Here is a 57,671-nt window from a genome sequence, read left to right as displayed (position 1 = left end):
ACTCGGCTGCAAAGGCAATGCGTTTACCGTCAGGTGAAAACTTAGGGAAGGTTTCAAAGCCAATATGGTCAGTTAAGCGTTTGCTCTCGCCAGTTTGCGTATTAGCAATGTAAATATCGCCACCGTACACAAAGGTAACGTTTTGGTTATGAATATCTGGAAAGCGCAGTAAGCGCGTGTCTTTAGTTTCGTAAGCTGATGCCCAAGGTGCTAGTGTCGCAGCCATGGCCAGTGCCAACGTTGTTAGTTTTTTCATGGGATTACATCCTATTTTGGGAACTGTTACATCATAACTATTCAGTTTTAAATAGCGATGCTGATGCGATGAAAGTCTGTTACAAAATATGAATAAAAAAAGGTTGGCAGTAAATGCCAACCTTTGCGAGCTATGTCATACCATAAAACATAACTTCTTAGTGGTCGTGATCGTCACTTTCTTCTGCAATGCCTAACCAAGTGATGGCGCTAGGTGCAAAAGTCAGTTCAAGATCACCTTCAATTTCAAGATCTTCGATATGTACTTTTAGTACGTGCTGAGCGATAGGGTCAGCAACGTAAGCAAACTCACTATTTTGTGACACAGTCATGCTGAAGTTCATGCCCTCTGGCATCGTTGTTACGTCTTCTTCAGTGATATCTACTTTACCGGCAAGCTCCCAGTGCATGTGGCCGTCGTGCTCATGAGCTTCAAGCACGTTTAAAAAGCCTAAGCTATCAAGCACTAAAAATTGCTCTCCGCTTGCTGAGAATGAGTAAGATACAGCACTTGCGCCTTCATCAAGTTGCCACTCAAGTACTTCCATTTCAGCTTCGCTTGGATTGATACTTACAAATACACCCGATGCAATTGCAATAAAGCTTTCACTACCTTCATGGCCATATAATGTGCCAATACGTGTATCACCTAGCGCATCTATATTGGCGATTTTTTCTGCATGGTATTCATCGTCATGCTGGTGGGCTATTAGTACACCGTCACCACAACCAAATGCTACATAATCATGGTTTTGCGCTGCACCGTGTAAATCTGGGCAAGTAACTTCAAATGTTTGTTCAAGCTCATATTCACCGTCATGAAGGTGGAAAACACCCACTTGATCCGGCAGGATTTTAGCGTTTGAAGTGCTTTCGCTATCAGCACGACGCAATGTAGCAACTAGGTGCTCGCCACGTGGCTCTGCAACACCGTGCATATTGATGTCGTACTGAATACCAGCAAGTGTCGCGGTTTCGTTAGTAATGTCGTTATCGGTTAACACTTCTACAGAGGCAACTGTACCTGCGTCGGCATTACCATCGTAAAACACGGCCATTTGGCCATCATGTTTAACGATGTGAGTAGGGCGGCTGCCCGTTGTTAGCTCGTAGTCACTAAATGCAGGGCCTTGTTTATAGTCATGTAAATGTTCGCCATGATCTTCACGCCATAAACCGCCATCGATAAAACCTAAGTAATCTTGGTTACGGTTAGCAATAACCGCATAACGGTAGCTTGGTGAAACATTTAGTGAGCTTGATTCATGAGTAAGCGAAAACGTTTCTAGTAACGAGTCGTCATCTAAATCAAAAATATTCGCTTCGTTGCTATCTGCTGCTAAAACCGCTAAACGACCCATTGAGTCAATGGTATAGCCATCGTCATGATCGTGATCATGGTCATCACCACCGTCGTCTGGAACCTCAATAGGATCTTTCTCAACAATATTTGTTTCTGCATCACCACATGCGGTGATCAGGGTGCTACTAATTGCCAGTGCCAATAGTTTTAATCTAAATAAGTGTGTCATGTAGGTTTCCTTTATTTGTAATTTTGTTTTAGAAGTAGCCGCGAACACCAAGCGCAAAACTGCGCCCAGGACGTGGTGCAATATCTTTTAAGAATGAGCTATGAACGCGGGCTTCTGTGTCCGTTAAGTTAGTGCCTTTTAGGTAAAGTGAGACGTCTTGGTTTAATACCGATAAGTCATAAGAAATACTGGCATCAACAAGGGTATAGCCGTCTGTTGTGGTTTCTTGTTGCGCTATGCGATCTTGCTCTTGGTAGTGTGTAACGTGAATATTTGCTGTTAGGTTTTCGGTTTGATAGCTAAACTCAGTACCAAAACGCAGTGGTGGAGTACGCGGTAAATCTCCGCCGTCTTTTAGGCGAGCGCGTACATAATCTGAGAATAAGTCGACTTTAAATTCGTCGGTTAGCTGCCAAGCAACTTGCGCTTCAAAACCATGTAAAACCACGTCATCTGTTTTAAATAAATAAACAGGTAGCTCAGATGAATGATCGTGCTCATCTTCGTGAGCATGTTCATCGCCATGGTCGTGATCATGACCGCTTTCAGCGTATAGGCCAGTGTTGACCTGGTAATAATAGTTATCTACTTGGTTGTAAAAGGCATTGAAGATAAAGCCAATATCACCTTCGGTTTTACGGAATGTCAGGTCGATATTATTTGCTGTTTCTAAGTCGATAGCCTCTTCTGATAGCTCAAAATGACCATCATGAGTATCGAATAGCGCACCAACTTCATAAGTTGCAGTACCAATGTGTGGGCCGAAAGATAACAGCTCAGAAGCAGATGGAGCACGTTCAGAACGCGATACCGATAAACCTAGGTTATAACCCGGTGTAAAATCCCATACCACCCCTGTTGATAAACTGACCGGTGTAAACTCTTGGGCGACATCAAATACACGTGTGTAGTTTGATTCTTCGTGTCCATGATCATGACCGTGGTCGTGCTCATCACCGTCTTCATCATGTGCATGGGCGCCAATGTCTGGTAAAAGCACATTGTTAGCATCAATAGTAACTCGCTCAACACGGCCACCTAATTGCACTAAAAAATCGCCAAAATGCTTTTCTTCCATAATTGCAAAAGCAATACTTTCAGTAACCGACGGAGGAGTGAAGGCTTCAGAGCCTTGTGCTTCTACATCACTTTTTTTGTAATGAAAGCTAACGCCACCATTCCACTCATCAAATTGGCTATGCAGAATGTCAACGCGCAGCTCATTGGTTTCGTTTTTGAAGGTTGTGCCTACTGCACCGTGTTCGATTTCAGCGTGTTCGTAGTCAGTGTGGCCCGCACGTAAGTTAATTTTGCTTAGCCATTCACTGTCGATATTGTATTCACCAAGTAGCTGGACTTTGGTTTGTTCAAGGTCAGCAAAAACGGCTTCTTCTTCGCTGTGCTCTTCTTCGTGATCATGCTCTTCTTCTTCACCATGAGTATGGCCAGGAATACCGTATTGGCGGTTAAACTGCTCAACCGCAACACCAAGGTAACCTTGCTCAAATAAATAGCTAGTGCCTAAAGTAAAGCCATCTGAGTCTTCATTACTGTTTTCTACTACGTACTTTGAGCTGTGCTCTGTGTCTTCAATATCGGCGGCAACAGGTACTTCGTAATCGTCTGATTCACGCCAGAATGCATCAGCATAAAAGGCAAATGACTCTGTTCCTGTGGTGGCATTAAACGAAGCAACTTTTTGCTCATCTACAGAGTTATGTTCTAGGTTCCATTCACCACGTGTTGTGCTGTCTGTTGGTACTCGACTATCAACTACGTTGACGACACCACCAATTGCACCGCTGCCATAAAAAAGAGTTGCTGGGCCACGTAATACTTCAATTTGCTGCGCTGTTGATGCTTCCGATGCCACTGAGTGATCAGGGCCAACACGTGACACATCACTTACATCTAAGCCATTTTGCGTAATTAAAACACGTGGGCCGCTCAAACCACGGATCACAGGCGTACTGGCAACCTTGGCATGAAAGTTTGTGTTAACGCCCGGTAGTTTTTCGAGGCTATCGCCAAGCGTTGATGCTTGTTGGCGTCTTAATTGTTCGCCAGATAACACACTAACAGGTGAGGCAGATTCCATTGCCGACATATGAATCGGCGTTGCTTCAACATCAATCACTTCAATCGGTGAGCGCTTTAGATTAAAGGTTGCGCTGTGGTCTTGGTCATTGGCAAGTGTGATATCTCGATGTAAGTGAGCATAACCTGGCGCTGAAATATGCAGCTCTTTTAAGCCGTTATTTAAGCCGCTGATTTCAAACTCACCTTTGTCGTTAGTTGTTACTTTTTGATCAGAGCCTTCAAGGTCAACGGTGGCATTTGCAACCGCTTTACCTTGGTTATTTAACACAACGCCTTTGATTGATTGCGCCAAGACACTGGCTGGTAATAACGTCGCTATGACGACAGCTATTTTTGATATGTTATTCATTAGTTACCACTCTTTTAGTACGTTATAATGTATCAATTGTGCTTTAATTGTTATAATGTATCAAGTGTGAATCGATGAATGAGTTTTATTCTTTTTTGTAACAGCATATTTATAGTGAGGTAAATGGAGTGGTTCGGGTTATGAAAGCAGCAAAGTTGGCAGTGATATGCTTTATGGTTGGATGTATTTTTTCAGCTCAAGGGCATCAACACCATCATCATTCACATGGTGAGGGAGTGCTTTTTGTGGTTCATGATCAAGACAAATGGCAGGTTAAGTTCATTTTACCGGCTGGAGATATTTTTGGCTTTGAGCATCAGCCCGAGACAGCTGAGCAAAAGCAAACTATTAAAAAAACATTAGCCAAATTAGCAAATTCACAGCAGCTAGTGATATTTAACGGCGAATGTAAGCTTATTCATGCTAAATTTGAAAACCCATTTGAGCATCACACTCATCATTCACATCAAGACTTAGAAGTTGAATACTCGTTTAGCTGCGATAAGCCCGTTTCTAAAGTCACTGTGACTTTATTTACATGGGCTGAAGCCATATCTGTTATCGAAGCGCAGTGGATCACAGAGCAAGCGCAAGGGATAGCAGAGCTGACAGCTACAAAACCTTATATTGAGTGGCCGCTATGAATAAACAGCGATTAACCAGCACACTTAATAAAGCAAAGCAGGTTTGCCTTGAGCATGGCAGAAAATTCACCATTCAGCGCAAGCAAATACTGCAAATTTTACTAACCACAGACGTGCCGCTATCAGCATACGAGTTGGCCAGTTGCTACAAGCTGCGCACAAGCTCTAGTGTATCTGTTATGTCTGTTTATCGAATCTTGAGCTTTTTGGAGTCGATAAACCTTGTTCGCAGGCTTAATAGTGCTAACAAATATATTGCTTACGGTACCGACAGTGAGGTTTTTAAGCGTGAGATTTCTTTGTTTTTGATTTGCCGTCATTGCCAAAAAGTTGAGACTTTAGCGGTTTCACAAAGTGATGTTGCAAAGCTTTTCCCTCACTTTGCTGATGTGGGCTTTACCTCACAAACAAAGCAATTTGAAATGATGGGGGTATGTAGTGAGTGCCAAGCTAAACTTGCTTGATGCACTTTTAATAATTCATGTGTTCTATTTTTTAGGAATTTTTCAGTGAAATTACAATTAATGATGGATAAGTTTGCCATAGGTTTATCTGCTATGTGTGCGATTCACTGCTTAGCTGTGCCAGTATTATTAGTTTTATTACCAAGTGCCGCTGCACTGGGTTTAGGTAATGAACAATTTCATTTTTGGATGTTGGCAGCTGTGTTGCCAAGTAGCTTATTAGCGCTATTTTTAGGGTGTAAAAAGCACAAGCGTTACCGATTACTTATATTAGGCGTTGTGGGTCTGGCATTATTATTGTCGGCTGTAGTATTAGGTGAAAATGTTATCGGTGAAGCAGGCGAGAAAGTGTTAACTTTATTAGGTTCATTATTTGTGATTGCAGGGCATTGGTTTAATTTTCGCTTATGTAATACAAAAGTAGATGAACACTGCCCTTGTCCTAGCGAATAGCGATAGGTTGCAGAATAAAATTGAGTAATGAGTGTTTAACTGATGACTTTAATTGGAGAGCTTTTTAATCGGCAGATACTTGAATTAGTGCTGATGATAACGATTGCAGCGGTGATCACCGCCTTTATTCCCGCAATAGAAGCTTATAAGCAGGCCCTACATACAAGCTTGTCGGCCAATAAGTGATTGACCAACACGCTTGTTCAGTAAAACTGATTTACTTGTAGAATACTTCTACAGTCCCTTTTACTTTTAATAGTAAAGGTTGGCCACGGCGATCAAGCGCTTTTGGTGAAGCGATTTTGATCCAGCCTTCGCTGATATTGTATTCTTCAACGTCAAAACGCTCTTTGCCGTTAAGTTTTACACCAATTTCATGCTCGAAAACTTCTTCCACATAAAATTTACTACGTGGGTTGATAGAAAGTTGGTTTGGTAATTCTGGTTTTTGTGTATCAGTCATAGTCGCGATCTGCATTGAATAAATTGTGCGCCATTGTAGGCAATAGCTGGCATTGGCTCAAGTATCTACATGGCAATTTTATTGTTTACTCGCAGGCTTGTTCTGAATGCTCTTCACGCATGGCTATGGCTTCACTCTTTTGTCGAAGTCGTGTGTTAAGCAGTAGTCAAAATGACGGGTTAAAAATTAGCAATAAAATGCATTGTTATACTATAACCCATTTTTTATTTATGTTATTTTATAACAAATCATTTTGCTTAATTTCTACAATCAGACCTTATGAAGTACTCAACACTAAGTTTAGCTTTAGCTGCGACGTTTGCAGCGAATACCCATGCAGCTGATAACAGCGATATCGAAACAATCACCATTGAACACAAACAGGCGTTTCGTGGTGATATTCCAACAAAAGATTTACCGCAGTCGATCACCACATTAAGTAAAGACATGATGACTGATAACGGTATTACTAAGTTTCGTGATGCACTGGATTTTTCTGCCAGCATTACTCGCAAGAATAATGGTGGCGCGCTGTGGGATAGCTATTCAATCCGTGGTTTATCAGGTAACGAAAATATGCCGTCTGGGTATTTAGTTAACGGCTTTAGTGGTGGTCGCGGTTTTGCAGGTCCGCGTGATGTATCAAATATTGAGTACATTGAAGTATTAAAAGGACCTGGCTCAGCGCTCTATGGCCGCTCAGAGCCGGGCGGTACCGTAAACATTATTACTAAAAAGCCACAGTTTTATCAGCAAGGGCAACTTCAAGCTGAGTTCGGTAGCGATGATCACAAGCGTATTCAAGGTGATTTCACTAACGGTCTAAGCGATGATTTAGCGTTTCGTATTAATGGTGCATGGCAAGATAGCGACAGCTTCAGAGGCTATGTACACCACGACAAATTCGTGATTACGCCTTCGCTTTATTATCAAATCAACGATAACTCATCGCTGACTTATGAGTTTGAGTATGTTGACCAACAGCAAATGTATGACCGCGGTATTGTGGTGTTAAATGGTGATTTTGATACCGTGCCTGAGTCACGTTTTTTAGGTAACCCAAATGATGCACCAACTAAGGTGCACTCGCGCGGTCATCAATTAAATTACAGCAATGATCTAAACCAAGATTGGAGCTTGTTATTAGGTGCGAGTTACCGTACTGCAACGTTAACGGGTTATTCGTCAGATGCTGAGCTGTCACCATCGCGCCAGTCATTATTTGATGATGGCAGAACCTTAACTCGCCAACACAGATACCGTGACTATGAATCTGATGATTTATCGTTGCGCTTTGAATTAAGCGGTCACTTTGATGTTGCCGGTATTACTAACCATGTACTAATTGGTGTGGATGGTTACGACTATGAGCTGCGCACTGGGCTTTATCGCTACCGTGGTGGTAATGGCACTTACACCATTGATATTTATGAGCCAGAGTACAGCACTACTGAAGGCCCTGAAGTGGGCATGCAGTACGAAAATAACGAACAGCAAAATGCGTACGGTATTTATCTGCAAAATCAGCTCGATCTAACCGATAACTTAAAAGTGATGTTAGGTCTGCGTTTTGATGAAATTGAACAAGATATTTTTGAAACTAAGTCTGGTGTTGCATCAAACAGCAAAGAAAATCGCATTAGTCCACGTTTTGGTGTGGTTTACGCACTTAATGACGACGTTAACCTTTACTCAAGCTATTCAGAAGGCTTTTTACCACTGAGCGGCACCGATGCCGAAGGTAATCCATTCGGTTTTGAAGAAAGTGACTCGTTTGAAGTGGGTATTAAATTTAGCTACGCCAATATCAGCGGTACGCTTGCTTATTTTGATGCGAGCAAGAGCAACATGCTGGTGGCAGATCCAGTAAATGTGGGCTATTCAACACCTGTAGGTAAAGCAAATAGCACAGGTTTTGAGTTAGATTTAACAGGTTCATTGGGTGACAAGACCGAGTACACCCTATCTTATGCCTATGTGGATGCCGAGACTGCAACAGATAGTCTAAATGTTGACTGGTTAGTGCCAATTCCTAAGGGCAGTCCACTTGTGAACGTACCAAAGAATAACCTTTCGATTGGCTTAAACCATGATCTGAATGTATTCGCACAAGAAATAAAGATTGGTGGTCATTATCAATATGTGTCTGACCGTTTAGGCGACCCAGCTGATCTCACCTTCCGATTACCGAGTTACCAAACGGTTGGTTTATTTGCTAAATGGCGAGCGACAGAACGTACGACAGTATCACTGAATGTCGATAACGTGTTTGATGAGCAGTATATTGCCAGTTCTTACAATGCATTGTGGGCCTACCCGGGTGCGCCGACGCAATTTAAACTTGGCGTAAGTTATGACTTCTGAGCAAGTTAAAAGCCGTATTCATAGTATCGACATCATGCGTGGTGTCGTTATTCTGCTGATGTTACTTGATCATGTGCGAGAGCGGTTTTTCTTGCACATGCAGGTGGCCGATCCCATGGTGGTTGATACCACTTCGCCGGGGCTTTTTTGGAGCCGCTTTGCTGCACACTTTTGTGCGCCAACCTTTATCTTCTTAACTGGTTTGTCGGCGTGGCTTTATAGTCACCCAGCAAGTGGCGTGGCGCGTTCAGCACGCAGCTTTTTAATCAAGCGAGGGCTATTTTTAATCGCCCTCGAAGTGACACTGATTTGTTTTTCGTGGATGGGTTACTACCACACCATTTGGCTACAAGTGATGTGGGCGATTGGCCTTTGTATGCTGGTGTTAGCAGCATTGATTAAGCTGCCATGCAACCTATTGCTGGTGCTTGGTTTAGTTATTGTATTTGGCCATAACTTACTGACGCCAATCAGCTTTACGCCCGATGAGTTTGGTTACTCGCTGTGGACGATTTTGCATGATCGAGGCTATCTATCACAAGGTGGTTTAATCGACGTCAAAATTAGCTACCCAGTGCTGCCTTGGATTGGCGTAATTTTGTTGGGTTACTGTGCAGGTCCTTTATATGCGCATACTCAATCGGCGGATTCACGTAAACGAGCATTGCTGCTGTTAGCGCTGTTATGTGTGGGGTTATTTGCGCTGCTGCGTGGGTTTAATATCTATGGTGAAACTTTGCCATGGCAAACGTTTAGCACCACAACCGAAACCGTGATGTCGGTGTTTAATGTGACTAAGTACCCACCGTCACTGAGCTTTTTGTTGATCACGTTAGCAGGCATGTTTGTAGGCTTGTGGTTATTTGAAAGACCACTCAACCGCTTTACTAATGCGCTACGTGTATTTGGCTCTGTGCCTATGTTCTTTTATATTTTCCACCTCTATGTACTGCTATTTATGTATCAAATAGGCATGCTGATCTGGGGGGCAAATCAAGGGCAATATTTAGGAGTCAGTGATATATCAGGTATTTGGTTTATTACTTTATTGTTGGCAATAGGGCTTTATTGGCCAACCAAGAAGTTTAGTGAATACAAGCGTAAGGCTAACAAGCCTTGGTTAAAGTATTTATAACGAAAAATGCCGATATGTTAAACATATCGGCATTACTTAACTATCCTAATTAACTCGTCCTTAGTTAATCTGAGATCTTTTACGACGAAGTGCCATCAGTGGTGCAACTGCTAGTAGTAACCAGCCGAATGAACCGCTTGATGATTTCTTGTCTTTTTCAATTTCTGTCTCTGGGATTACTGCCTCAGGGAAAGTACAGCTACCATTGTCAGTATTGGCGTTTTCATCATAGTTAGTTGCTGAGCTGTCAGTACAGCCAAGCTCTTCACCATCAGACATCACTGATAATACAAATGAGCTCATTGCTGCATCAGTTGGGTTAACGTTGTCGCTAACCTTTACTGTTACATCAATATCACCATGGAAGTGCGCCGCAGGTGTAATAGTCACAGTGCTACCTGAAGTGTGACCAGATACTTCATAAGTGAAGTTTTCACCTAACACCTCGATTTGGTTGCTCACTTGGTTTTCGTCAGCATAAAGCACGTCAAAACTAATCGTTTCGTTCTCTGCGACCGACATATCAGTTAAGCCTGCCATTTCTAGGTTACCGATAACTTCAAGCTCAAGGGTGATGGTTTCATCATCTGCACCTTCTAAGCCGTTCACTAAGGTTAGTTGGTGAGTTTGGTTTGCTGCTTGTTCACCAATATAAGCCTGGAATTTTACGTCAAACTTAGAGATTTCAGGGCCTGTGTAGTCAAGACACACAACTAGGTCGTCGTGTAAAACTTCATCCATATTATTAAAGCCTAGCTTGTTACCGATATTTAAATCGATGGGTATGTCACCACTTATGAAGGCTCTGCCATCAGCGGCTTTTAGGCCAATAGAGCCCTGAGCATCGGCTAGATTAATATTGTCATACGCAAATAGTAGCTCATACTCACCTGGTTCATAATCAATCCCCATTCGCATAAACATCTCTACATCAATAAGTTGACCTTCGGTGTTGCTGCGTTGAATGTTATCCCATTCAAGTACTAACCACTCACGTGAAACTGTGTAAGTAGGGGTAATACCTGCATTGGCATCATAGTTACCATAACCACCGTCCACACGCTCTGGGATCATGTTGTCACCAACCCAGAAAGGAGCGATAAGGTATGGCGGCGGAGGCGGCTGAGTGTAACCTTCTGGTAGGTCAACATGAAATGGTGATGTGCGACCTTGCGAACCAAATGTTACTAAGCCTGCGGGGTTGAGCTTTATAGCATCAAAGTGATACTTATTAAAAAATGGAAATGACACATCTAGATCTGTGTTCATTAGTTCTTTAAACGAGTACTCAAACTCATTGTAATATTGACCTTCAACTCCCTCAAGTGTTCGCCAGCCAAGTTCTCTTAGCTCTAAATAGTGAGGATCAGGCGAATGAGCCGCGGTTAATGAGCACATTTCATCGGTGATATTGGTAGTAATATTATAATTTCGGCCTACATCTTTTGTGGTTTCTTGTATGCCTACTAACGAAAGCATATTGTTATCTAACACTGGTTCAACAGGCGTTGAGTGTGTTGCAACAAGGCTATCAGGTATAATATTGATCCCATTAGGGAATTCTGTATTGAGCGCAAATTGACGTGCTTCATCCTCATTATTGGCAATGACACTAATTTCAAAGTCGACTAAATCACCGACAAATGTTTTTTCTTTGCTCGCCTTAAAAGTAACGTCCTTATCAACTTGCTCGATGATCACAGGTACAAAACCAAGATTGCCAATATCTTCTGGATTACTACCGATATCAAAGCCACCGAAGTAGATATCTCCTACTTCCATATCAGGTAAATTGTATGCAAGGTCAAGCTCAAAGTTATCGTAACCTGCTACGCTACTTGGTCCTGTAACAGTAAGTGAGCCATTGTCAGAGGTTGTAATTGCGGTTGCAAATGAAACTTCTATTCCTTCATCTACTTCATCGTAATCGTAGTTTTGCAAGTTCATATACAGAGTAAAATATTCACCTGCTTCAGGGTCTACAATGTTACAGAAGTTAGTTAGGGTGTAGCTAGTTGACATACATAGCGTTTCTTCAAAAGACGCAATGCCATCACCATTACTATCTTTACCCATAAACACCAATACGCGAGATTGTTCATTCATAACACTGGCGCTCAGCATTTTTGCGTCTTCTGGTACAGTGGTCCACTGAATGTGGTTGTTGTTTACAGCTTCACCGTCGACATCAACGCTATCGAATGGGTCGCCTGGTGTGGTGTCGTTGAATAGGTGTACGGTTTCAACTTGGCCTTTTACTAAGCCGTACGATTGTGTGGTTAGGTTGCTGATTTCACCCGTATTGAAAGGTCCTACTTTCATTGTCGCAGAGCGTCGGTGTGCGTCAATTTGAATAAATTCAGGTAAACCGGTGTCACCGGCAAATGTCCACACTGGCATTTCTAGAATCGGTGACTCAGGGTTATTAGAAGTCATGACGACTTGACCTTGATTGCCCGTGTAATCAATTAACTCTTGCGGCGTTGCTTGTTGGCTTGCTTCCACAGTAACAATGATACTTTGTGTTTCGCCTGCTTTAATATCAAAGTTGCTTGGCTCAACACTAATTTTGCTATTACCAATCCAGTTTTCGGTATGTAGAGTCCAGCTTGCGTCTTCAGTTGCTGTAAAGGTTCTGATAAATGTACATTTAAAGCCGCAGTCATTATCAACCATGTAAGCCGTGTTTAATGCTTTTTCGCGGCCACCAAGACTTGGGTTTGCAGCAGCCATGTTAGCAATGCTTTCATCAAGCAATAAGCCTGTTTTATCTGCTCGCTCAACTTGCATTTTACCCGCACCCATTTCAGCAAGTGCTGCATCAAAGCCATCGTCTGCATAGTTGTTTAAGTATTGAGCAACTCCTAGCTGATTATTTGCAGTTAACATCAATGCAGATTGAATTTGCATTGGCGACCAGTCAGGATGAGATTGTTTTAACAATGCTGCCGCGCCTGCAACGTGTGGGCTCGCCATTGATGTACCAGACATAGATTGCCAATCTGAAGTTGCAGGATTATTTGTAAACGGTTGATCGTCTGATGATGGTGCGTAAATATCGACCCCAGGGGCTGCTACATCAACGAGTAAAGTATCAAAGCCAAAGTATGATGGACCACGACCAGAGAAATAAGCAATGCGGTCTTTATCCACAGCGTCTACGGTGCCCTCGGTTGCTTCAATGGTGCCTACGTGGCTGTCGCCTACGCTCAACCATTCTAGTAAGCTTGTACCATCAACATTTTTAATATGTATTGTAGGGATTGGGTAGGAAATAGAAGGAATAGTATAGCGATCATAAAAGGCACTTTGGTTATACACGATGAGGCCTTCAGCACCGCCCGCTTGTACATTTAATGATTTAGAATATAACGGATAAGAGCTGCGCTTACATACCACAATGACATCTTGTGCGCTTTCGTCAATAGCGGTTGCAGGATCATCAACTAAATCAAATGTACCTTCAGGGAATGGTTTGTCACAGTTAGCAAGTGCATAGCTAGAACTTTCATTCGGATTTTCAAAATCAGTCGCAGCAACAATTAAACCTGTTAACTCGTTAAAGTTGACACCAGCACCTTCAAAAGGACCTGGCGCTGAATTATCACCACCAGTTAAGTTTTTAAGTTGTTTATTGCCAAAGTTAACTTTGCTTGCAGGACTATATGCTGCAACAGTGGTAACCCAAGGAGAAGAGTGATCGGCTGTTGAATACTCAGGGCCGCTGTTACCTGCCGCTACAGCGACAAATACACCACTTTCGGCTGCATTCATGAACGCTTGCTCAATTGGATCGCTCCATGGATCTTCTTCAAGACCGCCTAATGAAGCATTAAGTACATCAACATTATCAATGGCAGCTTGTTCAACGGCGGCTAAAATAGCGCTTGTTGGACAGCCTGCGTATGGGTCGCCAGAATTACCCGGCCAACATACTTGATATGAAATGATATTGGCATGGGGTGCCATACCTGATACTTGCGGGAAAGTTACATTGGTTTCTAAACCTGATGATTGGCTTTCATACTCAGTCAGTTTGTAAGGAATATCGTATAGGATATTACCCGCTGCTGTACCAGCAACGTGTGAGCCATGGCTATGATAGTCTTCACCATTTTCTGGGCGAGTCTCTTCAAATACCGAATCCACATAAGCTGCGGTGATCTCAGGATAAGAATAAACACCAATTAGCTTGTCGTTACACAGATCAGCAAATTCAGCGGTTGCACAGTCACCTAGGTACTTGTCGCCTAGTGGGTTGGTGTGAGTGTAGCCATCGTCGCCTACTGCTGCGAATGATGGGTGATCGGTATTGATACCTGTATCTATGATACCTACAACCGTGCCTTCACCTTTGTTGCTGCTAGGATTGCTAGCACTTGCGCTCCAAAGTGCAGAAGCACCTGTTTGTTCAATGGTATTAAAGGTATTTAGGCTGTAGATTTTTGAGCGAGTGATTTTCTTCACGCCAGCCACTTTAGCTAGGCGCTTCGCTTCATCTTGTGTCATTTTGGTGGTGAAACCGTTTAATGTCACATTAAATGTGCGCTCAACATTTAGTTGTAAGCCTTGTTGGCTCATTGCTGTATTAACAACTGATTGGCGCTTACTTGCTAGGTGATTAGCGTAGCTTGCAATAACAGGCTGCGTCATATTAAGCGTTGAGCGCGTTGAGCGCGTTGATGCTTGTTGCGTCTGCATTACTACATCTTTTGTGCTTGTAAGCCCTTTAATACCACCTTGGTAAGTTGAAATAGGTGCATCGTCCAGTTGCACGATATAAGTTTGAATACCACTAACATTTTTCTCTGGTGTGAAAACGCGGCTTTGTTTTTTAACTGTGTTGTTAACCTTGTCTTCCCACACAAATTCATTGCTAACGGTTTGCTTTGGCGCATAGCCTGCCGGCTGTTCTGGCCATACTTGGTCATTTAGCGCAGCAGCAGACGTACCTACACCTAAGTAAAGTGCAGATGCGACCATCACTGATACTTTTTTCATATTGAACATGTGATCTAACTTCCCATGGATTTTATTTTTTTGGGGCAATTCCTAGCGGAATAGCAAGTTGGCTTGTAGTTATATGAATTGAAATACAAACTAAATGTTATGGTATAACAAATCTTTTTTAACCAACAAACGAGCGGTTTTGGCGAAAAGCTATAAACATTGGGTTTTTCGCTTAAAAACCTTGCTGAATGGTTAAATATGTATGTGTTTTCATCAATAAAACGTGAATAAATGGTTCACTTTGATACAGATTGATACATTTCTATAAAGGAGAGGCGGGCCTAAATAGGATACTTGCTCTTGCTCCGCTTAAGGTTTGCGCGTTATCTAGGCTAAACTTTGCGTTATTCCACAGGCATAGCTGCTTAACGATTGATAAGCCAAGGCCAACACCTTGGTAGCCTGTTTGGTGCACCGAAGCGGTTTTAGAAAATGGCTGCATAAGGCTGACGCGCTTGTGTTCTGGGATCCCCGGACCATCATCTTCAATCACTAACAAAGTGCCGTTTTTGCATTGTGAAAGCTTGATAAGAATTTGCGTTTTAGCAAAGCGAACCGCATTCCCGAGTAAGTTTTGCAATAAGCGTTGAAAGCTTTGTTTATCAACGCAAATTGCTGTTAATTCGCAGTCAAGACGAATAGCCAAAGGACAATAGCTTTGGAACTTAGTAATGCAGGGCTGTAATAGTGCGTCTGGGCAGTAGTCTTTCACTAGCAAGGCGGGTTCACATTGTTCAAGCTCGGCATAGGTTAAAAACTCTTCGACTAATAGCTCAAGTTCAATAATGTCTTGCAACACACTGTGTCGGTAAGCGTTGTTATCAACGACTGCTTCGAGGGCGAATTTAGCCCGTGATATAGGCGTTAAAAAGTCATGGGAAACAGCATTGATCAATTCGCGTTGGCTTTGATTCCGGTTATGAAGTGCTAATGCCATGTCATCAAAGGTATCGCCAATGCTCTTTAGCAGGCTAAAACGTGTGAAGTGCACTTGTGCTGTAAAGTCGGCGTTAGATATTTTACTACTGGCTTTGCGTAGCTTATTTAAGTCAAACAGCAGTGGACCTGTAAAAATCACCACAGCTAAGGCAAGGCTAGAGTAAAACAGTAGGCTTACTAAAGACTGATAACCCTGATCAGCAGGCTGGCTGTAGGGGCCAATGCTTAATAAGGTGTGCCTGTCATCAGCTAACTTATGAAAGTAAAGGTTGCTATTGGCATCGTTAACACTAATTACTTGACCTGCTAAAAGTGATGCCTGTAGTTGTTCGCCAAGGTAAAAGTTTGCAAGAGGTGTGTGTTTTATAGCAGGATTATTGGGCGTAAGGCTTAAGATGCTTTCTGCTAATTGCTGTTCTGTACTGTAGCTCGGTGGGCTTGGAAAATAGGTTTCTAGTAACCAAGCGGCACTCCCTAGACAAACTGCTAGCGTTAAATACAAATAGCAAAATAGGCGTAGCAAACTGCATTACCCCCATGCTTGTGGAGAAAAAATATATCCTTTGCCCCAAACGGTTACAATTTTTTGTGCTGGCACCGCTTCGTCACCGAGCTTTTTGCGTAAGCGGCTAATGCGGCCATCGATAGTGCGGCTTTGACCATCGTATTTACGGCCAATGGTGCCATCAAATAATTGGTCTCGACTGACCAACTGACCCGCTGATTGAGCTAGTTGGATCAGTATTTCGAACTCTGCACTGGTTAGTTCAAGTGGTTGGCTATACAAGTAAGCCTCGCGCTGAATGGTATTAATGCTTAAAGAACCAAAGCGAATGTTATGGGCGTTGTGAGTGGTACTTGTTGGCTTTACAGCTAGGCTGCGGCGAATGGTATTGTTAATTCGCGCTAATAAAATTGACGGGGAAACGGGTTTGGTTAGGTAATCATCGGCGCCTAGTTCAAGGCCAGTGATATGATCGACTTGGCTCTGCCTTGCAGTCATAAAAATAATGGGTGTATCTTGGACTTGTTTTAGCTCTTTAAATACCTCAAAACCATCTTCTGAACCTAATCCGATATCTAGCAAAATTAAATCGTATTTCTTACTGCTTGCTTGGTAACAAGCATGGCAACCACTGTCAAAATGTTCAATGATATAACCATGATTACTTAAATAATTAGAAACTAGCTGGGCAAGTTTTAAATCATCTTCAATGTATAAAATAGTATGCTGGCTCATCAAAAAATACTCCATGCGATATCACGACGACGTTTTTTTACGTGCTGGTGGAATAAACTAATTTCAGTGCTTTCTAAGGGTTCGAGCTGTTCGCTGAGTAGCTCTAACACAATGTTGCGATTGTTTTGCACTGTGATTGCAAAGTTCTGTCCTTGGCTTGGTTTATGGCAGAATAGTCTAATTTGTTGATCAGTAACGCGAATGCACACTGTTTTGCTGACTTCGGTGTACCAATTAATCGAGACATCCATCACACAGTCTTGCTCTGCCGTCACACAGTTTTCTGGTGATACTTCAATGTAGCCTGCTTTTGCGAATGTGCTGTCGATATATACGAGGCTACAGATGAGTAAAAATGAGAGAAGCTTGCTAAGTAACATCATTAGAAATTCCATGCAAAGCCAGCATAAAAAGACAGTAAGTTGCTGTCATTGATAAGGGGGCTATCGGCGATACCTGATGATAAGCGTTGGTATTTTATATCGCTTATAAATTGCCATTGTTGATTAAATTGATATTGGTAACTGGCTTTAAGGCTATATTTTTGACTAGAGCGACCTAAATAAGGGCTAAATCCAGCGCCCATTTCTTGCAACGCACTACCATAGTAGTAATCCACTAAACCAGCACTTAAATGCTGTAACTCTACGCCGAGCAAAACCAGATGTTGATCAAATAAAAACAAGCGCTGTGCAGACAATGCGCCTTGTAACCCTTTGTGATAGTTGGTGAGTTCCATTGACCAATACGCGCTAAAACGCCAGTTTTGCCAGTCAACGATTGCTTCAATACCGCTCATGGCCGACAGTTTACGTTTTGATATTTTAGTAATATCACCGCGGCGTTTTATCACCACTGGTGTTTCGACACCTGAACCAGGTGGTGGTGGCGTCATTGAGGGGCGACCGCTAGCTGTTCTAACCGCGGCTAATATAGCTGAATGCTTAGTAAAATATAGGCCATCCTCATTAAGTTGGGTGAATAACGACACTTGATAGTTATTGCCCCACACGGGGGTCCAAGCAAACTGAGTATTTGCAAATGAAAAGTCACCGGCAAATAGCTCAATACGCGGTAGGGCATAAAGAGGAATATCGTCTTTTTTATAAACTGGGTTGGCGAGCTGACCATAGCCTAAGCTTACTCCAAGGCTTACTCCTTCATCTGCTAAATACGCAGAATCAGTGCTACTTGCCATTGGTGAAAGGCAAAATGCACTAATTAGAAATAAAACTCGTAGCCCAAGTGAGCAACTACCTAGAACAGTCACAAATAAACAACCTAAATGAAAAATCTCGTTAACATTAAGTTGTTATTAATGGCTTGAACAATGAAATAATGTACCAAATTGTAGCAAAGTCTGGCTCTTGTAATCTAAATTAGTTAAGGGAATTGCTTGATAAATAAGCATATTTCACTACTTTTGCTTGGTTATTTTGAGCGGTGTTTTCATTTCTTTAGTTAGAAAAAGTTATTAACGATAAAATGGTGTTAAAACCTGCGCTTAGCGGTACAAAATGGGCCTAAATACACGTCATTACTGGCATAGCGCTTTATTAAGTTGCTATTTGAGTGAGTTTTTGCGATATTATTTATATTATAATATTAACAGGAAGCCAATAAGATGACTCTGCCTAGTTCTCAATCTGCAAATGCTATTCGCATACTTGCTGTCGATGCCGTTCAACAAGCTAACTCTGGCCACCCAGGTGCGCCTATGGGTATGGCTGATATTGCAGCTGTATTGTGGCAAAACTTTCACCGCCATAACCCATTAAACCCAGACTGGTCTAACCGTGACCGCTTTGTGTTGTCAAATGGTCATGGTTCAATGCTTCAATATGCATTGTTACACCTAAGCGGTTATGACGTAAGCATCGAAGATATTAAGCAATTCCGTCAGCTTCACTCTAAAACACCGGGTCACCCAGAATACGGTTACACACCGGGTGTTGAAACAACTACGGGCCCATTAGGTTCTGGCATTGCTAACGCAGTTGGTATGGCAATCGCTGAAAAAACCTTAGCGGCGCAATTCAATAAGCCACAATTTGATATTGTTGATCACTTCACTTACTGCTTTATGGGTGATGGCTGTTTAATGGAAGGTATCTCGCACGAAGCATGTTCGCTGGCAGGTACATTAGGCCTAGGCAAGCTAATCGCATTTTGGGATGACAATGGCATCTCTATCGATGGTGAAGTAGAAGGTTGGTTCACCGACGATACACCTGCACGTTTTGAATCTTACGGTTGGCAAGTTATCCGTGATGTTGATGGTCACGATATGAATGCAATTGCGGGTGCAATCGAAGCGGCACAAAGCAACACCACGCAACCAACATTAATCTGTTGTAAAACAGTGATTGGTTTTGGCTCGCCAAATAAATCAGGTAGCCACGACTGTCACGGTGCACCACTGGGTCACGACGAAATCGCTGCTGTACGTGAGCAGTTAAACTGGCCACATCCAGCATTTGAAGTTCCACAAGAAGTTTATAACGAGTGGAATAATCAAGCGAAAGGCCAAGAGCTTGAAGGTGCATGGCAGCAAAAGTTTGCAGCTTATAGCAAAGCACACCCTGAACTAGCAAAAGAATACACACGTCGTGTTCTTGAAAAAGCATTACCAGCTAACTTCGCTGAATTAGCTGATGAGTACATTGCTAAATGCCAAGCCGACATGCAAAACATTGCGACACGTAAAGCATCACAAAATGCGATCACCTTCTTTGCTAACCAGCTTCCTGAACTAATGGGTGGCTCTGCTGACCTTGCTGGTTCTAACTTAACCTTATGGCCAGAAGCAAAAGGTTTACAAGATGCAGCTGATGGTAACTACGTGTTCTATGGCGTACGTGAGTTTGGTATGAGCGCAATCATGAATGGCATAGCATTACATGGTGGCTTTATCCCATTTGGCGCAACCTTCTTAATGTTTATGGAATACGCACGTAATGCCGTACGTATGGCTGCATTAATGAAAGCGCAGAGCATTTTTGTGTATACCCATGACTCTATCGGTCAAGGTGAAGATGGTCCTACTCACCAACCAATCGAGCAAATCGCTAATCTTCGCATGACACCAAACATGACTGCATGGCGTCCGTGTGATGAAACTGAAACAGCGGTAGCTTGGCGCCAAGCGTTATTAAAAGAAACAGGCCCAAGTTCACTGATCTTCAGCCGTCAGGGTACCAAAGCAATGGCACGTGATGCACAGCAAGTTGCTGATATTGCAAAAGGGGGTTATGTACTTGTTGATAGCGAACAAGCTGCAGAGCTTATCCTTATTGCAACAGGTTCTGAGGTAGAGTTAGCTGTGAATGCTGCTGCTGAGCTAAAAGCACAAGGCAAACAAGTTCGCGTGGTATCTATGCTATCAACGAATCAGTTTGATAGCCAAGATAAAGCATACCGTCAAAGCGTGTTACCAGCGGGTACACCTAAGATTGCTGTTGAAGCTGCACACCGTGACTTCTGGTTCAAGTATGTTGGCCAAGATGGTGATGTACTAGGCATGGACACATTTGGTGAATCAGCGCCTGGCGCAGTATTGCTTGAGCACTTTGGTTTCACAGTGGCAAATCTAGTTGCAAAAGCAAACGCATTACTTGCTGAATAAAATGACTGGTAAAAAATTATTGTAATCGCAACACGATAAGCCTGCTTTTACTAAAAGGCAGGCAATAAAAAAGCCCGCAAACTTTGGTTTGCGGGCTTTTTGCTGCTTAAACAATCGGTTTAAACTAGTTCACTTAAGATTGACTCTAGTTTCTCTTGGTCAATTGCGAATTGACGAATACCTTGGCTTAGCTTTTCAGTTGCCATAGCATCTTCATTCATTTCCCAGCGGAAAGCCTGCTCAGTCATGGCTGCTGGCGCTTCTGCTTTTTCAGTTGCTGGTAATAGTTTTTGAGTTAAAGGTGCCTCAGTTGCGGCTAGTTCAGCAAGTAACTTAGGGCTGATAGTTAAGCGGTCACAACCCGCTAATTCTTGGATTTCACCGATGTTACGGAAGCTTGCGCCCATTACAATCGTTTCGTAGCCGTGCTTTTTGAAGTAGTTGTAGATATGCGTTACTGACTTAACGCCCGGATCGTTAGCACCGTCGAAATCAGCGCTTGCATCTTGTGCTTTGTACCAATCAAGAATACGACCAACGAATGGTGAAATTAGGTAAGCACCCACTTCGGCACAAGCACGTGCTTGAGCAAATGCAAATACCAGCGTTAGGTTACAACGGATACCTTGCGCTTCAAGTACCTTAGCTGCTTGAATACCTTCCCATGTTGAAGCAATTTTGATTAACACGCGCGATGTGTCGATACCTTGCTCTTTATATAAAGCAACAAGCTCAAGTGCTTTATCAACCGTTGCTTGAGTATCAAATGATAAACGCGCATCAACTTCTGTTGAAACTAAACCTGGCACTTGCTCCATTAATTTAGAGCCAATTAATACCGCTAGCTTATCAGCTGCTTTTGTTACAACTTCAGCTGCGTCACTGCTTTGTGCTTTTGCCCATGATACGGCTTCTGCAGCAAGTGGGCGATATTTCTCAATTTGAATCGCGTTTAAGATTAGTGATGGGTTTGTTGTTGCATCTTGCGGTTTATATTCGTTGATTGCTTCAAAATCACCCGTGTCAGCAACAACGGTTGTTACTGCTTTAAGTTGTTCTAATTGACTAGACATAGTTATCCCATTCTTATCATACAAAAGTTAATGTAGTGGCTTTAACTTATTATTTGTGCTGAAAAAACAATCTAATCTACCAGAGAAACTGCGCAATAAATCGCCCGCCAGCAGCAAATAATCCTGTTAATAATATTTTTATAATACCTTTACAATCTGGTATTGTTGATATTATCATACAAATAAAGATAATGACTAACAATGTTAGTAAGCAATTAGTGAAAGGTAATTATGTCTCGTTATACGTTGGGATTAGACTACGGGTCAGACTCGGTAAGAGCATTACTCGTTGATGTTGCGACTGGTGAAGAACTTGCCAGCCATTTAGTAAACTACCCGCGCTGGGCACAAGGCTTATATTGTGACCCAAGTAAGGATCAGTTTCGTCAGCATCCACAAGACTATATTGATAGCCTTGTAGAAGTAGTTAATGGTCTATGGTCACAAGTTCCAGCGGGTACTGCAGACAAAGTAGTGGGTATGAGCTTTGATACAACTGGCTCAACGCCTGTGGCAATTAATAGCCAAGGTACACCACTGGCATTAACGGAAGAATTTGCAGAAAACCCAAATGCAATGTTCATTTTGTGGAAAGACCACACGTCTATTAAAGAAGCAAATGAAATCACTGCAGCTGCCACTAACAACGATGTGAACTACCTTTCACATATGGGCGGTATCTACTCTTCTGAGTGGTACTGGGCCAAAGCATTACATATTTTCCGCGTTGATAGCAGTGTAAAAGCAGCCACTTATTCATGGGTTGAACACTGCGATTGGATGACCGCGCTAATGTGTGGCACAACTCACCCTGAAGTATTAAAGCTAGGGCGTTGTGCAACGGGCCACAAACAAATGTGGAACGAGCAGTGGGGCGGTTTCCCACCAAACAGTTTCTTCAGCAATATCGATCCACTATTAGATGGTATTGTTGATACGTTAAATGCAACGACAGAGCCAAGCGACCAAGTTGCTGGCAACTTAACTGCTGAGTGGGCCGAGAAGCTAGGTTTACCACAAGGTATCGTAATTGGTTACGGTGCATTTGACTGTCATATGGGCGCAGTAGCAGCCAATGTTCGTCCTGGCGTTCTAACTAAAGTAATGGGTACCTCAACCTGTGACATCACAGTAACGTCTATAGAGCAACTAGGTGATACTTGCGTTAAAGGTATTTGTGGTCAAGTTGATGGCTCAGTGATCCCTGGAATGGTTGGCTTAGAAGCTGGTCAATCTGCGTTTGGTGATTTATACGCATGGTTCAAAAACCTAGTACTTTGGCCAACTCGCCAACTGACAAATCTATCTGACGCTGAACAAGCGTTAGTTAACAAGCTAGAAGATTCAATCTTAGTTGATCTATCAAAAGCGGCGGCAGCACTGCCTGTAACAAGCAACGATGTAACTGCGCTTGATTGGGTAAATGGTCGTCGTACGCCAGATGCTGACCAAAGCGTTGCCATGGCATTAACAGGCTTAAAAATGGGCACTGATGCACCTAAGTTCTTCAAAGCGCTTGTTGAAGCAACAGCCTTTGGCGCACGTGCTATCACTGAGCGTTTCCGTAGCGAAGGCGTGCCAATCGAGTCAGTGGTTGTTATCGGCGGTATTTCTAAAAAATCAGACTACGTAATGCAAACTTGTGCTGATGTTTGGAACTGTCCAATCGACGTTTTAGAAAGTGAGCAAAGCTGTGCATTGGGTGCGGCAATTATGGCTGCGGTTGCTGCGGGTGAGCACGCAACAGTAGCAGATGCTCAAAAAGTAATGGCGTCGTCAGTATGTCATCAGTACTTACCAAACCCAGAGCGCGTTGCTGTATATGACGAGCTTTATGCCAACTACCAAGCACTTGCAAGCTATGTAAACGGAGACAAAGCATGAGTTTTACTGAACTAAAACGTGAAGTCTATGAAGCGAACATGGAGCTGCAACGTCGTGGCTTAGTAATTTATACCTTTGGTAACGTATCGCAAATCGACCGCGACAAAGGCGTGATTGCGATTAAACCAAGTGGTGTATCGTACGACCAAATGAAAGCCGACGACATGGTGATCGTCGACCTTGAAAACAACATTGTTGAAGGGTCTATGCGTCCGTCTTCTGACACTAAAACGCATGTTCATTTATATCGCCACTTTGATGCAATTGGCGGTGTAACACACACGCATTCGACCTATGCAACTGCATGGGCGCAAGCAAAACAAAGCATTCCTTGCCTTGGCACAACTCACGCTGACTATGTACACGGTGATATCACCTGTACTCGTGAGCTAACCGATGAGCAAGTGAATGGCGATTATGAATTAGAAACCGGTATTCAAATTACTGATGCGTATCAAGACCGCGATCCGAAAGCTGCACCTATGGTGATTGTTGCGGGTCATGCGCCTTTCACGTGGGGTAAAGATGCCGCTCAGTCTGTATACCATGCCGCGCTACTCGAAGAGATTGCACGCATGGCGTATTTAACACGCACTTTAGATCCACACGCAGCTGAACTTAAAAAAGCAGTGATGGATAAACATTATCTACGTAAGCACGGTAAAAACGCGTATTACGGTCAGAGCAAATAGCAAGAATTTAGAGGATTATTAACATGACGACGATGACGAAAGAAGTCTGGTTTGTTACCGGCTCACAACATCTTTATGGTCCTAAGGTGTTAGAAACGGTTGCCAAAGACAGCGAAGCAATTGTAGCGGGCTTAAACAGCGAAGCGAACCTACCAGTAAACTTGGTATGTAAGCCTACCGTTAAGTCACCTGAAGAAATTCACGCTGTTTGCCAAGCGGCAAATACGGATCCTAACTGTGTTGGTTTAGTATTATGGATGCACACTTTCTCACCTGCGAAAATGTGGATTGCTGGCCTAAGCGAATTACGTAAGCCTTGGTTACACCTTCATACTCAGTTCAATGCAGCCCTTCCTTGGTCTGACATCAACATGAACTACATGAATACGCACCAAAGTGCACACGGTGACCGTGAGTTCGGTTTCATCGGTACTGTAATGCGTAAAGAGCGTAAAGTGGTTGCAGGTCACTGGCAACGTGCTGACGTACAACAGCAGTTAGATGACTGGTGTCGTGCGGCAAAAGGTTGGGCAGAAAGCCAAACACTTAAAGTTGCGCGTTTTGGCGACAACATGCGTCAAGTTGCAGTTACTGAAGGTAACAAGGTTTCAGCGCAAATTACTTTTGGTTATGAAGTACACGCGTTTGGTGTCGCTGAGCTTGTAAAAGTGGTTGATACAATCACAGAAGACGAAATCGATGCACAGTTAGAGCTATATAAGCAAGACTACGTAATTGCTGACGAAACTCTACAAGACGATTACGCAGTGAAAATGCTACGTAACGAAGCACGTTTAGAGCTTGGTATGGAGCGTTTCTTAGAGAAAGGCGGCTTTAAAGCATTCACTAACTGTTTTGAAGACTTATCAGGTCTTTCTGGTCTTCCGGGTCTTGCTACACAACGCCTAATGTCGAAAGGCTATGGTTACGGTGGTGAGGGTGACTGGAAAACAGCTGCTATGGTTCGCATCATGAAAGTAATGGGTGAAGGCCGTGACGGTGGTTGTTCATTCATGGAAGATTACACTTACAACATGGGTGAGACTGACCAAGTACTTGGCGCGCACATGTTAGAAGTGTGTCCTTCAATTGCAGCACAAAAACCACGCCTTGAAGTTCACCAGCACACTATTGGTGTTAAATGTGATGTAGGTCGTTTATTGTTTACTGCAAAACCGGGTGCTGCAATCAACGTATCACCAATTGATATGGGTAACCGTTTCCGTATCTTAATCAACGAAGTAGACACAGTGGCTCCGCCAGCTGATTTACCTCACTTACCTGTTGCTTCAGCGCTTTGGGAACCAAAACCAAATCTATCTGTAGCATCAGCTGCATGGATCCACGCCGGTGGTGCACACCACACTGCATACAGCCAAGCAGTAACAACCGATATGATTATCGATTTTGCTGAAATGGCTGGCGTTGAAACGATGATCATCGATAACGATACGACGATCCGTGGTTTTAAAACAGAGCTTCGTCATAACGCAGCTTACTACATGCTAAAACGTGGCCTGTAAGAATTAGTACTTTATGTACTAGAACGTGCTGTGTGTGAGCACGTTCACCCCAAATTTTGTTGTCGATTAAGCCAGTGATGAGCCACGCTCTTCGCTGGCTTATGCTATTGTGAAGCGAAACTTTTTAGGAGTAGATATGATCGATTTAAGCGCCTACCAAGGCATTATTTTTGATATGGATGGCACCTTAATTGACTCAATGGGCAGTCACTTACAGGCATGGCAAAAAGCTTGCGAAGCCTATGGCTACCCATTCGATTACGACTATATGTACAGCTTAGGTGGCATTCCGACCGTTAAAACAATTGAAATGCTTAACGAAAAATTTGGTTTAGAACACGACCCTCTAGTTGTGGCAAAAGATAAACACCAGTTTTGGGTTGATTTACAGCACCAACCACTGGTGATTGACGAAACCGTCGCAGTACTTGAAAAGTACCATGGTGTATTGCCAATGGGCGTGGGCACGGGGGCTGATCGCGAACATGCAATTGATCATCTAACAGATACGAATTTAATTAATAAAATTGGTGCCTTAGTGACTGCCAGTGATGTTAGTAAAGGTAAGCCGAACCCAGAAACATTCTTAAAAGTGGCAGCGCTTTTAGGTGTTGAACCAAGTAAATGTGTGGTGTTTGAAGACACGCAAATTGGCTACCAAGCCGCCAAAAGTGCGGGGATGGATTGCATCATGGTGAAAGACGGCAAAATCCAACTTTAGCGATTAAATTTGCAATGACACCTGTATTTGTATTATAAAACTATAAATACAATTACAAAAAGGTTATTCATATGTCATTGCAATGTGTTTTCCAAGGTTTAAAAACAACTCATCAAACAGCCAGTTCGAACACGAAAAAGTCGCGCGGGCTTTATGCATTGTTGGTGACATGTGGGATTGCCCTTACACCAGCTTGTGCTCATCAAGGAGACAATATGACGACTTCCCCTTCAGCATCAATGACGGCCTATGGCGTACTGGCTGATCAAACGCCGGTTAATCAAGTAACGCTGACTAACAGCAATGGTATTAGCGTTGATGTAATCAACTACGGCGGCATAATCACGCGTATTGAAACGCCAGATGCAAAAGGCGAAATGGGTAATATTGTACTGGGTTTAGATAACCTAGAAGCATACACAAAAGCGACAACTTACTACGGTGCAATCATCGGTCGTTTTGGTAACCGTATCGCAAACGGTAAATTCACCTTAAATGGCACTGAATACCAATTAGCAACCAACGATGGTGACAACCACTTACATGGTGGTGTGCAAGGCTTTGATAAGAAAGTATGGAACATGACACCGTTCACGACGCAAAACAGCGCAGGTGTTACCTTAAGTTTAGTGAGCCCTGATGGTGACCAAGGTTACCCGGGTGAAGTGACGACAGAAGTGACTTACAAGCTTACGAACAACAACACGTTAGATATGCAGTTTATTGCTACAACAAGTAAGCCTACCATCATCAATATGACGCAACACAGCTACTTTAACCTAGCGGGTAAAGGCGACATTCTTGATCACCAAATGCAAATTAACGCAAAAGCAATTACGCCTGTGGATGGCGGCTTGATCCCAACTGGTGAGTTGATGGATGTGGCTGGCACACCGTTTGACTTCCGTAAAGCTAAAGCAATTGGTCAAGATATCAAAGCAAGCAACGAACAACTGAAACTTGGTAAAGGTTATGATCATAACTTTGTGCTTAAAGACACGCCAAGCAATGAGCTTGTAGAAGCTGCGACGGTTTACGAAGCAAACTCAGGCCGTACGTTAACAGTTTACACAGAAGAGCCTGCAGTACAGTTTTATTCAGGTAACTTCTTAGATGGTAGTACTCAGCAAGCGTCTGGCTTAGTGCATAATTTCAGAAGTGGTTTTTGTTTAGAGCCACAGCATTTCCCTGATGCACCTAATCAGCCAACGTTCCCAAGTACAACATTACTGCCAGGTGACGTGTATTCAACACGCATCGTGTACGAATTTGGTACAAAATAAAGGAACACAAACGTGAAAACAACAAAGCTTAAAAACGCAATGCAAAAGGCTGGTTTAGCTAGCCTATTTGCCTTGTCGTTTAGCGCTCTGACGGGCTGTCAGACTACAGCTGAAGACAACACAGCTAAAAAAACTGACGTGGCAGCCACAGAAAAAGCGCCAATCCAAGATAATGGTATTTTTACCAATCCACTTTTTCCTAATGGTGCCGATCCATGGCTTGAGTATTGGGATGGTAACTATTACCTAACCACAACAACATGGACATCTGAGTTAGTGATGCGTAAATCACCAACACTAGCAGGCCTTGCTGATGCAACACCTGTCAATGTTTGGTCTGATTCAAACCCTGAGCGCTGTTGTAACTTTTGGGCGTTTGAGTTCCACCGCCTAAAAGGACCAAACGGCTACCGTTGGTACATGATGTACACAGCGGGTACTGATGGCACTTTAGATAACCAACACTTAAACGTACTAGAAAGTGCCGGTGACGATCCTATGGGTCCATACGAATACAAGGGCGCATTAATGCCTAACGTATGGAACATCGACGGTAACTACCTAACGTACAAAGATAAGTTGTATGTGATCTACTCACAATGGCAGGGTGATCAGCAATTAAACATTATTGCTGAAATGAAAGATCCGTGGACTCTGAAGAAGAACTCACCGCATACGGTGATCACGCGTCCTGAGTTAGATTGGGAAATCAGTGGTCGCAAAGTAACTGAAGGCGCTGAAATTTTACAGCACAATGGCCGTACGTTTATGACGTACTCAGCGAGCTTCTGTAATACTCCTGATTACAAACTAGGTATGCTTGAGCTTGTTGGTGACGATCCGCTTAAAGCGAGCAGCTGGAAAAAATACGACAAGCCAGTATTTGAGCGTACAGAAGAAGTGTTTGGCCCTGGTCACAACGGCTTTTTCACATCGCCAGATGGTACAGAAGACTGGTTAGTTTATCACGGCAATGATTCGGTAGAGCACGGTTGTAGTGCGACGCGTTCATTACGTGCGCAAAAATTTACTTGGAACGACGATGGCACGCCAAGCTTTGGTAAACCATTAACACCAGGCGTTGAAGTAGCTCCGCCATCAGGTGAATACGGTCCACTGGTAACGCGAGTACAAGGTCAGCGCTACCAATTAGTGAATGCAACAAGTGGCTTATGTTTAGACATCGCAGCTGATCCACAAGATGCACGTGCAGTACAACGTCAGTGTGCAAGCACCAATGGTCAATGGGTTATTGATGCAACAACAGATGGTTTTGTTCGTTTAGCTAACCGTGAAGACAGCAAGTTCTTAGAGCTTGAAAGCTGTAATGACGCAGATAACGCTAAAGTACAATCTGCAGCATGGCGCAATAACTTCTGTCAGCAATGGAAAGTAGCACCAAGCACAGATGGTAATGTATCTATTACTAACCGTTACACAGGCAAACCATTAGCGGTTGCTGGTTGTTCTGCTGCACAAAACCAAGCGGTTTTACAGCAAAGTGACGCAACAGCATGTGGTGATTGGCAATTACGCCCTATGGGCAGTGTTGTCGTATTAAGCCAACAAAGTGGTAAAGCACTTAGCGTGGCTGGTACGGTTAAAGCGGGTACCAATGTTGAGCAACAAGCTTACACGCATAAAGATGCACAGCAATGGTTCTTCACACCAACAGATACAGGCTATGTAAGCCTTAAACAAAGCGCCGACAGCGATTTCTGTGCTGCGGTGGCTGATAACGCCTTAGTACCAGGTGCCAACGTAGAGATGGCGTCTTGTTCAGCGAAAACAGCACAGTGGCGCATTGCTCCAGTAGAAGGTGGTGGTGTGATGCTTATCAACCGCTACACAAAACAAGCGCTTGGCTTAAGTAACTGTGGTTTAGCTGAAAACACTAACTTCGCACAACAACCTGATTTAGGTAACAAGTGCCAAGTGTTCCATTTGCGTGAACCAAATTAAGTTATAAGTAAAAAATCGACTCAACCAAAGCCACTTCATTTATGAGTGGCTTTTTTTGTAGTCAGCCTTCAGCTGTCAGTTTTTAGCTGAGCGGTGGGGTATGTTGGTGATATATTTGTCTGCTCTTTGGGTGTTGATTTCATGACGCGCCAAGCAAGCGTGACGCCTACCATATTACTTGCCCTACTCATTCTTCGGGTAGCTTGGTTTGAGCGAAGCGAAACCCAACATAATCCATTTACACCTTTGCAAACTCCTAATTAATAAAATAACCTAGAGGTTGCCACTGGCCATTATTTTTACTCAAACTGATTGTTTCCATGGCACTGTCTTGATTAATGAATTCGGTTTTAAATTTAATAACTAAATACTCGCCATCAGGTAATTCCGAAAGTGATGAATACTCTGAAGTGGAAAAGTAAGTTCTAGACATCACTCTACCAAGAGGAACTCGCGCGTAATCTAATGCTTTAAGCCATTTTGTTTGTGGAGTCTTTGCTTTAAATAGTGGATCAGTTTGTTCCCAGCTTTTTATATATTCAGCATTGTCCACTAAAGTTAACCATGATCTTGCGGTAAGAATTGGGTTTGTTTCATCGGCTGTGGCAAAAAAGCACACCCAAAGACATGTCATTAATAAAAACCTTTGTAGCGTAAATCCATTTACAGAAAGTAATAAAATTTGACGCATAACACGCCCTCACTTCGTTGATAGGGGGAGTCCATAGTACGATTGAGTTGGCTAATTTCTATACTAATAAAGTATTGCTCAGCGGGGTTTTGATAAGGTTAAGCTTTGATTTAATTCTAGGAGAGCTTTAATTTCGAACTTATTAGAAGGTTAAATCTTTTGTTTTCTTAATGTTATGGCTTTGATTTTAAAGTTAAATGTTTAACTTTTCTCTATTGTGGTAGTGTGCCTGGATGACAGATGAGATAACTGATTTTAGCCGCAAAGGAAGTTTCGTATTTCCGCACTCGATATTTCAGAGCCCGCATATTCACTGGGTTTTGACTCACTTTTGGGTGTTATATGAGGAGTGAGCTAGGGGAAAGTTGCAAGAGCAAATCTTGAGACTTAAAGCTCAAAACCTCCATCAAACTAACACACTCATTAGCACTCCGGGATCGCTAATACCAGCTTCTTTTAGCGCATCGCTAATTGATTGGCTAAGAGACATTATTTGCGTTTGGATTTCCATAACCATCTTGGTCTGTGTTTCAACTTGCACTTTTACAGTTTCATCTTCTTGGTTTTTGAGTGCTTGCAGTTTGGCTAATTGCTCTTTGGCAAGTTCGAGTTGTTCTTTGAGCTTTTCAAGTTGTTCAACCATTTTGCGAATATGTGCGGGGAGTTCGCTAGATACTTCTTCTTTTTGAGCGGGCTCTACTTCACGACCAGAGAGCTTATTCATTTCTTGGTTGCTGAGTTTGTAGCCTACTTTTGAGTTGGTATTACTGCTTGCTGTATCTGCGTTTGAGTTAGTTAACGCACTTGCTAATGAGTTAATAGCCATAATGAGAGCGATGAAAGTGAATGATATGTATGTATCGGCAAAAGGTACTAAAGCTTTAGAAAAAAGCCGGATTTTCACCCGGCCTTTCCAGACAACAAATAGTTGAGGTGAGGCAGCTCACCTCACTTTGTTACTCTTGTGCAGCAGCTGCATCAAAGAGTGCTTTTATTTCTTCAGCGCTAATCGCACCGTTGAAAATTTTCAGTTCATCGATAGCACCGTGGTATGGCGTATCCCAGTAGTTAACACCTAGAGCAAACTCATTTGTTTCACCAGGAACCGTGAATACACGTGGGAAGCCATCGGTTTCTAGCTGTAGTTCACCATTAACATACATCTTCAGTACATCACCGTTCGTACCATCAACAGTGAATGCAACATGTGTCCATTCTTTTGCTGGAATACGGCTATCTAGTTCTGCATTATCGAAGAAGGCACCGTTATTTGCCCATAAACGCGTTAGCGCTGAGCCTGCCATTGATGGTACATAACTTAACCATGCGTTTGCACTTGCGCCGGCAAAGAACGCTGTTGTGTAATCTGTGAAGCTTTCTGGTTTAAGCCACATAGATACAGAGTAGTCATTAGTCGTGATTAGGTTATCCGGTAAACGAACACCTGAACCTTCTAGGAATACTGCTTGACCAATTACACCGTCAACATAGCTTACGCTACCGCCTGTATTATTGATGAAACCACCCGTTGATTTACCCGCTGCATACGCACCGTTTAATGCACTTAGGTCACCTTCGAAGCTGTATTCAGCAGGTGCAAGTGATTTTAAGGTTACATCGAATGACTTAGTATCCGTAAAGTCTTTGTACTTAATGGTTGCAGTTAATGTTACAACTTGGTCGCCAGCAGATGCGCTAGGTTGTGTAACAACAGCTGTGCCATTAACCGGTTTTAAGTACTCTTCGTTGTTTGACGTCCAGCTAATACCAGATACAAATGGACCTACTCGTGGTAACTCAAAGCTATCACGTACTGCAGAAACATCACCTAAATCAAGCGCATCAGTAATGAAGCTCTCGAATTTAGTTGGATCTGTCAGGTTATTGATAGCCGCACCATTAATATCTAGGCCGTTTAGCGCGTAGTCATAGACGATAAACTCATCAATTTGACCTTGGAAAGGTAAGTCCCAACCGTAGTTCACACCCAGCGCAAAGTTACCTGTTTGTGTGCTAAAAAAATCAGGGCGAGGCATAGTACCAGAAAGGACACCATCACGATAAAGTGTTGCTGTGCCATTAGCATAAGTGATGGCAATATGATTCCAATCCATTACCGCTGGTGAGTCAGAGATGATTTGGTTCCACATATCTGTGCCATCATCAGCTAAGTAACGACTCCAAAGCATTGGTGTTGTTGTAAAGTGGGTACTACCTGGGATCAAGCTCATCCAACGTGCATCAGAGGTTGCCGCGAAGAATGTCGGCGTGAAGTTAGTCAGTACAGTTGGCTTAAACCAGTATGAAATAGTGTACTCATCGCCAGTAACAAGATCATCAGGTAAACGAACGCCCGTTGCACCATCAAAATTAAACGCTTTACCTGTTTGACCTTCAGCGTAGGCTGCTGTACCAGCACCTACATTTAGTAGGTTGTTATCTGTTACACCCGCATCATCAAGATTATCCAGACTATCACTCAGTGAGTCTTCAAATGCATAGTGTGCAATCGCATTTTTAAACTCTGGGCGCGCTTCTAGATTTACATTAAATGTCTTGGTTGTGCTCTCGCCGTTTAAAGAGATATTAGCCGTTAAAGTAACCGCTTTATCACCGCGATCTGGGGTTGGAATGAATACTGAGCCTTCACTGGTGATGTAGTATTCATCACTACTTTCCCAGTTAATTGCAGCACCGTCTTTACCTTTGGTTGGTAATGAGTAGCCTTCGTCAGCGATTGATAATTCAGTTTTGATATCAAGTGCTTCTTGAACAGTGCCCAGAACGTTTGCTGTATCTGTGATTTCATCTCGTTTACTTGCCCAAATGGTAGCGCCTTCGCTTGATGTAGCTGATACAGTAACAGCCATTGCTTTAGTTGCATCATCCCATTGCCATTTAGCCACGCCAAAGTAAGTACCTGAATCTAACTCAAGTTTAATATTTGAGTCATCAATCATGTACCAGATACCTGGATCATCACCGGTTACTGAGTGATCTTCGTTTAAAGCAATATGCATTGAACGAATAGCATCTGTATTTACATCGTTACCATGGTTGATAAATTTGTAATAACCATAAAGTTCATCCGCCACAACCATGTTGTCGCCTTCAAGCGGCACATAGCGCTGCGGTGAAGCCATAGGCCAACCTAATGAGTTTATAAACATTTCATGTACGCGAACTTGGTGCGCTTCTGAAATGGTTGGGAACTCAGTCGATGTTTGCGGGAAGCGCGTATGCGTAACTAAGATATGACGACCTGTCGCTTCATCGTAGTAAGCTGAGTTATGACCTGGTGATTGGTAGCCCCATGCTGGTGCTGTTTCGCCAAGCTCTTGTGTATACTCAAAGCCGCCCATTAGTTTTTCACCAACTTCTAAGCCGCCCAATGTTGAAATATCGTTGCCTGCGTTATCTAGGTAAGGACCATCTGGTGTTTTAGAACGAGCAACACGAATGTTGTAACCATCATTTAGCGCAAAACCAGCTACTGAGTAGAATAAGTAGTAGTATTCACTTTCTGGGCTGTACATAACAAATGCACCTTCCATTGCACGGAAGTCGCCGCCTACTAGCTTTTTACCATAGCCTTGACCAGCTTCTGGCATACCCGTTTCTTCGTCCATTGCTAGCACGAAAATACCGCCAGAGTATGAACCGTAAACCATCCAAAGTTTGCCGTCAGCATCATAGAATGCCGCTGGATCGATTGCGTTAGGATCAACGGCACCATTCCATGTTGTTTGGCCGTTATCAAGTGGGTAAGCTGTAAATTCAGCTTCTGAGCGATAGCCACTGCGTAAGAAAATACCTTTGTTTTTATATGGGCCTTCAATATTGTCAGCTTCAGCTAAACCAAGGTAAGAGCGGTTCCAGCATACTTCATCAACCACATCTGCGGTATCTGGGTTGTCTTGTGCACAATGGTTATAGTAGAACCAAAATTTACCATTTGGTGCTTTGATTACATCGGCAGCCCAGTTTCCTGTGAAGCCGTCTGTCCACTCAATACCTTCGGCAATTTCACCTGTGTAGTTGTAATCGAATAATGGGCTTTCATTAACGGCTGCGTTAGCTGAAAGGCTCGAAATCATTTCCCAGTTCAAGAGATCAGTTGATTTAGCGGCAGCAAGGTGTGAACCAAAAATATAATAAGTGTCGTCAACTTTAACGACAGAAGGATCGTGCACGCTTACATTGGTAACCATTACGCTACCTGATTCAGTGTATTCAACACTGCTGCTTACTGTCGGTTTTGCACTTTGCGGGTCGGCAACCGCTGGTGCTGTGTCAAGCTTAGTACCATCTTCTTTGCCACAACCTGTAACAGCCAAAGAGCAGGCTATGACCATGGCTAATTTATTTAATTTCATTTTATGTGTCCTCTTGAAACTGGGATTCATTTTTTATTCGATTGTTGTCAATAAAATTGCCGCGTGCCTATATCAAACTAATAAGAACGTAGTATTGTAATTTTATAGTATGATTTAAAATGTGCAAATACTTTTGCAAAGGTAATTGGTATGTAAACATGAAGTATCAGTGTTTACAATATGTACAGTGTGATTTTAATTTTCTCAAGTTGTCATTTTTGGCGTTTTTTTCGGTGCTTTTGCGCTATTAGGGAAGTTTTTTACTTATCTGAAAGAGAGGATTTTCCGTTAAATTTGTTTATTTGTATTACATTTAAGCATTAAAAAGGCTCTTAAAGAGCCCTTTTTGATATTACTTGTCTTGTTTACTTAGACCTTCAGTGGTCATGATAATACGTTTAAGTGTGCCATCTTCGTTGTAGTATAGTGGCTCAATCGCCACTGAACGACGAAAACGCCCGCCACTTGGTTTGCCATCAATCGGTGGTACAGCACCAGTATGGTAAATAAAGTAGTCTTTACCTTTGTACTCGATGATTGATTGGTGGTTGGTTTCGCTGTTACCTGCGATTTCATTCAAAATACCTTTATATTCCCATGGTCCGTGAATACTTTTACTCATGGCATAACAGATCTTCTCAGGGAACTCACATGCGTACGATACATAGTAGTTGTCGTTTTTCTTATGAACCCATAACGCTTCGGTAAAGTTTGGTAAGTCTAGCGTTTTAATTTCACCATCAAGAGACAGTAAGTCGTCGCTTAGCTTTACGTATTTTGGCATTAAGTTACCAAAGAACATGTAAGTATCGCCGTTTTCTTCAGTAAAAATTGCAGGGTCGATGTCGTCCCAATCATTTGGCGTATGCTTGGTCATGTCATCGGTAACTAATGCATGGCCAATCGCGTCTTTAAATGGGCCTGTTGGCGATTTAGACGTCGCAACACCAATTGCAAAACCTGGTTTTGTGTCGTTGTGACGAACGGTTGTAAAGAAATAGAAAGTGCCATCACGCTCAATCATGTGTGAAGCCCATGCTTCGCCTTTAGCCCATTTAAAGTCGGTTGCTTTCATGATTGGGCCGTGTTTTTTCCAGTTCACCATGTCTGTTGATGAAAAGACTAACCAGTCGTGCATTTCAAAAAACACATCATTATTAGGTGCTTCATCATGACCTGTATAAAGGTATACGGTGTCATTGTGAACAAGTGCTGCTGGATCTGCAGTAAATACATCGGTGAATAATGGGTTTTGTGCAACGGCTAAGCTGCTCGAAAAAAGCAATGGCAGCGCTAACGCTTTCAATTTCTTCATGAGTGTCCTCTGTGACTAATAATTGTTGTTCGAACTGCAGCTTTTGTACTTAGAGCTCGCTCTGAATGACCAGATAATACACAGTGTATGCCTGATTATACTGAGTAACTGATTGTTTACATCGAAACAAACCAGTAAAAGTGCAGCAAAAAATAACTCTATATTGTATTATTGTATTTTTATCATAGTAGCACCAAAAAACGCCAGGTAAATAACTTGTTAGCCCTTTTTTGTTGCTCTGGATGAACAAAAGACAAATAAAACAAGCAAACAAATAAACACTAAGTGACTGATAATAATGGGTCTACATAAATTCCCAAGATAAAAACGCAGCCCTTTTTTAGTTTGTAACGTGTTATAATTACAACGTTTTTTGTAAACACTATGGCACTAATTTTAATTTGGCTTTTTGAGTTGACTGTTAAATAATCATACAATATGATTAAAGTTCAGGCAGCAATGTATTAACATAATAAAATGTAGACACACTCGCGCACCGTTTTGACAACACACGATGCACAATGCAGTGGTCACTCTTCGGTAACTGAATGGGGAAAGTTCAGCGGACCGATATAACTATAATTTGGAGAACACCGCTTATGTTTAAAAGAACACACATAGCCAGTGCTGTAGTTATGGCATTTACCTGTCAATTTGCTTTTGCACAGGAGGAAGCACCAAACACTCCTGAGAATAACGTCGATGAGATGGAGGTTATTCAAGTATCAGGTATTCGCGGCAGTTTAAACAAAGCGTTAGATGAAAAACGTGCAAGCGTTCAAATCGTGGATGCAATTGTTGCTGAAGATATTGGTAAATTCCCTGATAACAACGTAGTTGAAGCATTACAACGTGTAACGGGTGTACAAACAACAGGCCGTGGTGCTGGTGAAGTAAGTGCGGTTTCAATCCGTGGTCTTACTGATGTTAATACCACAGTAAATGGTCGCGCTATCTTTACAGGTGCGGGTCGTGATGTGGCGCTGCAAGACATTCCTGCAAGTTTACTTTCAGGCGTAACAGTTTATAAAACTCGTTCGGCGGACCAAATCGAACGCGGCATCGCAGGTGCGATTGATATTAAAACTCACCGCCCTTTCAACTTCGAAGGTGAAAAAGTTGTTTTAGCGGCACGTGCGATTTACTCAGATCAACCAGATGAAGTTGATCCAAATATCAGTGCGTTACTTTCTAACCGTTGGGAAATCGACGGCGCTGGTGAGTTTGGCGCACTTTTCAATATTTCTTATGCTGAAACACATTACCGCGATGACACCATCACAGCGGGTGCAGCGTTCCCATTCTTTACTGATAAACCACAGTACAACTACTCACCGTACTCACGTGTACCAAATGAATTTTGGACTCAAGGTACTGAGTTAGGTCTACCGACTGCGGCAGGTTCTACTTTAGACGTAAATGGTGAGCCAACTGAATACTTACTTGCACGTGATGCTATTTTTGGTACTTCATTCACTGGTCTTCGTAAGCGTCCAGCTGCGTCTGTCTCTTTACAGTGGGCACCTAATGAAACACTCGAAATCACAGCTGAAGGTTTCTACACAGGTTACGAAAACGAATCGCAAAACGCGATGTGGTTCTCAAATACATTCGAAAACGGTAACGGCTTCATTGAAACACCAACGGTGTTTGATGGCACTAACGTAGTTAAAGAAAAGCAAGCGATTGGTGCTGGCGGTTTCCAAAGTGGTGACTTTTCATATGGTAAAACAGATAGCTACTTATATGCATTAGGTGCCGAGTGGCAAGCAAGCGATTACCTAACCATCAACACAGAAGTTGTTTACCAAGACAGTGAGTACGAAACAGATTTCTTCGCAATGCGTTTTGACCGCACTGCATATGGCTTAGATGTAGACTTTAACGATAAAGACGGCGTACCAGGTATTGCGTTTTGGGATGATCCAAACACAGCGGTAAACGAAGCAGATATGGCTGCTATCGAAAACTGGAATGCAGGTACTGTTTATGACAATGGCGGCGGTAACGCGGGTGACGCATTAACTTTCACATTTGATGCTGAATACCTAATTGGTGGTACTTATTTTGATAAAGTGAAGTTCGGCGGTCGTTACGAAAAACGAACTGCGCAAGAGTACACGCGTGGTCAAGAGGCTGGTATTGCTAACACCTCTGTGGCTAGCTTAATTGAACAGCTAGCAGCGGCGGGTGCATCTGGCGATGGTACAGGCATTGTGTTCCAAGTTGATGACTATTTCGATGGCCGTGCTGATGTATTCAATAGCTTTGTAACTGCTGACGGTGGTTACATGCTAGATAACGGCGATGCTGTCCGTAGCGTATATGGCCTTGAAGCTGAAGACGTATACAAAACATTTGATATCGAAGAAAACTCGTACGCGCTATATGCAACAACTAACTTTTTCTTAACGGAAGATATCAGCGGTGAGTTTGGTTTACGTTATGTAAGCTATGAGCAAGACATGGACTTTGTTGCTGAGTCTGGCGGTATGAACTCAAATGTATTTGAAGAAAGCTCAGCAAGTGCTGATAGCAGCGCATTACTACCAAGCTTAGTACTAAACTGGAACATCACTGATGATGTAGTGGGCCGTGTCGCGTACACAGAAACACTACGTATGCCTAACTTTGCTGACTTAAACGCGCTGCAATACTGGTATGATCCTTTAACAGAAGGTGCTACCTACGGTACAGGTAATGGTGGTAACCCAGATCTTAAACCAACAGAATCAAAGAACTATGATGTATCACTTGAATGGTACTTCGCAGATACAAGCTCACTTTACGCAGCTTACTTTTACCGTGAAATTGAAGGCTTAGTTGTTGCGGGTCGTAAGCAAGTTGTGCGCGAAGGCGATGATGGCGTAACACGCCCATATGTATTAAGTGCACCAGTGAATGCTTCAAACGGTGAACTGTCTGGTTTAGAAGTTGGTTTAGTTTACTTCCCAGAAAACTTACCAGAGTACTTAAATGGTTTTGGTGTGCAAGCAAGCTACACGATGCTTGACTCAGAGCAAGATACACCTGAATTCAATGAGCTAGGTGAAATCTCTGGGTATGTTGATTCGCAAATGGCCGGTGTTTCTGATGAATCGTACAGCATCGTAGGTATCTACGAGCGTGATTCATTCGATATGCGTTTATCATATGTATGGCGTTCTGAGTTCTACACAGGTAACGAAGCGGCAATCTTTGCTAACCCAATTCAGTTCTGGAATCGTCCTGAGCAAAGCTTAGATTTCCAATTTAGCTACAATGTGAATGATGACTTTGTCGTAACCTTTGATGCAACGAACATCCTAGATGACGTATATCAAAGCTACTACGGTGAAGGTAACGACAACCTATTTAACTTTGGTAACGGTATCTACTCACGTACATTCGCACTAGGCGCACGTTATTCTTTCTAAATTTCTTTTATAGACCTAAAAACCCCGGCTTTGCTGGGGTTTTTTATTGGTTTTTATAAACCAAACCATCGGTCGAAAAGAGTTGCGATTTAATAAGTATGATAATACTATTAATTAGATTAGCATTAAATTTACAAAAATAACGAACGCAATGGCCAAGCTGTGTAATATCTAAGGCTGTAAATTTATTTGATACGCAGTGTTGAAAACTTTTTAGCATTGCTTGAAATAGTGAGCGGCGGCTCATTATTGACCAATTAGGGTGTTGTTGTATGGAATCTCAAAAGTTATCCGTTGTAGAAAAGGTCGGCTTTGGTGCCGGCGACATGGCAGTAAATGTCATGGTTGCAGCGTTATTCTATTTTATGTCTTTCTTTTACACCGATATCTACGGGCTTGATCCGGTTGATATGGGTGTGTTGTTTTTAGTGGCGCGTTTTGTTGATGCCTTTACCGACCCTTTAATGGGGGTGATCACCGATAAAGTGAAAACCCGTTGGGGTCAGTTCCGTCACTGGTTCTTATTTTTATCTGTGCCATATGGTTTGTCGGTCGTACTGTTATTTACCACGCCTGATTTCGACTACAACATGAAGTTAGCGTGGGCTTATGCCACATACTTGTTTGCGACCTTGATGTTTACCGGTGTTGCTATCCCTTATATCTCTTACATTGGTGTATTAACTGCCGATCCTAAAGAGCGTTTGTCAGCTAATGGCTACCGTATGTTCTTCGCTAAGATTGCCAATGTGGTGATCGTATTTTCAGTACCGCTGCTTGCCTCATATTGGGGAGATGGCAGCTTGTCGTATGGTTATAAACTGGCAATGGCATTAGTATCGGCTTGTGCCGTAGCACTATTTTTGTTTTGCTTTTTTACTACTCGCGAACGTATTACCCATGAGCCACAAACCGAAGGTGTACTTACACAATTAAAAGTACTTATTAAAAACGACCAATGGTTACTCCTGTGTGCAGCATGTGTGCTTGGTACGCTTGGCTATGCGATTCGTGGCAGTGTTGCTATGTATTACGCAACCTATTACTTAGGTGTACCAGATTTAGCAGGTGCCTTTACCAGTGCAGGTATTGCAGCATCTATTGTCTCAATGGTGGCAAGTACGTGGATCACCCAGCGCTACTGTAAAATGAAGCTATTCCGTCAATCACAAATTGCCGTACTATTTATTTCATTACTAATGTACTTTGTAGTGCAGCCTGGCGATGTGATGACGGCGTTTGTGCTTTATATCATCTTGTCATTTGTGGTTGATTTACATGCACCAGTATTCTGGTCTGCCATTGCTGAAGCCGTTGATTACGGTGAAATTAAAGACGGCGTTCGTGCATCGGGCCTATCGTTTGGTGGTATTTCATTCTGCCAAAAAGCTGGGGGCGGTTTAGCGGGCTTAGCAGGTGGTTTATTATTGGCATTTTTTGAGTACAAGCCTAACGTTGAGCAAACCGAATTTACCCTTATGGGCTTAGCACTGATGCTAACTATCATTCCGGGTGTATTCCACGCCTTACTAGGTCTGATTTTGAAAAAATACAAAATTACCGATGAGTACTATACGGATATGGTTATTCATAAGCGCCTACCAAAATAACCACTCTTTAAACGCACACACTAAATAAGTGTGTGCGCTTTGCTCTTTAAAATAATAATTCGCTGGGAGACAACAGTATGAACACATTCAAGGTTAGCTATTTAGCAAGCGTTTGCGCTGCAATATTAACTGTGACCGGTTGCAGTGAGCTGCCAACAGACAGTAAACAAGCCGCTTCAGTGGAGCATGCTGAACATACCAGCGAACAACATTTATTTGCCCTAAACCAAGTAAGTTTAAGCGCCAGCCCGTTTTTACATGCACAGCAAACTAATGTGCGTTATTTATTAGCTCTTCATCCAGATCAGCTGCTTGCTCCTTATCTGCGTGAAGCAGGTCTTGAGCCAAAAGCGCCTAACTATGGCAACTGGGAAAGCACTGGCCTTGATGGCCATATTGGCGGTCATTATCTTTCAGCCCTGAGCCTTGCATGGGCAGCCACAGGTGACGAAGAATTAAAGCAGCGTTTAGATTATATGCTGAGTGAGCTGGATCGCGCTCAACAAGCCACTGGTGGTTACTTAGGCGGTATCCCAAATGGCGATGAAATGTGGCAGCAGATTGAAAAGGGTGAAATCAAAGCTGATTTATTCAGCTTAAATGACCGCTGGGTGCCGCTGTATAACATAGATAAAATCTTCCATGGCTTGCGTGATGCATACGACGTAGCCGGTAGTGATAAAGCCAAACAAATGCTATTTAAGCTAGGCGAATGGTTTTTAGCGACCACTGCCAAGCTAACTGATGAACAAGTTCAACAAATGCTGTATTCAGAGCATGGTGGCTTAAATGATGTGTTTGCTGATATGTACTTTATTAGTGACGATGAGCGTTACTTAAAACTAGCGCGTCAGTTCTCTCATAACATCATTATTGAACCCTTATTACACAAAGAAGATAAGTTAACGGGCCTGCATGCCAATACGCAAATTCCAAAAATTATTGGTATGTTGAAGGTCGCAAATGCCAGCGATGATAAAGCATGGCAGCAAGGTGCTGACTTTTTCTGGAAAATAGTCAGCCAAGAGCGCTCAGTATCAATTGGCGGTAACTCGGTACGTGAGCATTTTCATGATAAAAGTGACTTTACGCCGATGGTTGAAGATGTTGAAGGCCCAGAAACCTGCAACACTTACAACATGATGAAACTGAGTAAGTTATTGTTCTTAAAAACCGGTGATACGCGCTATTTAGACTATTATGAGCGCGCCACATATAACCATATTTTATCGTCACAACACCCAGAGCATGGTGGTCTTGTTTACTTTACCTCAATGCGCCCTGGGCATTACCGCATGTATTCGTCAGTGCAAGATTCAATGTGGTGTTGTGTAGGCTCAGGTATTGAGAATCACAGCAAATATGGTGAGCTGATTTATAGCAATACCGGTAAAGAGCTATGGGTGAACTTGTTTATTCCAAGCACGTTAAATTGGCAACAGCAGGGTTTGCAGATCACGCAAGACAGCCAATTCCCAGATGATAACAAGGTCTCACTGACCGTGAATCGTTTGTCTGAGGGGCAAAGCACTGAGTCGGTAATTCATATTCGTAAACCGTCTTGGCAGCAAGGTGAGCTGAGCTTTACTTTAAATGGACAAGCTGTAAGCGCAACCGAAAAAGATGGTTACTACAGTATCAGCCATGCTTGGCAAAGCGGTGACAAGCTTGCTTTTGAACTTAGTCCTAAGCTTTATACTGAGCAGCTACCTGATGGTCAGCATTATTACTCTGTGATGTATGGGCCTGTTGTAATGGCCACTAAAGTACAAGCATTTGCAAATGAGCAGCTTAACTTTGTTGCTGACAATAGCCGCATGGGCCACATTGCCGCAGGGCCGACTTGTCCGCCAGAAGCTCTGCCAATCATGCTGAGTGAGCCAGAAAAGTTTATTGCCGATCTCACTCGTAAACCGGGCCAAGAGCTCGCATTTATCGCCGATAAAAATGTGGCGATTGCCAAGCAAGGTATCGATAACACAAAGAGCACAGAGCTAATTCCGTTCTTCCGCTTACACGATAGTCGCTATCAAGTGTATTGGCCGCAGCAAAGCGAAGCTGAGTTCACGCAATTTGTTGCCGATGCAAAAGCGGCTGAGCAAGCGAAAGAACAGCTTCGTTTATTAACCGTTGATCAAATTACACCGGGTGAGCAACAACCTGAAGTCGAACACGACTTTAAAGGTGAGGGAACCCGCGCAGGTGTTAATAATGGTCATCATTGGCGCGATGCGACAGGTTGGTTTGAGTATCAGCTTAGTAACCCAGAACAAAAAGCGGTTGCTTTGCGTATTCGCTATTTTATTGGCGATGTGAACCGTCATTTCTCAATTAATTTAAATGGTGAGCAATTAGCTGGAGTTAGTTTGCCTGTAGGTAAACCAACGGATGAGTTCTACACCATTGATTACCCATTAACAGAAGCAATGAAAAAGTCGAAAACGCTTACTTTACGTTTTGCTGCCGACAAAGACTCTGTTGCCGGTGGTATCTATGGTATTCGTTTAATCAACGCACAATAAAGAGTTGGCTATGTTAAGCAACAATGTGTTTGCGACGGCTAAAGAGCATGTTTTACCGTCGCTTTTAGATAACAGCGCTGAGCAACACAGTTTTTACCAAACACCCACAGGGCTTGGTTATCGAGTGATTGAGCAAGGTCAGGGGGATAAACCTAGTTGGGATGCTACTGTGACTGTGCATCAACGCGTTACCCTTACAAATGGTCGGGTGTTATTTGATACTCGCAAGCAAGGCGCTGCTGTAGAGTACGAAATTGCAGAGGCGATAGTGGGCTTGCAAGAAGCATTGCAATTAATGAATAAAGGCAGTCGCTTTGAAGTGCTAATACCTGCGCATCTGGCGCGTGATGTGTACAGCGTATTTATTGAAGAAAAACATCAACAAGGCTGCCATAGCCCCATGCTTGTTGATATTACCTTGGTTGATTTTAGTTGATAACACCTACTTTCAACCTCAAACGAGGTCATTAAAGCAAATAAAAAACCTGCAATTTTGCAGGTTTTTTGTGTGTTGAATAATTACTTCTTAAGCTTAGTTTTGAGCTTATTTAGGTCGGCTGGGTTAACAACCGGCCAATTGTTTTTCCAACTCATAGGTAAAATACGTAGCTTTTGCACGCCGTTATCGGCTGTTTCGTAGGCGTGTAATACTAAATAGTCTTTGCCATCAAAGGTGTACGCAGCATTATGACCAAGGGCTGCCCAATCTTTATTACCTTCAATAACTAAACTACCACCGCCATCAACCATAGAGCGACCTTGTTGATCTAAGTATGGGCCTTCGATGTTTTTACTGCGGCCTACGCGCACGTTGTAAGTACTCTCTACGCCACGGCAGCATTTATCAAACGAAACAAATAGGTAGTAATAGTCGTTCTTTTTAAAGATATAAGGTGCTTCAATTGGGCCATGTTCCGTGTTTGGGCGACTCGCAATGTGATGCCATTTTTCAGGTTTTGCTAAGCGCACCATGTCATCATCAAGTTGTACTAGTTTAAGACCACCCCAGAACGAACCAAAGCTCATCCACGGTGTACCATTGTCATCTTCGATAATGGCAGGGTCGATAGCGTTCCAATCGTCACGCTCAGGCACAGATTCAACCACAATGCCGTAATCAATCCACTTGTAATCAGGTGATGATGGGTCAAGGGTTTCGTTAACCGTTACACCAATTGCTGAGGTGTTTTTGCCAAATGCAGAGACTGAGTAATAAAGATAAAACTTACCGTTTTTCTCGTACACATCGGGTGCCCATAAGTGGCCATCAAAACTTGGTGAAATACGCTTTGCCCAACTTGGCTCATCTTTAAAAACGCGGCCGGTAAGTTTCCAGTTGGTTAAATCTTTCGATTCATAATAGGTAATGCCTGGGCCTGTGCTAAATACATAGTACGTGTCGCCTTCTTTGGTCATTACCGGGTCGTGTACTTCAACTTGCTTTGCAGATACGGCTGCGGCAGAAAAAAGTAGCCCTGTTGAAAGCCACTTCATTGCGTGTGTCACCTTACTTACGGGTCTCATGCTTGAATACCTTTTGTTGTTTTAACTCTTGTGTTCATTCAGCTACTATATAATATGTAATACAATATTAACAATAAAATCGAGACGAAATACAGGACACATTATGCTCAAAAAATTATCTCGGCTAACGCTTCTTAGTGCGTTAAGCGCCTCGCCATTGTCAGCCTTTGCTGATGCTAATAGTAGCAAGACTTTAGCGCCAATTGATAACCCCATTGTACTCAAACGTGCTGATCCTTGGTTAGTTCGCGATGATAAAAGTGGCTGTTACACGTTTATAGGTAGTTCGCCGAAATTTGATGAAATTGAACTACGCCAAGCTTGTCGTTTAAACGATTTAAAATTAGCTGAGCCGAAGGTTATTTGGCAAAAGCGCGATAAAGGCCCAATGAGTGTCAACATTTGGGCCCCTGAGCTACATCAGATTGATGGCAGTTGGTATATCTATTTCGCCGCAGGTGATATCGAAAAACCGTTTAGTATTCGTATGTATGCACTTAAAAACGACAGTGCTAATCCGATGCAAGGTGAGTGGCAAGAAATGGGGCAAGTAACTAGCCACCTTGATAGTTTTTCGCTTGATGCCACAAGTTTTACGCACAAGGGGAAGCGTTACATGATTTGGGCGCAGCAGAACCAGCCTGCAACTTATAACTCAGCTTTATGGTTAGCTGAAATGGACTCACCAACATCAATTAAAGAACCCATTATCGCGATTACTAAGCCAACCCTTGATTGGGAAGTGCAAGGCTACAAGGTGAACGAAGGTGCTGCAGTCATCACCCATGACGATAAAATATTCGTCACTTATTCAGCCAGTGCCACCGATCATCGATATGCGATGGGCTTGTTATGGGCAGATGTGAATACTGATTTGCTTGATCCTGCTAGTTGGCATAAAAAGGCTGAGCCGGTGTTCACCACCAATGTTGAGCTAGGTCGTTTTGGCCCAGGGCACAACAGTTTTGTAAAAGCTGAAGATGGGGTAACCGATTTAATGATTTATCACAGTCGTGACTATAAAGAGCTGAAAGGCACACCACTCACAGATCCAAATCGCCATGCGCGAGCACGCATTATTACGTGGGATAAAAACGGTTTTCCAGTGTTTTCACCAGAACTCGCTGATTAAAAAAGGGCGCCAATTGGCGCCCTACAACTTTGGGAACGAACGATTACCAGAAGCGGTAGTAAATAAAGGCAGTAATACCAATAATACCCGCGGTATGAATGTAGTCCCACTTATCTAAGCCGGCAGCCACTTCTTTCATAGTTGCTTTATCTAGGCTTGAGAAAGTAAGACCTTTCAATTGTTCTTCGTCTGCTTGTTTGGTGAAAATACTTACCACAATCATAATCGCAACGACCACGACAAATAGCAGAATACAGTAATATAACCAGTTCATTGTGGTGATCCACGCAAATGATGAACCTGTTAAATCATCTTTAAATGGCAGTAATACTAAGCGGATCATACCAAGCACAAAACCTGATACTAAGCCCACAAAACCCGCTGTTGGAGTGATGCGTTTACTACATAAACCTAGTAAAAATACCGCAGCAATACCTGGTGCAATAAGAGACTGCACACTTTGCAGATATTCATAAAGCACATCGGCAATTAAGCTCATGACGGGTATCCATAAGAGACCTAATACAACAATCACGATAGTGGCAATACGGCCTACTTTCAGAAGGTGCTTCTCAGATGATTCAGGTTTGAATTTCTTATAAAAATCAATGGTAAATAAGGTTGCTGATGAGTTAAATAATGATGCTAAAGAGCTCATAAGAGCCGCTACTAAACCACCAATTACAATCCCCTTAACGCCGGCTGGTAATAGCTCAGCAACTAACGTTGGGAAAGCTTGGTCAGCACTTTCATAGCTAATAATACCTTTAACATTCAATGCGTATGCAATCATGCCTGGTACTAAGAAGATAAATACAGGAAGTAATTTTAAGTAACCAGCAAACATGGTACCGCGACGCGCTTCTTTAATGCCTTTTGCAGATAAAACACGTTGTACGATGTATTGGTCGGTACACCAATACCAAAAACCAATAATGAATGAACCAAATACAATGCCAGGCCATGGGAACTCAGCATCTGAAGCACTGCGAATAAGGTGCATATTAGCATCGTTGATACGCTCAACTTCTGCCCAGCCACCTACTTTATCTAGACCAACAACTAATATGACTAAGGAGCCAATAATGAGTACAGGGGTCTGCAACACCGAGGTCCACATAATGGCTTTCATACCGCCAAGTACCGTATAAATACCGGTGATAACCACTAGGCCAATAGCTGAAATCCAGAAGAAGTCGATGCCCCAAATGCTCTCGATACCTAAGATTGTTTTAAATGCGATACCGCCGGCATAAACAGTTACCGCAACCTTGGTTAATACATAACTAATCAATGAGATAACAGATAAGAAGGTACGTGATTTAGAGTTAAAACGGCGCTCTAAGAATTCAGGCATGGTGTAGACTTTACTACTCCAATAGAAAGGCACGAAAATCCAACCGAGTAGTAGAATGATCCACGATTGCATTTCCCAGTGAGCCAGTGCCATACCCGATTGTGCGCCTGAACCTGAAAGGCCCACTAAATGTTCCGAGCCAATGTTCGATGCGAAAATAGAGGCACCAATCACTAACCAACTTGCATTACGACCCGCTAAAAAGTAATCAGCGGTGTCTTCTTCTTTTTGTCGCATAGACATCACGACAACGCCTAGTAACAGGACAAAAAATCCTGCTAGCACTGCCCAGTCTAAGGTACTTAGTTCGACCATCGTGTGTTCCACCTAATTTTGAAAGAGAATTTTGCTTTTTTAGTTGCTGAATAAAAATATTATATTATAAATAAGGTGAGTGAAAGAGATTTGTTAAGATAAGGTGACAGTCTGTAGGTAAAATGGTGACTGTATTGTTTGAAATATAGACACTTGTATTAGGCTGTTTTTTGCTTGTTATTGATTTTAATTAATTATTTCCAGGATGACGGAATAGCTTTATAGATGTATCATATTACTCAGATCTTTTGAGGAACACACATGGCGCGTTTAGAAAATTTAAACCTATCACAACAAGTTACCAATGAGCTTGGTAAAGCAATAATTGTTGGTGATTATAACACTGAAACGGGGCTACCAACCGAAGCACAACTTTGTGAAGTGTATGGTATTAGCCGCACAGCTGTTCGTGAAGCAGTGAAAATGCTTGCTGCAAAAGGACTGATTTCTTCTCGTCCACGACAAGGTATTCGTGTTGAGTCGGCGGAGAACTGGAACTTATACGACACAAGCGTATTAAAATGGTTGTTAGAAAGCAGCCCATCACTTTACGTACTTAAAGAATTTCTACAAGTGCGCTTGGCGATTGAGCCACAAGCAGCAGCACTTGCAGCAAGAAAAGGCGACCAAGCAGCCATTGCAGAAATTAAAATGGCACTCGATAAAATGCAAGCGGCAGCAGAAGAGCCAGAAGGCGTAATGCATGAGCCAGATCTTGCCTTCCACACAGCAATTTTACATGCCAGTGGTAACCGTTTTTTCTATCAATTACGTGACTTTATTCGCACCGCATTACACGTAAGTATTCAACATACTACACCTGCTAAGGGTAATAAAAAGGCGATCGCTGAAGAGCACTTTAAAGTGTATAACGCGATTGCAAGCGGCGATCCTGAACGTGCTAAAAACATGATGACGTACATGATTGATGAAGCAATGGCGTTTATTGAAAAAGAAATCGCTGATAAAGAAGCGGCTCAATAAGTATCGCTTCTTGACGTTGTAATTACTTTAAAACAAAAGGTTATCATGCCAAATTCAAACGAGCTAAAAACAGTTTACCCAAGCCTTGCTGGTAAGAGTGTGTTTATTACTGGTGGTGCATCGGGAATTGGTGAAGTAATGGTAACGCGGTTCTGCGAGCAGGGCGCGAAAGTCACCTTTGTTGATATTGCAACTGATCAAAGCGATGCGTTATGCGCTAAATTAGCGGGTAAATATGAGTTTGACCCGCAGTTTATCCATTGCGATATTCGTGATGTAGAAGCCTTAAAAGCGGCCATTGAGCAAACGCGTCAGCAACAGGGTGACATTGGTGTGTTAATTAATAACGCAGCCGATGACACCCGCCATGCCGCTGAGAATATGGATGTGAAATATTGGGAAGATAAGTTTGCTGTTAACTTGCGCCCGTGTTTCTTTTCATCGCAAGCTGTAGTTGAACACATGCAGCGCTTGGGCGGCGGTAGCATTATCAATATGGGGTCGGTAAGTTGGCGTATTAAGCAAACAGGCATGCCAGCCTACACAACCGCAAAAGCGGGAATTGAAGGTTTAACCCGTTCATTAGCTGCTTCATATGGTAAAGACAATATTCGTGTGAATTCACTGGTTCCGGGTTGGGTGATGACAGAGCGCCAAATGACTCATTGGCTAACCCCAGAAATGATTGAAGATGTTCGTTTAAGTCAGTGTATTAACGAAACAATACAACCAGACCATATAGTGAATGCCGCGTTATTTTTAGCTGCTGATGACAGCCGCATGATGACAGCACAATCACTGATAGTGGATGCAGGTTGGACTTAATTAAATTGTTAGTTGCTTTAAGTTAAATTAAACCAAAGAAAAAATTTTACACGATCCAAATAGTATTATAATAATAAATAATTATTTTAAACATTTGAATCTAATAGTTAGGAAGGTGGTAAGAAAGTTTGACCGACTTTGTACTTGTTTATTTAATTCTGATTATTGGCGCTTGCCTGCAAAGTGTTATTGGCTTTGGTTTAGGCATGCTATGTGTGCCTGTGCTTTACTGGCTTATGCCAGAGCTGGTGCCTGGGCCAATGATTTTGAATGCGCTGTTTTTAACGTCGGTGTTAATGATTAAACACCGCGGTGCGATAGACATGAAACAGACGGGCATTTCCATTATTGGTGGTGCAGTGGGAGTTATCCTTGCTGCTGTGGTGATGTGGTATGTCAATGCGAAGCAGTATCAACTCTTGCTAGGAGTGAGTATTTTGGTGGTGGTGGCGTTGTCTATCATAGGTATGAAACCGAAAATTTCCACTATTACAAGCTTACTTGCGTCAATGTCGTCAGGCTTTTTAGGTACCACAACGTCAGCCGGTGGGGCACCGATGGGGCTTCTCTATCAAGCTGAAGATAAAGACAAAATTAAAGCAAACCTGAGTGCCTTTTTTGTATTTATAAACTTGTTTGGCATAATTGTATTGATGCTAACAGGCTCTGCCGATATGGCCGATGTAAAGCTGTTCTTTTTTTGCTTACCCGCCATTTTAATTGGCTGGGGCTTATCGTTTGTGATCAACAATAACCTCAATGAAAAGGCCATTCGCGGCATCATCTTGCTGGTTGCGGGTTTATCTGGTCTAGCACTTATTTTCATACACAGATAGAATGAGAATAGTTCAGCTTTTTGTGTAATGAAGCCAATGCTCGATGACACCATTAAAATAATCATTTCTAGCCAATGCCAATTGGGCGAAGGTGCCTATTTTGCTAAGGCACATAACTGTTTATTTTGGGTCGATATTTTAGGGCAGCGTTTGTTTCGTTTGCAGTGTCAATCGATGCGAGTTAGCCAGTTTACTATGCCAGAACCGATTTGCTGGGTGATGGAAACCGAGCAAGCTGAATTAATCGCAGGCTTTGCCAAAGGCATTTATAAGCTCAATAGTGAAGACTTTAGCCGCGAACTTCTTTACTCAATCGATCACGAACCCTCACAAAACCGCTTAAACGATGGTAAAACGTCTCGCCAAGGCTTTGGCTTTTTTGGCTCAATGGACTCTCAAGAGCAAACCAATAGTGGCAAGTTATACCGTTTTGGTCATGGTCAGGCTCCGACAGCAGTTGATCATGACTACACCATTAGCAATGGGCCTGCGGTAAGTAAAAATGGCCAGTTTCTATATTCTACAGACTCAGATAAACAAACAATCTACCGCTTCACTCTGAATGAGCATGGCGAGCTTGCAGATAAACAAGAGTTTATTCGCTTTACTGACAATATGGGTTTTCCTGATGGCATGACTGTTGATAGCGAAGATCATCTGTGGGTTGCTGCATGGAATGGTTATGGCGTGTATCGTTTTGCTCCAAACGGTGAGCAAGTACAGTTTATTCGCTTACCCGCACCGCGTGTTACGAGTGTCGCATTTGTAGGTGAAGAGCTAACGCATCTGGCGGTGACAACAGCGGCAGTAGGGCTCGAAGACTCAGTACTCGCTGATTACCCGCACAGTGGTGGCGTGTTTATTCTTGAGCCGGGCGTTAAAGGTATTGCTGAAACGCCCTTGAAGCTATAGGTTTTCCATTACTTGATAACGCAACTCGCCAATAAACGAGCGTGCTGCCGGGCCAAGCTTGTCACCGTCTTTAAAGAGCAAATGTAACTTAGCGCTGCGACTGCTGTTATGGGTTAAATTAAGTGCTTTCATTTGCCCTGTCGCAAGTTGTTTTTCTATCGCGACTTTTGGTAACCACGCAAAGCCCAATCCATTACTGATCATATCAATCGAAGTGCGCATATGAGTGACGGTCCAGCGCTGATCGGCACCTAACCAGCCACCATCTTGTTTGTGCTTATTCGCTGAATCGCGAACTACAATTTGGCGGTGTGATTTTAAATCTTCGAGGGTAATTTCACGCTCTATCGCATGCAAGGGATGATCTGGGTGGGCGACGGCAATAAACTCGATATCACATAACTCTTCGTGAAAGCTTGCCGCAATTGGAAAGCCGGTAATAGCAATGTCAACCTGATCGTTTTCGAGCAGTTCATTGCCCCCCATTAGTACAGATTCATGCAGCTCAATACGCAGTTGCGGGTATTGCGATGACGTGTCGTTAAGTACTTTATAAAGCAGTTGCTGTGGGAAAATAGCATCAACAGCAATGCGTAACTTACTTTCGATACCTTCACCCAAAGTTTGCCCAATGGCCTCAACTTTAGCGGCTTCATCGAGTAAGTAATTGGCGCGCCGTAGCATCATCTCGCCGGCTTCAGTGAGCACGGTTTTACGGCCTTGAATACTAAATAATTTTACATCGAGCGCAGATTCAATTTTGCCAACTGCGTTATGAATACTCGATTGGCTTTTATGAATACCTTGTGAGGCTTGGTTAAAGCCTCCAAATTCAACAACAGCACGAAACATGCGCCACTGTTCTAGCGTAATTCTTAGCATGATGTTCCTTTGCTTACTTAACTACCTAATAGTACCTGTAAATGCTGATAAAGTTTACTTTTTAGGTTAGGGCAACTCAATATACTCAAGCTCATCACCAGGAATGCTTGCAAAGCGCTGTGCTTGCCAATCTTGTTTTGCTTGCTCGATGCGCTCTTTGCTGTAAGCAACAAAATTCCAGTGTAAATACGGGACTTTATTGAATTTACTGCCACCGAGTAAAATAAAGCGGCTGTGCATTAGAGTCGTTATTTCGTGTTCGCTGTCATCAAGTAGCACAAAGTCGCCTTGGGTATAGCGAGTATCACCCACACTAATTTCACCGTAAATAACATACACGGCGGTTTCATGATGAGGGTGCGGTTTAGTAATATGACTACCTTGCTCGGCGACTGTATCGACATAAAACATCGGTGAGTAGTTTTTCACTGGGGAGCTTAAGCCATAGGCATCACCGACAATGAGTCGCATCAGCACGCCTTTTTCGATTTTCTCAGGCAATTGCTGTTTTTTGATATGTTCAAAACGCGGTGCTATTTCGGTCATACTCTCAGGTAAAGCAACCCAGCATTGCAGACCATTAATGTCGTGCTCGCTCGCCCGCACTTCAAGGCTTTCTCTTTCTGAGTGCACTATACCGCGACCTGCGGTCATCCAGTTAACATCGCCGGGTTCTATTTGCAGGCTATTACCTAGCGAATCGCGATGGTAAATACTGCCAGTAAATAAATAAGTGAGCGTTGATAGGCCAATATGAGGGTGAGGCCTCACATTTATGCCTTCACCGCGAGGAAAGTGGTTTGGCCCCATGTGGTCAAAAAAGATAAATGGGCCAACCATTTTTTTGTCAAAATGAGGCAAGATGCGTTTTACATCGAGCCCACCAATATCATGGCTGGTTGCTGTTAATAACGTTGCCATTTTCGCGCTCCCTTAAAAACAAATTCAGCCAACAACTTAGGTCATTGGCTGGTAGAAATATTACGCCTGACTACGTTTTAACACTAGTTGATCTAGGCTGATTTTGCCTGCACCAACACTGGCTAATGCTAAAAAGCCGCCTGCCATCGCAATGTTTTTGTAGAACATTAAAAATTGCATTTGATCATCAAGTTGAAAGTGGAATAGCAAAGCGCTGACTAGGCTGAAACCAGCAAAAGCGATAGCGGTTAGTTGTGTTAAAAAGCCTAGTAAAATAAATAACCCGCCAACAATTTCAAAAGCAATCACAAACGGTAGTAAGAACTCTGGTAAACCTACTGATGCCATGTACTGTGCAGTTGCATCAAAGAATTCTATTTTGCTAAAGCCAGTTAGTAAAAAGATGGCCGATAAACCAATACGCGCCAATAAAGTGCTAATATTTTGTAAGTGTGGTTGAGCTGAGATTAAAGTAAAAAGTTTCATAGTAGGTATCCTGTTTAGTTGAGCAGTGTGTCTGCGATGGAGTAACTATAAGTTCACTTTAAAAGAATTAAAAATTGTAAAATTAGTGTTTATCATTCTTCAAAAAAGAATTTAAAAGGAGGTTGAATATGAAGTTGTTGTTATTAATAGGGTTTTGTTTTTCGGTGGCTACAAGTAGCTTAGTGTTTGCCGAACAAAATTTACCAAATGGTCGTCATTATGAGTTGCTAGCTTCAGATATTGCGGTGCAGCAAAGCTGGCAAGTTAAAGACGCAATTAAAGGTTATGAGATGCTGGAATATCAAATTAACCTTAATAAAGGCACTACTTTAAAGGTTGATTTTGCTCCATCAAATTCAAGCAGCTACTTTAATATTTTACCAAAAGGCAACCCAACAGCTTTGTTTGTTGGCCCGGCAAAAGGTGATCATGCCGAGATTAAAATTCCTGATAATGGCGATTATGTGATTCGAGTGTTTTTGATGCGCAATGCAGCGCGCCGTGATGAGCAAAGTGAATTTACTGTCGATATCAGCGTCGTAAAAAGTACATTAAAAGGCATGCACCCAAGCTGGGATGTCGATGGTGATGGGGTAAATGATTGCGAGAAAGACGGTAGCTGCGATCACACGGTTGACTACAGTCTTCCTCGAAAGTTGAATTAGGCCTTTATTGAGGTCTAATCAGCTCATTATTCAGGTGCTACTTCAAGTGTTGTGAATAATGAGTAGCGTACGTTATCGATATCGGCCTCTGTTGGTTTTTGATCAACTGATGCTTCAATTAGATACATATCGGCATGAGCGAATGTCACCGTAAAGAAGCCTTTTTTATCGGTTGTTACTTTCACTTCGTCACGCTCGTTGCGGTAGCGTGCACTACCACGAACAATCGCAAGCTCAACGTCGGCAGCTGGTTTGCCATCCATTAATAATTGGAACTTAGCTTCTTCACCAGCAAATAGATCGTTCGGGTGAGTAGGTCCTGAAATTTCTAAGCCTTGACCAAGCAATGTTGGCTTAGAAGTACCATTACGGCTGACAAAAGTATCAACAGTTGCGATTGATTTTACAGTGCGCACGTCGGTTGCGCCTGCTGGTAGGTCTGCTTCTTTTTTACCTGCGAACACACGGCCACGGTTGCCATCTTTGTCTTTATAGAAAGTCATTAGCATTGGCTTTTGCTGCATAGCAATGTGGTAAGTACCGTCTTGCGTTAAGCTCACTGCCGCTGAGTTTTTGCGTTTTAAATAGTATGCGCGAATCGTTTCTTCGACCGGCTTACCATTTGGTGCAAGGGCAACTAATAAGTTGTCGTCATACTCTGCGCCTTTTTGTTTTGGGCGGTATGCTTTATCTGGGCTAAATAACTCATTAGAAATACTGGCATCGATCATCACGTAGTGAGTTTTCTCACCAGATAAAGAAGTGTGAGATGGCATTAACCAACGGGCATGTGCTTGTGCGTAGCCAGATGCAAGTGCTGTGAAGGTCACAGCGCCGATCAGCGCTGTTTTTAATAATTTTAATTTCATTGTTTGTCCTTAATTACTGGTTATGGTAACAAAGCTAGTCGCGAACTCTTTTTCGCCTTTAATTGTGACTTTGCCGTCTTTTGTTAAGTCGATTTCAACGCGGGTGTAATCTCGGCCACCTTCTTCACGTACAACTTCAACATTAAGTAGGTAGCTGCCAGGTTTAACTGGATTACCCTTTAAATCTTTACCTTGCCATTCAATCGTATAAGTACCTGGGCGTTTTGTTGCACCTGTCACACCATCAAAGCTGTCGTTGCTACGACCTGCTTTTCGCCACCACTGACGTAAGTCTTTAAACCATTCAGCTTTTTCGACCCAAAGTGCAATAGTGGTAACGTGTTTACGTTCAGGTGTTTCTAGCCATAACGCCACGTAAGGGCGATGATATGGAGAAACATCTAGCTCAGGTAAGGTAAATTCAACGGTTAGGTTGGGATCTTTTGCAAAGCTCAGAGGGCTGAACAAACAGCCAATTAGTAGAGCAACGAGTAAATGGGCTTTTTTCATTAAGATACTCCTTTAAGTTGAGGCACCCAAACTAGATAAATAACCAAAGGCGTGGCAACACCAAGCAGCGTTAACCAAAGGCCTGCGGCACGTTTTTTACGGTTTTGAAAGAGGATAAATAATCCGGTAATAGCAAACAGAATCATCAAAATAGCTGAGATATCAATCACCCAGCTCCATGCTTCGCCTGTATGGCGGCCCTTGTGTAAGTCGCCAATTAGACTCATAAAGCCACCGGTTTGATAATCAATATTCAGTTCACCGGTTTGAAAATCGATTTCGGCGTAGGCAAAGCCAGCCGGAAGCGGGTAGTCGAGCATCACCAAGGCATCTTCTTTTTCCCACTCAATACTTTTTACATTGCTGAGTGAAAACTGCTGTTGCATGTATTGCTCTATTTCAGGGTAAAGGCTTGGCAATGTGTCGAGGTTTGTTTGCGCTTTTTCAAATAACTCAGCAGAAACAAGTAGTTGGTTCTGACCATTATGTTTATCATTTTCGAGCCAACTAACGTGGTTAAGGATGATGCCGCTGACACAAAATAAAATAAGTAAAAAGAATAAGGCCGTTGAAAGGTATATATGTAAGGCACGGCTAACGCTATAAAAGTTGCGTTTGTTAAATGAGAACATAATGCGGTTTATTCGTTAAAGATACAAATATGATAATGATTTGTATTACTGATAACAAGCAGGTTTACGTTCTTTACATTTCTTTGTGCTAGAAATGAATAGCGAGATAAGCCATAACTGCTAGCTGCGAGCTGAGAAAACAGGCAAGCAACATCAAGCGCATCTGTGTGGTTATATTAACTTGAATTAGGGTTGGTTTATTGGGCGCAGATGGGCGGTTAATTAAATAGGCTAATACGCTCAATTCAATCACTGCCACAAGATACATCACCCAAATTGGCGCGGTACTTTGTAGTAAAAAAGCATATCCGATAGCCATACCAAAACCTGCTAATAACTTAGCGCGGGTAGGGACAACCTTATGCTCTTGCCAAAACCTTAACGGTTGGCCGTATCTTGGGTGGTTTAGCAGCCAGGCAGAAAGCTTGGGTGATGAGCGGGTAAAGCACGCCAATGCTAGTATAAAAAAGATAGTCGTAGGCATCACAGGTAATGCAATACCTATGATACCTAAACCCACCATCAATAACCCGAGTAATTGATAGCAGCCATTTTTATAGGCGTTAAACGCCGCTCTCACATTCATCAATAAAGTTGGGCCTGATAAAACTTAAATCGTTGTAGTGCTTGCTCGATACCTATGATCAAGGTGGTTTGTATTTATTGGTTTTAGCAACATAGTCTACACCATGTTGTTTATTTAACTTTAGCTCAGCTTAATATTATTAGCTAACACTATAGGTAAACTTACTTCAAACAAATGAAAAGCCCAGTTTAAACTGGGCTTGTAGGTCTTATTTTTGGCTATTTCTAGAAATAATAACCAATATTGATATTGAAGCGAGTTTCAGTGTCGTCGCTGTCGCCAGCAATTGAGCCGCCAACAAATGGTTGGTTTTTCGCTTGTACAAAATCAAAATAAGTGAATAAGCCACCTGCGGCAACAGATACCCCTGTTACATTCATCCATGTATCTTCGCTGTTATCTGACTTGTCATAAATAATGCCGTAGTCATTATAAAACTGCAGGTTTGTTACCGGACCCCACTCTACAGGCAGGCTGTAAGCGATATTGGCATTAGTCATGGTTGCTTCTGCGGCAATGCTATCGTAAAACGCATAAGCACCCACAGCCATACGGTCGACGTTGTCGATATCGTAGTTATACTCACCATGCTGG

General features: G+C 42.7%; 45 protein-coding genes and 1 pseudogene (2 of these 46 running past the window's edge). 22 read left to right on the top strand and 24 right to left on the bottom strand.

Annotation, left to right across the window (positions count from 1 at the left end; all coding sequences use genetic code 11):
* From NO991_RS14965 to NO991_RS14955, 3 genes are all read right to left on the bottom strand, one after another.
* A protein-coding gene (locus NO991_RS14965) for a S41 family peptidase (protein WP_371352152.1) crosses the window boundary here: on the bottom strand, positions 1 to 256 show its beginning. It extends 2,960 nt beyond the left edge of the window; the window shows 256 of its 3,216 coding nt (coding positions 1-256); the start codon lies at positions 254 to 256; the stop codon falls past the left edge of the window.
* Positions 257 to 413: 157 nt separating this feature from the next.
* Positions 414 to 1,787: a 5-methyltetrahydrofolate--homocysteine methyltransferase gene (locus NO991_RS14960; RefSeq protein ID WP_300359995.1), complete on the bottom strand. Its 1,374-nt coding sequence runs from the start codon at positions 1,785 to 1,787 to the stop codon at positions 414 to 416.
* 28 nt (positions 1,788 to 1,815) lie between these two features.
* The gene (locus NO991_RS14955) at positions 1,816 to 4,236 is read right to left on the bottom strand and encodes a TonB-dependent receptor domain-containing protein (protein ID WP_300543292.1); all 2,421 of its coding nucleotides are present in this window, start codon (positions 4,234 to 4,236) and stop codon (positions 1,816 to 1,818) included.
* Positions 4,237 to 4,376: 140 nt separating this feature from the next.
* Between NO991_RS14955 and NO991_RS14950 the strand changes: the two genes are divergently transcribed.
* Genes NO991_RS14950 through NO991_RS14940 form a run of 3 tightly spaced genes read left to right on the top strand, consistent with a single transcriptional unit; the run spans position 4,377 to position 5,797 of the window.
* Positions 4,377 to 4,880: a DUF2796 domain-containing protein gene (locus NO991_RS14950; protein ID WP_300359999.1), complete on the top strand. Its 504-nt coding sequence runs from the start codon at positions 4,377 to 4,379 to the stop codon at positions 4,878 to 4,880.
* Positions 4,877 to 5,344 carry a Fur family transcriptional regulator gene (locus NO991_RS14945; RefSeq protein WP_194442498.1) on the top strand — a complete coding sequence of 156 codons (468 nt, stop codon included), beginning with the start codon at positions 4,877 to 4,879 and terminating at the stop codon, positions 5,342 to 5,344. The genes NO991_RS14950 and NO991_RS14945 overlap by 4 nt, the downstream gene beginning before the upstream one ends.
* A 45-nt stretch (positions 5,345 to 5,389) precedes the next feature.
* Positions 5,390 to 5,797, top strand: coding sequence for a MerC domain-containing protein (locus tag NO991_RS14940; protein WP_300360001.1), 408 nt, complete (start codon positions 5,390 to 5,392; stop codon positions 5,795 to 5,797).
* A 217-nt stretch (positions 5,798 to 6,014) separates the two neighbouring features.
* Here NO991_RS14940 and NO991_RS14935 read toward each other — a convergent pair whose 3' ends face one another.
* Positions 6,015 to 6,260: a DUF3297 family protein gene (locus tag NO991_RS14935; protein WP_171040424.1), complete on the bottom strand. Its 246-nt coding sequence runs from the start codon at positions 6,258 to 6,260 to the stop codon at positions 6,015 to 6,017.
* A 279-nt stretch (positions 6,261 to 6,539) separates the two neighbouring features.
* Between NO991_RS14935 and NO991_RS14930 the strand changes: the two genes are divergently transcribed.
* Both NO991_RS14930 and NO991_RS14925 read left to right on the top strand, forming a co-directional pair.
* Complete coding sequence (locus NO991_RS14930; RefSeq protein ID WP_300581813.1) at positions 6,540 to 8,624, top strand: TonB-dependent siderophore receptor; 2,085 nt, start codon at positions 6,540 to 6,542, stop codon at positions 8,622 to 8,624.
* Positions 8,614 to 9,759, top strand: coding sequence for a DUF1624 domain-containing protein (locus NO991_RS14925; protein WP_371352151.1), 1,146 nt, complete (start codon positions 8,614 to 8,616; stop codon positions 9,757 to 9,759). Before NO991_RS14930 ends, NO991_RS14925 begins: the two co-directional genes overlap by 11 nt.
* Positions 9,760 to 9,819: 60 nt before the next feature.
* On the opposite strand, the gene NO991_RS14920 is transcribed toward NO991_RS14925, so the two are convergent.
* The 5 genes from NO991_RS14920 to NO991_RS14900 all read right to left on the bottom strand — a co-directional run bounded on the left by NO991_RS14920 (position 9,820) and on the right by NO991_RS14900 (position 18,218).
* On the bottom strand, positions 9,820 to 14,769 hold the full coding sequence (locus NO991_RS14920) for a S8 family serine peptidase (protein WP_371352150.1): 4,950 nt from the start codon (positions 14,767 to 14,769) through the stop codon (positions 9,820 to 9,822).
* 262 nt (positions 14,770 to 15,031) lie between these two features.
* On the bottom strand, positions 15,032 to 16,231 hold the full coding sequence (locus NO991_RS14915) for an ATP-binding protein (RefSeq protein WP_300361191.1): 1,200 nt from the start codon (positions 16,229 to 16,231) through the stop codon (positions 15,032 to 15,034).
* A gap of 6 nt (positions 16,232 to 16,237) precedes the next feature.
* A complete protein-coding gene (locus NO991_RS14910; RefSeq protein ID WP_166341275.1) occupies positions 16,238 to 16,948 on the bottom strand; it encodes a response regulator transcription factor in 711 nt (236 codons plus the stop codon).
* Positions 16,948 to 17,331: a DUF3019 domain-containing protein gene (locus NO991_RS14905; RefSeq protein ID WP_171043862.1), complete on the bottom strand. Its 384-nt coding sequence runs from the start codon at positions 17,329 to 17,331 to the stop codon at positions 16,948 to 16,950. Before NO991_RS14905 ends, NO991_RS14910 begins: the two co-directional genes overlap by 1 nt.
* A complete protein-coding gene (locus NO991_RS14900; RefSeq protein ID WP_300361196.1) occupies positions 17,331 to 18,218 on the bottom strand; it encodes a MipA/OmpV family protein in 888 nt (295 codons plus the stop codon). The genes NO991_RS14905 and NO991_RS14900 overlap by 1 nt, the downstream gene beginning before the upstream one ends.
* A gap of 354 nt (positions 18,219 to 18,572) precedes the next feature.
* Here NO991_RS14900 and tkt point away from each other — a divergent pair, with 354 nt between their 5' ends.
* The gene (gene tkt, locus NO991_RS14895) at positions 18,573 to 20,573 is read left to right on the top strand and encodes a transketolase (RefSeq protein WP_300543891.1); all 2,001 of its coding nucleotides are present in this window, start codon (positions 18,573 to 18,575) and stop codon (positions 20,571 to 20,573) included.
* 119 nt (positions 20,574 to 20,692) lie between these two features.
* On the opposite strand, the gene tal is transcribed toward tkt, so the two are convergent.
* Positions 20,693 to 21,646, bottom strand: a complete 954-nt coding sequence (gene tal, locus NO991_RS14890) for a transaldolase (protein ID WP_300361202.1) — start codon at positions 21,644 to 21,646, stop codon at positions 20,693 to 20,695.
* 231 nt (positions 21,647 to 21,877) lie between these two features.
* On the opposite strand from tal, the gene NO991_RS14885 reads away from it, so the two are divergent.
* The 6 genes from NO991_RS14885 to NO991_RS14860 all read left to right on the top strand — a co-directional run bounded on the left by NO991_RS14885 (position 21,878) and on the right by NO991_RS14860 (position 29,711).
* Positions 21,878 to 23,530 carry a ribulokinase gene (locus tag NO991_RS14885; RefSeq protein WP_300361206.1) on the top strand — a complete coding sequence of 551 codons (1,653 nt, stop codon included), beginning with the start codon at positions 21,878 to 21,880 and terminating at the stop codon, positions 23,528 to 23,530.
* Entirely contained in the window at positions 23,527 to 24,222 is a 696-nt protein-coding gene (locus NO991_RS14880; protein ID WP_054552270.1) for an L-ribulose-5-phosphate 4-epimerase, read from the top strand. The genes NO991_RS14885 and NO991_RS14880 overlap by 4 nt, the downstream gene beginning before the upstream one ends.
* A 23-nt stretch (positions 24,223 to 24,245) precedes the next feature.
* Complete coding sequence (gene araA / locus NO991_RS14875; protein WP_166341263.1) at positions 24,246 to 25,745, top strand: L-arabinose isomerase; 1,500 nt, start codon at positions 24,246 to 24,248, stop codon at positions 25,743 to 25,745.
* A 136-nt stretch (positions 25,746 to 25,881) separates the two neighbouring features.
* Entirely contained in the window at positions 25,882 to 26,466 is a 585-nt protein-coding gene (locus NO991_RS14870; RefSeq protein ID WP_138599120.1) for an HAD family phosphatase, read from the top strand.
* A gap of 71 nt (positions 26,467 to 26,537) precedes the next feature.
* A complete protein-coding gene (locus tag NO991_RS14865; RefSeq protein WP_371352149.1) occupies positions 26,538 to 27,749 on the top strand; it encodes an aldose epimerase family protein in 1,212 nt (403 codons plus the stop codon).
* A gap of 12 nt (positions 27,750 to 27,761) precedes the next feature.
* Positions 27,762 to 29,711: an RICIN domain-containing protein gene (locus NO991_RS14860; RefSeq protein ID WP_300417642.1), complete on the top strand. Its 1,950-nt coding sequence runs from the start codon at positions 27,762 to 27,764 to the stop codon at positions 29,709 to 29,711.
* 256 nt (positions 29,712 to 29,967) lie between these two features.
* On the opposite strand, the gene NO991_RS14855 is transcribed toward NO991_RS14860, so the two are convergent.
* The 4 genes from NO991_RS14855 to NO991_RS14840 form a co-directional block, all read right to left on the bottom strand.
* A complete protein-coding gene (locus NO991_RS14855) occupies positions 29,968 to 30,402 on the bottom strand; it encodes a DUF4019 domain-containing protein (protein WP_300417645.1) in 435 nt (144 codons plus the stop codon).
* A 406-nt stretch (positions 30,403 to 30,808) separates the two neighbouring features.
* On the bottom strand, positions 30,809 to 31,306 hold the full coding sequence (locus NO991_RS14850) for a hypothetical protein (RefSeq protein WP_371352148.1): 498 nt from the start codon (positions 31,304 to 31,306) through the stop codon (positions 30,809 to 30,811).
* A 52-nt stretch (positions 31,307 to 31,358) separates the two neighbouring features.
* Complete coding sequence (locus NO991_RS14845) at positions 31,359 to 34,778, bottom strand: LamG-like jellyroll fold domain-containing protein (RefSeq protein ID WP_300361758.1); 3,420 nt, start codon at positions 34,776 to 34,778, stop codon at positions 31,359 to 31,361.
* A 352-nt stretch (positions 34,779 to 35,130) separates the two neighbouring features.
* Positions 35,131 to 36,093: a glycoside hydrolase family 43 protein gene (locus NO991_RS14840; RefSeq protein WP_054552276.1), complete on the bottom strand. Its 963-nt coding sequence runs from the start codon at positions 36,091 to 36,093 to the stop codon at positions 35,131 to 35,133.
* Positions 36,094 to 36,692: 599 nt separating this feature from the next.
* Between NO991_RS14840 and NO991_RS14835 the strand changes: the two genes are divergently transcribed.
* The 4 genes from NO991_RS14835 to NO991_RS14820 all read left to right on the top strand — a co-directional run bounded on the left by NO991_RS14835 (position 36,693) and on the right by NO991_RS14820 (position 44,077).
* The gene (locus NO991_RS14835) at positions 36,693 to 39,509 is read left to right on the top strand and encodes a TonB-dependent receptor (protein WP_187490517.1); all 2,817 of its coding nucleotides are present in this window, start codon (positions 36,693 to 36,695) and stop codon (positions 39,507 to 39,509) included.
* Positions 39,510 to 39,781: 272 nt separating this feature from the next.
* Positions 39,782 to 41,119: an MFS transporter gene (locus tag NO991_RS14830; protein WP_054562984.1), complete on the top strand. Its 1,338-nt coding sequence runs from the start codon at positions 39,782 to 39,784 to the stop codon at positions 41,117 to 41,119.
* Between the two features lie 77 nt (positions 41,120 to 41,196).
* Positions 41,197 to 43,641 carry a glycoside hydrolase family 127 protein gene (locus NO991_RS14825; protein ID WP_300361750.1) on the top strand — a complete coding sequence of 815 codons (2,445 nt, stop codon included), beginning with the start codon at positions 41,197 to 41,199 and terminating at the stop codon, positions 43,639 to 43,641.
* Positions 43,642 to 43,651: 10 nt separating this feature from the next.
* Positions 43,652 to 44,077 carry an FKBP-type peptidyl-prolyl cis-trans isomerase gene (locus tag NO991_RS14820; RefSeq protein WP_054552281.1) on the top strand — a complete coding sequence of 142 codons (426 nt, stop codon included), beginning with the start codon at positions 43,652 to 43,654 and terminating at the stop codon, positions 44,075 to 44,077.
* Positions 44,078 to 44,160: 83 nt separating this feature from the next.
* Here NO991_RS14820 and NO991_RS14815 read toward each other — a convergent pair whose 3' ends face one another.
* Entirely contained in the window at positions 44,161 to 45,165 is a 1,005-nt protein-coding gene (locus tag NO991_RS14815) for an arabinan endo-1,5-alpha-L-arabinosidase (protein ID WP_054552282.1), read from the bottom strand.
* A gap of 103 nt (positions 45,166 to 45,268) precedes the next feature.
* Between NO991_RS14815 and NO991_RS14810 the strand changes: the two genes are divergently transcribed.
* Positions 45,269 to 46,297: a family 43 glycosylhydrolase gene (locus tag NO991_RS14810; RefSeq protein ID WP_138619605.1), complete on the top strand. Its 1,029-nt coding sequence runs from the start codon at positions 45,269 to 45,271 to the stop codon at positions 46,295 to 46,297.
* A 43-nt stretch (positions 46,298 to 46,340) separates the two neighbouring features.
* Here NO991_RS14810 and NO991_RS14805 read toward each other — a convergent pair whose 3' ends face one another.
* Complete coding sequence (locus NO991_RS14805) at positions 46,341 to 47,969, bottom strand: sodium:solute symporter (RefSeq protein ID WP_055020596.1); 1,629 nt, start codon at positions 47,967 to 47,969, stop codon at positions 46,341 to 46,343.
* Positions 47,970 to 48,230: 261 nt separating this feature from the next.
* On the opposite strand from NO991_RS14805, the gene NO991_RS14800 reads away from it, so the two are divergent.
* From NO991_RS14800 to NO991_RS14785, 4 genes are all read left to right on the top strand, one after another.
* Positions 48,231 to 48,953 (top strand): FadR/GntR family transcriptional regulator, encoded by a 723-nt coding sequence (locus tag NO991_RS14800; RefSeq protein ID WP_054552285.1) that lies wholly within the window; start codon positions 48,231 to 48,233, stop codon positions 48,951 to 48,953.
* Positions 48,954 to 48,998: 45 nt separating this feature from the next.
* Entirely contained in the window at positions 48,999 to 49,778 is a 780-nt protein-coding gene (locus NO991_RS14795; protein ID WP_054552286.1) for an SDR family NAD(P)-dependent oxidoreductase, read from the top strand.
* A 128-nt stretch (positions 49,779 to 49,906) separates the two neighbouring features.
* On the top strand, positions 49,907 to 50,614 hold the full coding sequence (locus NO991_RS14790) for a sulfite exporter TauE/SafE family protein (protein WP_055020595.1): 708 nt from the start codon (positions 49,907 to 49,909) through the stop codon (positions 50,612 to 50,614).
* Between the two features lie 27 nt (positions 50,615 to 50,641).
* Positions 50,642 to 51,526 carry an SMP-30/gluconolactonase/LRE family protein gene (locus tag NO991_RS14785; RefSeq protein ID WP_240921053.1) on the top strand — a complete coding sequence of 295 codons (885 nt, stop codon included), beginning with the start codon at positions 50,642 to 50,644 and terminating at the stop codon, positions 51,524 to 51,526.
* Here NO991_RS14785 and NO991_RS14780 read toward each other — a convergent pair.
* The 3 genes from NO991_RS14780 to NO991_RS14770 form a co-directional block, all read right to left on the bottom strand.
* Positions 51,521 to 52,408, bottom strand: a complete 888-nt coding sequence (locus NO991_RS14780; protein ID WP_054552289.1) for a LysR family transcriptional regulator — start codon at positions 52,406 to 52,408, stop codon at positions 51,521 to 51,523. The genes NO991_RS14785 and NO991_RS14780 overlap by 6 nt on opposite strands.
* 66 nt (positions 52,409 to 52,474) lie before the next feature.
* Positions 52,475 to 53,329: a pirin family protein gene (locus NO991_RS14775; RefSeq protein ID WP_054552290.1), complete on the bottom strand. Its 855-nt coding sequence runs from the start codon at positions 53,327 to 53,329 to the stop codon at positions 52,475 to 52,477.
* A 60-nt stretch (positions 53,330 to 53,389) separates the two neighbouring features.
* The gene (locus NO991_RS14770; protein WP_054552291.1) at positions 53,390 to 53,815 is read right to left on the bottom strand and encodes a DoxX family protein; all 426 of its coding nucleotides are present in this window, start codon (positions 53,813 to 53,815) and stop codon (positions 53,390 to 53,392) included.
* Positions 53,816 to 53,943: 128 nt separating this feature from the next.
* On the opposite strand from NO991_RS14770, the gene NO991_RS14765 reads away from it, so the two are divergent.
* Entirely contained in the window at positions 53,944 to 54,480 is a 537-nt protein-coding gene (locus NO991_RS14765; RefSeq protein ID WP_300359654.1) for a hypothetical protein, read from the top strand.
* Positions 54,481 to 54,506: 26 nt separating this feature from the next.
* Here NO991_RS14765 and NO991_RS14760 read toward each other — a convergent pair whose 3' ends face one another.
* The 5 genes and pseudogenes from NO991_RS14760 to NO991_RS14740 form a co-directional block, all read right to left on the bottom strand.
* Positions 54,507 to 55,349: a DUF4198 domain-containing protein gene (locus NO991_RS14760; protein ID WP_138599108.1), complete on the bottom strand. Its 843-nt coding sequence runs from the start codon at positions 55,347 to 55,349 to the stop codon at positions 54,507 to 54,509.
* Between the two features lie 9 nt (positions 55,350 to 55,358).
* Positions 55,359 to 55,859 (bottom strand): DUF2271 domain-containing protein, encoded by a 501-nt coding sequence (locus NO991_RS14755; RefSeq protein WP_055198551.1) that lies wholly within the window; start codon positions 55,857 to 55,859, stop codon positions 55,359 to 55,361.
* Entirely contained in the window at positions 55,859 to 56,491 is a 633-nt protein-coding gene (locus tag NO991_RS14750; RefSeq protein ID WP_300544171.1) for a PepSY-associated TM helix domain-containing protein, read from the bottom strand. Before NO991_RS14750 ends, NO991_RS14755 begins: the two co-directional genes overlap by 1 nt.
* Positions 56,492 to 56,687: 196 nt before the next feature.
* Positions 56,688 to 57,077: pseudogene (locus NO991_RS14745) on the bottom strand (YbaN family protein); the annotation flags it as partial.
* Positions 57,078 to 57,301: 224 nt separating this feature from the next.
* Positions 57,302 to 57,671: the 3' portion of a porin gene (locus NO991_RS14740; protein ID WP_054552296.1), read on the bottom strand. It continues 950 nt past the right edge of the window; only the last 370 of its 1,320 coding nucleotides appear in the window; its start codon lies off the right edge, out of view; its stop codon occupies positions 57,302 to 57,304.

The sequence above is a fragment of the Pseudoalteromonas sp. DY56-GL22 genome (assembly GCF_041414715.1).
In the GTDB taxonomy this organism is placed as follows: domain Bacteria; phylum Pseudomonadota; class Gammaproteobacteria; order Enterobacterales; family Alteromonadaceae; genus Pseudoalteromonas; species Pseudoalteromonas simplex.
The sequence above is the reverse complement of the archived record's forward strand: the minus strand, read 5'-3'. Positions and strand labels throughout refer to the sequence as shown.

Coding starts and splice junctions, on each gene's coding strand:
- NO991_RS14960 (WP_300359995.1), bottom strand. CDS start 1,787: ATGACACACTTATTTAGATTAAAACTATTGGCACTGGCAATTAGTAGC.
- NO991_RS14955 (WP_300543292.1), bottom strand. CDS start 4,236: ATGAATAACATATCAAAAATAGCTGTCGTCATAGCGACGTTATTACCA.
- NO991_RS14950 (WP_300359999.1), top strand. CDS start 4,377: ATGAAAGCAGCAAAGTTGGCAGTGATATGCTTTATGGTTGGATGTATT.
- NO991_RS14945 (WP_194442498.1), top strand. CDS start 4,877: ATGAATAAACAGCGATTAACCAGCACACTTAATAAAGCAAAGCAGGTT.
- NO991_RS14935 (WP_171040424.1), bottom strand. CDS start 6,260: ATGACTGATACACAAAAACCAGAATTACCAAACCAACTTTCTATCAAC.
- NO991_RS14930 (WP_300581813.1), top strand. CDS start 6,540: ATGAAGTACTCAACACTAAGTTTAGCTTTAGCTGCGACGTTTGCAGCG.
- NO991_RS14925 (WP_371352151.1), top strand. CDS start 8,614: ATGACTTCTGAGCAAGTTAAAAGCCGTATTCATAGTATCGACATCATG.
- NO991_RS14920 (WP_371352150.1), bottom strand. CDS start 14,769: ATGTTCAATATGAAAAAAGTATCAGTGATGGTCGCATCTGCACTTTAC.
- NO991_RS14910 (WP_166341275.1), bottom strand. CDS start 16,948: ATGAGCCAGCATACTATTTTATACATTGAAGATGATTTAAAACTTGCC.
- NO991_RS14905 (WP_171043862.1), bottom strand. CDS start 17,331: ATGATGTTACTTAGCAAGCTTCTCTCATTTTTACTCATCTGTAGCCTC.
- tkt (WP_300543891.1), top strand. CDS start 18,573: ATGACTCTGCCTAGTTCTCAATCTGCAAATGCTATTCGCATACTTGCT.
- tal (WP_300361202.1), bottom strand. CDS start 21,646: ATGTCTAGTCAATTAGAACAACTTAAAGCAGTAACAACCGTTGTTGCT.
- NO991_RS14885 (WP_300361206.1), top strand. CDS start 21,878: ATGTCTCGTTATACGTTGGGATTAGACTACGGGTCAGACTCGGTAAGA.
- NO991_RS14880 (WP_054552270.1), top strand. CDS start 23,527: ATGAGTTTTACTGAACTAAAACGTGAAGTCTATGAAGCGAACATGGAG.
- araA (WP_166341263.1), top strand. CDS start 24,246: ATGACGACGATGACGAAAGAAGTCTGGTTTGTTACCGGCTCACAACAT.
- NO991_RS14870 (WP_138599120.1), top strand. CDS start 25,882: ATGATCGATTTAAGCGCCTACCAAGGCATTATTTTTGATATGGATGGC.
- NO991_RS14865 (WP_371352149.1), top strand. CDS start 26,538: ATGTCATTGCAATGTGTTTTCCAAGGTTTAAAAACAACTCATCAAACA.
- NO991_RS14855 (WP_300417645.1), bottom strand. CDS start 30,402: ATGCGTCAAATTTTATTACTTTCTGTAAATGGATTTACGCTACAAAGG.
- NO991_RS14845 (WP_300361758.1), bottom strand. CDS start 34,778: ATGAAATTAAATAAATTAGCCATGGTCATAGCCTGCTCTTTGGCTGTT.
- NO991_RS14840 (WP_054552276.1), bottom strand. CDS start 36,093: ATGAAGAAATTGAAAGCGTTAGCGCTGCCATTGCTTTTTTCGAGCAGC.
- NO991_RS14835 (WP_187490517.1), top strand. CDS start 36,693: ATGTTTAAAAGAACACACATAGCCAGTGCTGTAGTTATGGCATTTACC.
- NO991_RS14830 (WP_054562984.1), top strand. CDS start 39,782: ATGGAATCTCAAAAGTTATCCGTTGTAGAAAAGGTCGGCTTTGGTGCC.
- NO991_RS14825 (WP_300361750.1), top strand. CDS start 41,197: ATGAACACATTCAAGGTTAGCTATTTAGCAAGCGTTTGCGCTGCAATA.
- NO991_RS14820 (WP_054552281.1), top strand. CDS start 43,652: ATGTTAAGCAACAATGTGTTTGCGACGGCTAAAGAGCATGTTTTACCG.
- NO991_RS14815 (WP_054552282.1), bottom strand. CDS start 45,165: ATGAGACCCGTAAGTAAGGTGACACACGCAATGAAGTGGCTTTCAACA.
- NO991_RS14810 (WP_138619605.1), top strand. CDS start 45,269: ATGCTCAAAAAATTATCTCGGCTAACGCTTCTTAGTGCGTTAAGCGCC.
- NO991_RS14805 (WP_055020596.1), bottom strand. CDS start 47,969: ATGGTCGAACTAAGTACCTTAGACTGGGCAGTGCTAGCAGGATTTTTT.
- NO991_RS14800 (WP_054552285.1), top strand. CDS start 48,231: ATGGCGCGTTTAGAAAATTTAAACCTATCACAACAAGTTACCAATGAG.
- NO991_RS14795 (WP_054552286.1), top strand. CDS start 48,999: ATGCCAAATTCAAACGAGCTAAAAACAGTTTACCCAAGCCTTGCTGGT.
- NO991_RS14785 (WP_240921053.1), top strand. CDS start 50,642: ATGAAGCCAATGCTCGATGACACCATTAAAATAATCATTTCTAGCCAA.
- NO991_RS14780 (WP_054552289.1), bottom strand. CDS start 52,408: ATGCTAAGAATTACGCTAGAACAGTGGCGCATGTTTCGTGCTGTTGTT.
- NO991_RS14775 (WP_054552290.1), bottom strand. CDS start 53,329: ATGGCAACGTTATTAACAGCAACCAGCCATGATATTGGTGGGCTCGAT.
- NO991_RS14770 (WP_054552291.1), bottom strand. CDS start 53,815: ATGAAACTTTTTACTTTAATCTCAGCTCAACCACACTTACAAAATATT.
- NO991_RS14765 (WP_300359654.1), top strand. CDS start 53,944: ATGAAGTTGTTGTTATTAATAGGGTTTTGTTTTTCGGTGGCTACAAGT.
- NO991_RS14760 (WP_138599108.1), bottom strand. CDS start 55,349: ATGAAATTAAAATTATTAAAAACAGCGCTGATCGGCGCTGTGACCTTC.
- NO991_RS14755 (WP_055198551.1), bottom strand. CDS start 55,859: ATGAAAAAAGCCCATTTACTCGTTGCTCTACTAATTGGCTGTTTGTTC.
- NO991_RS14750 (WP_300544171.1), bottom strand. CDS start 56,491: ATGTTCTCATTTAACAAACGCAACTTTTATAGCGTTAGCCGTGCCTTA.